General features: G+C 46.6%; 44 protein-coding genes (1 of these 44 running past the window's edge). 23 read left to right on the top strand and 21 right to left on the bottom strand.

All coding sequences use genetic code 11. The features are described 5' to 3' along the window. The 5 genes from ilvC to ilvD all read right to left on the bottom strand — a co-directional run. Positions 1-166, bottom strand: the start of a protein-coding gene (gene ilvC / locus ACRD67_RS09725) for a ketol-acid reductoisomerase (RefSeq protein WP_430966943.1). 1,310 nt of this gene lie to the left of the window's left edge; 166 of the gene's 1,476 nt are visible here — the first part of the coding sequence; the start codon lies at positions 164-166; its stop codon lies off the left edge, out of view. Positions 167-193: 27 nt separating this feature from the next. Continuing rightward, on the bottom strand, positions 194-721 hold the full coding sequence (ilvN, locus tag ACRD67_RS09730) for an acetolactate synthase small subunit (protein WP_430966944.1): 528 nt from the start codon (positions 719-721) through the stop codon (positions 194-196). Positions 722-805: 84 nt separating this feature from the next. Further along, entirely contained in the window at positions 806-1,405 is a 600-nt protein-coding gene (locus ACRD67_RS09735; RefSeq protein WP_430966945.1) for an O-methyltransferase, read from the bottom strand. Positions 1,406-1,428: 23 nt separating this feature from the next. Continuing rightward, positions 1,429-3,162 (bottom strand): biosynthetic-type acetolactate synthase large subunit, encoded by a 1,734-nt coding sequence (gene ilvB, locus ACRD67_RS09740; RefSeq protein WP_430966946.1) that lies wholly within the window; start codon positions 3,160-3,162, stop codon positions 1,429-1,431. Between the two features lie 20 nt (positions 3,163-3,182). After that, complete coding sequence (gene ilvD / locus ACRD67_RS09745; protein WP_430966947.1) at positions 3,183-4,859, bottom strand: dihydroxy-acid dehydratase; 1,677 nt, start codon at positions 4,857-4,859, stop codon at positions 3,183-3,185. 246 nt (positions 4,860-5,105) lie between these two features. Between ilvD and ACRD67_RS09750 the strand changes: the two genes are divergently transcribed. Next, positions 5,106-6,485, top strand: coding sequence for an aldehyde dehydrogenase (locus tag ACRD67_RS09750; RefSeq protein ID WP_430966948.1), 1,380 nt, complete (start codon positions 5,106-5,108; stop codon positions 6,483-6,485). Positions 6,486-6,488: 3 nt separating this feature from the next. Here ACRD67_RS09750 and ACRD67_RS09755 read toward each other — a convergent pair whose 3' ends face one another. Genes ACRD67_RS09755 through ACRD67_RS09770 form a run of 4 tightly spaced genes read right to left on the bottom strand, consistent with a single transcriptional unit; the run spans position 6,489 to position 10,001 of the window. Then, positions 6,489-7,337, bottom strand: coding sequence for a 5-oxoprolinase subunit C family protein (locus ACRD67_RS09755; RefSeq protein WP_430966949.1), 849 nt, complete (start codon positions 7,335-7,337; stop codon positions 6,489-6,491). Further along, positions 7,330-8,067: a 5-oxoprolinase subunit PxpB gene (gene pxpB, locus ACRD67_RS09760; protein ID WP_430966950.1), complete on the bottom strand. Its 738-nt coding sequence runs from the start codon at positions 8,065-8,067 to the stop codon at positions 7,330-7,332. The genes ACRD67_RS09755 and pxpB overlap by 8 nt, the downstream gene beginning before the upstream one ends. Then, on the bottom strand, positions 8,064-8,807 hold the full coding sequence (gene pxpA / locus ACRD67_RS09765; RefSeq protein ID WP_430966951.1) for a 5-oxoprolinase subunit PxpA: 744 nt from the start codon (positions 8,805-8,807) through the stop codon (positions 8,064-8,066). The genes pxpB and pxpA overlap by 4 nt, the downstream gene beginning before the upstream one ends. Next, entirely contained in the window at positions 8,808-10,001 is a 1,194-nt protein-coding gene (locus ACRD67_RS09770; protein WP_430966952.1) for an Nramp family divalent metal transporter, read from the bottom strand. A 210-nt stretch (positions 10,002-10,211) separates the two neighbouring features. On the opposite strand from ACRD67_RS09770, the gene ACRD67_RS09775 reads away from it, so the two are divergent. The 7 genes from ACRD67_RS09775 (at position 10,212) to ACRD67_RS09805 (ending at position 15,228) form a co-directional block, all read left to right on the top strand. Beyond that, positions 10,212-10,655, top strand: a complete 444-nt coding sequence (locus tag ACRD67_RS09775; protein WP_430966953.1) for a hypothetical protein — start codon at positions 10,212-10,214, stop codon at positions 10,653-10,655. Positions 10,656-10,693: 38 nt separating this feature from the next. Then, positions 10,694-11,236, top strand: a complete 543-nt coding sequence (locus tag ACRD67_RS09780; protein ID WP_430966954.1) for a hypothetical protein — start codon at positions 10,694-10,696, stop codon at positions 11,234-11,236. A gap of 172 nt (positions 11,237-11,408) precedes the next feature. After that, positions 11,409-11,858 (top strand): hypothetical protein, encoded by a 450-nt coding sequence (locus ACRD67_RS09785; protein WP_430966955.1) that lies wholly within the window; start codon positions 11,409-11,411, stop codon positions 11,856-11,858. Beyond that, positions 11,855-12,055, top strand: coding sequence for a helix-turn-helix transcriptional regulator (locus tag ACRD67_RS09790; protein WP_430966956.1), 201 nt, complete (start codon positions 11,855-11,857; stop codon positions 12,053-12,055). Before ACRD67_RS09785 ends, ACRD67_RS09790 begins: the two co-directional genes overlap by 4 nt. 528 nt (positions 12,056-12,583) lie before the next feature. After that, positions 12,584-13,450, top strand: coding sequence for a hypothetical protein (locus ACRD67_RS09795; RefSeq protein WP_430966957.1), 867 nt, complete (start codon positions 12,584-12,586; stop codon positions 13,448-13,450). Between the two features lie 240 nt (positions 13,451-13,690). Continuing rightward, positions 13,691-14,557: a beta-keto acid cleavage family enzyme gene (locus tag ACRD67_RS09800; protein ID WP_430966958.1), complete on the top strand. Its 867-nt coding sequence runs from the start codon at positions 13,691-13,693 to the stop codon at positions 14,555-14,557. 17 nt (positions 14,558-14,574) lie between these two features. Beyond that, positions 14,575-15,228 carry a GNAT family N-acetyltransferase gene (locus tag ACRD67_RS09805; RefSeq protein ID WP_430966959.1) on the top strand — a complete coding sequence of 218 codons (654 nt, stop codon included), beginning with the start codon at positions 14,575-14,577 and terminating at the stop codon, positions 15,226-15,228. Positions 15,229-15,295: 67 nt separating this feature from the next. Here ACRD67_RS09805 and ACRD67_RS09810 read toward each other — a convergent pair whose 3' ends face one another. Beyond that, positions 15,296-16,831: a YifB family Mg chelatase-like AAA ATPase gene (locus ACRD67_RS09810; RefSeq protein ID WP_430966960.1), complete on the bottom strand. Its 1,536-nt coding sequence runs from the start codon at positions 16,829-16,831 to the stop codon at positions 15,296-15,298. 549 nt (positions 16,832-17,380) lie between these two features. Here ACRD67_RS09810 and ACRD67_RS09815 point away from each other — a divergent pair. The 3 genes from ACRD67_RS09815 to ACRD67_RS09825 all read left to right on the top strand — a co-directional run bounded on the left by ACRD67_RS09815 (position 17,381) and on the right by ACRD67_RS09825 (position 21,172). Beyond that, complete coding sequence (locus ACRD67_RS09815) at positions 17,381-17,566, top strand: hypothetical protein (protein ID WP_430966961.1); 186 nt, start codon at positions 17,381-17,383, stop codon at positions 17,564-17,566. 91 nt (positions 17,567-17,657) lie between these two features. Further along, complete coding sequence (locus tag ACRD67_RS09820; RefSeq protein ID WP_430966962.1) at positions 17,658-19,850, top strand: peptidase domain-containing ABC transporter; 2,193 nt, start codon at positions 17,658-17,660, stop codon at positions 19,848-19,850. Positions 19,851-19,879: 29 nt separating this feature from the next. Beyond that, a complete protein-coding gene (locus ACRD67_RS09825) occupies positions 19,880-21,172 on the top strand; it encodes an HlyD family secretion protein (protein WP_430966963.1) in 1,293 nt (430 codons plus the stop codon). 52 nt (positions 21,173-21,224) lie between these two features. On the opposite strand, the gene ACRD67_RS09830 is transcribed toward ACRD67_RS09825, so the two are convergent. From ACRD67_RS09830 to ACRD67_RS09855, 6 genes are all read right to left on the bottom strand, one after another. Further along, entirely contained in the window at positions 21,225-23,624 is a 2,400-nt protein-coding gene (locus ACRD67_RS09830; RefSeq protein WP_430966964.1) for a penicillin acylase family protein, read from the bottom strand. Between the two features lie 66 nt (positions 23,625-23,690). Then, the gene (locus ACRD67_RS09835) at positions 23,691-25,685 is read right to left on the bottom strand and encodes a protein-disulfide reductase DsbD family protein (protein WP_430966965.1); all 1,995 of its coding nucleotides are present in this window, start codon (positions 25,683-25,685) and stop codon (positions 23,691-23,693) included. Further along, entirely contained in the window at positions 25,682-26,989 is a 1,308-nt protein-coding gene (tilS, locus tag ACRD67_RS09840) for a tRNA lysidine(34) synthetase TilS (protein ID WP_430966966.1), read from the bottom strand. The genes ACRD67_RS09835 and tilS overlap by 4 nt, the downstream gene beginning before the upstream one ends. A 145-nt stretch (positions 26,990-27,134) precedes the next feature. Further along, positions 27,135-27,962 carry an alpha/beta hydrolase gene (locus tag ACRD67_RS09845; RefSeq protein ID WP_430966967.1) on the bottom strand — a complete coding sequence of 276 codons (828 nt, stop codon included), beginning with the start codon at positions 27,960-27,962 and terminating at the stop codon, positions 27,135-27,137. Between the two features lie 51 nt (positions 27,963-28,013). After that, positions 28,014-29,312, bottom strand: coding sequence for an anthranilate synthase component I family protein (locus tag ACRD67_RS09850; RefSeq protein WP_430966968.1), 1,299 nt, complete (start codon positions 29,310-29,312; stop codon positions 28,014-28,016). A 6-nt stretch (positions 29,313-29,318) separates the two neighbouring features. Next, positions 29,319-29,852, bottom strand: a complete 534-nt coding sequence (locus ACRD67_RS09855) for an NADPH-dependent FMN reductase (protein ID WP_430966969.1) — start codon at positions 29,850-29,852, stop codon at positions 29,319-29,321. A gap of 131 nt (positions 29,853-29,983) precedes the next feature. On the opposite strand from ACRD67_RS09855, the gene ACRD67_RS09860 reads away from it, so the two are divergent. From ACRD67_RS09860 to ACRD67_RS09870, 3 genes are all read left to right on the top strand, one after another. Continuing rightward, on the top strand, positions 29,984-31,180 hold the full coding sequence (locus ACRD67_RS09860) for a heparan-alpha-glucosaminide N-acetyltransferase domain-containing protein (protein WP_430966970.1): 1,197 nt from the start codon (positions 29,984-29,986) through the stop codon (positions 31,178-31,180). 58 nt (positions 31,181-31,238) lie between these two features. Continuing rightward, a complete protein-coding gene (locus ACRD67_RS09865) occupies positions 31,239-31,475 on the top strand; it encodes a CDGSH iron-sulfur domain-containing protein (protein ID WP_430966971.1) in 237 nt (78 codons plus the stop codon). A 96-nt stretch (positions 31,476-31,571) separates the two neighbouring features. Further along, a complete protein-coding gene (locus ACRD67_RS09870) occupies positions 31,572-32,984 on the top strand; it encodes a DUF3179 domain-containing protein (protein ID WP_430966972.1) in 1,413 nt (470 codons plus the stop codon). Positions 32,985-33,052: 68 nt separating this feature from the next. On the opposite strand, the gene lpdA is transcribed toward ACRD67_RS09870, so the two are convergent. Both lpdA and ACRD67_RS09880 read right to left on the bottom strand, forming a co-directional pair. Continuing rightward, positions 33,053-34,459: a dihydrolipoyl dehydrogenase gene (lpdA, locus tag ACRD67_RS09875; protein ID WP_430966973.1), complete on the bottom strand. Its 1,407-nt coding sequence runs from the start codon at positions 34,457-34,459 to the stop codon at positions 33,053-33,055. Positions 34,460-34,600: 141 nt separating this feature from the next. Next, positions 34,601-35,062: an Lrp/AsnC family transcriptional regulator gene (locus ACRD67_RS09880; RefSeq protein WP_430966974.1), complete on the bottom strand. Its 462-nt coding sequence runs from the start codon at positions 35,060-35,062 to the stop codon at positions 34,601-34,603. A 152-nt stretch (positions 35,063-35,214) separates the two neighbouring features. Between ACRD67_RS09880 and ACRD67_RS09885 the strand changes: the two genes are divergently transcribed. The 8 genes from ACRD67_RS09885 (at position 35,215) to ribB (ending at position 44,736) form a co-directional block, all read left to right on the top strand. Continuing rightward, a complete protein-coding gene (locus tag ACRD67_RS09885; RefSeq protein ID WP_430966975.1) occupies positions 35,215-36,435 on the top strand; it encodes an aminotransferase class I/II-fold pyridoxal phosphate-dependent enzyme in 1,221 nt (406 codons plus the stop codon). Between the two features lie 61 nt (positions 36,436-36,496). Then, complete coding sequence (gene nhaC / locus ACRD67_RS09890) at positions 36,497-37,990, top strand: Na+/H+ antiporter NhaC (protein WP_430966976.1); 1,494 nt, start codon at positions 36,497-36,499, stop codon at positions 37,988-37,990. A 145-nt stretch (positions 37,991-38,135) separates the two neighbouring features. Further along, positions 38,136-38,642, top strand: coding sequence for a thiol peroxidase (tpx, locus tag ACRD67_RS09895; protein WP_430966977.1), 507 nt, complete (start codon positions 38,136-38,138; stop codon positions 38,640-38,642). Continuing rightward, complete coding sequence (locus ACRD67_RS09900) at positions 38,635-39,000, top strand: diacylglycerol kinase family protein (RefSeq protein WP_430966978.1); 366 nt, start codon at positions 38,635-38,637, stop codon at positions 38,998-39,000. Before tpx ends, ACRD67_RS09900 begins: the two co-directional genes overlap by 8 nt. 63 nt (positions 39,001-39,063) lie before the next feature. Continuing rightward, entirely contained in the window at positions 39,064-41,427 is a 2,364-nt protein-coding gene (locus ACRD67_RS09905) for a DNA translocase FtsK (RefSeq protein ID WP_430966979.1), read from the top strand. Positions 41,428-41,434: 7 nt separating this feature from the next. Continuing rightward, entirely contained in the window at positions 41,435-42,076 is a 642-nt protein-coding gene (gene lolA1, locus ACRD67_RS09910; RefSeq protein ID WP_430966980.1) for an outer membrane lipoprotein periplasmic chaperone LolA1, read from the top strand. 73 nt (positions 42,077-42,149) lie between these two features. Continuing rightward, positions 42,150-43,592 (top strand): LptF/LptG family permease, encoded by a 1,443-nt coding sequence (locus tag ACRD67_RS09915; protein WP_430966981.1) that lies wholly within the window; start codon positions 42,150-42,152, stop codon positions 43,590-43,592. 10 nt (positions 43,593-43,602) lie between these two features. Further along, a complete protein-coding gene (gene ribB / locus ACRD67_RS09920; RefSeq protein WP_430966982.1) occupies positions 43,603-44,736 on the top strand; it encodes a 3,4-dihydroxy-2-butanone-4-phosphate synthase in 1,134 nt (377 codons plus the stop codon). On the opposite strand, the gene ACRD67_RS09925 is transcribed toward ribB, so the two are convergent. The 3 genes from ACRD67_RS09925 to ACRD67_RS09935 all read right to left on the bottom strand — a co-directional run bounded on the left by ACRD67_RS09925 (position 44,733) and on the right by ACRD67_RS09935 (position 47,395). Continuing rightward, the gene (locus tag ACRD67_RS09925) at positions 44,733-45,923 is read right to left on the bottom strand and encodes a DegT/DnrJ/EryC1/StrS family aminotransferase (protein ID WP_430966983.1); all 1,191 of its coding nucleotides are present in this window, start codon (positions 45,921-45,923) and stop codon (positions 44,733-44,735) included. The two genes, ribB and ACRD67_RS09925, sit on opposite strands and share 4 nt — an antisense overlap. 73 nt (positions 45,924-45,996) lie before the next feature. Further along, complete coding sequence (locus tag ACRD67_RS09930; protein WP_430966984.1) at positions 45,997-46,629, bottom strand: nitroreductase family protein; 633 nt, start codon at positions 46,627-46,629, stop codon at positions 45,997-45,999. Positions 46,630-46,639: 10 nt separating this feature from the next. Continuing rightward, positions 46,640-47,395 carry a sulfite exporter TauE/SafE family protein gene (locus ACRD67_RS09935; RefSeq protein ID WP_430966985.1) on the bottom strand — a complete coding sequence of 252 codons (756 nt, stop codon included), beginning with the start codon at positions 47,393-47,395 and terminating at the stop codon, positions 46,640-46,642. Positions 47,396-47,733: 338 nt separating this feature from the next. On the opposite strand from ACRD67_RS09935, the gene ACRD67_RS09940 reads away from it, so the two are divergent. Continuing rightward, the gene (locus tag ACRD67_RS09940) at positions 47,734-47,988 is read left to right on the top strand and encodes a GIY-YIG nuclease family protein (protein ID WP_430966986.1); all 255 of its coding nucleotides are present in this window, start codon (positions 47,734-47,736) and stop codon (positions 47,986-47,988) included. Positions 47,989-48,041: the final 53 nt, after the last annotated feature.

Below are 48,041 nucleotides of genomic sequence, written 5' to 3' on the forward strand. Positions count from 1 at the left end.
TGTTCAATCCCTGATTAAGCCCTTGTGCGCCACAGCCCACAATGACTATTTTTTTTCCTTTTAGGGCGTTTACACCATCGGAAAACTCGCTAGATTCCATAAACCTGCATTTTCCCAACTGATTCAGTTGCTCCCGTAGTGATAGTGTATTAAAGTAATTTGCCATTTTCTAAACTCGTTTTGGTTGTATTGATTAATTGTTCTGAAATTCTTCCAATATTGCGCTTATACGCATAGGCGATTTGGTTACCGTAATCCGTCCCGAACGTACAAATTGCATAATGCCGTATGGTTTTAAATGCTGGTACATCTCATCAATCTCTTCCCGCCTGCCCGTTTTGGCCAAAACAAAAAATTCCCTGGATACGGTTACGATTTGTGCATGGCTCTCCTTAATGATATTTTGGATCTGTCGCTCGTCGAACAGCAGATGCGACTCGATCTTGAAAATTGCGGATTCTTGGTATATAGTTTCCTCATCCGTATGATAAAAGGCCTTTATGACCTCGATCTGTTTTTCGATCTGTGCCACAATTTTTCTCGTCCAATCTTCCGTTGTGAACACAACTATAGTAAATTTTGAAACATGTTCAATTTCTGATTTCGAGACATTTAAGCTTTCAATATTAATGTGTCGCTTTAAGAATATCCCAGATATCCTGTTCAACAGGCCAACGTTGTTTTCCGAATATACCGATATGGTAAACCATTTATTCTCCATAATTTTCCATTTGAATACGTCTAAGGGGAACCGTACCGACCTAGGGTCAAACAACTGGTACTACACTCTTTTTTGACGACATCATTATACGTTTGTTTTATTTGTATTTTTTCGTACGGCAACAATCAATCCGGTGGACCAATTCATTTTTATGAGATTGAAGTCGGTCCTCGCTTCCAAATAGGCAATTAACCCATCTACATGCTTCCGATGCCCCTTGGGCCAATTGGGCTGCTCCTTCATATCGTCGATTACGTAAAAACCGCCCAAATTCACCAAATCCAGTACCTCCTCAATTTCACTGTATTTTCCGGGCCACGCGTCTGCGAAGACCAAATCAAATTTTTGGCCTTGATAACCCTTGATCCACTCCGTGCCATCGGAACATACGATAGTAACACGTTGGTCCTTCCCAAAATAGCCTCGGGCAATGGCCGTTAGCCCTTCATCATTGTCCACCGTAATAAGGCAGGAGTCCTTATCCATTCCATCTACCATCCAGGACAGTGACAGACCTATGCCCGTCCCAAGTTCCAGAAAGTGCGATTGGGGTTTTGCACTGATGAGCGCCTTTAGAAAGGCACCCACATGCATATCGGAAGGCATGGAAAAACCAATTTCCTCACATTTTTGTTGGATCTCCTCATAAATCACGGGTTTGTCCAAAATTATTGCATCATCCATGGATATACGCTTTAGTCCGATGCCTATTTCAACCGGATATCAGATACCGATGCCCCTGATGGGATCATTGGAAATACATTGTCCTCCTTCTCCACGCAAACTTCAAGGAAGTAGGCGTCCTTTGAATCTATCATTTCGGTAACCGCTGCCTTAAGGTCTTTGCGTTCCTTTACCCTTTTTGACGTAATATGGTAGCCTTCGGCAATTTTTACAAAATCCGGATTCGTCATTACGGTTGAGGCGTAGCGACTTTCAAAAAACAGCTCTTGCCATTGGCGTACCATGCCCAGATGATCGTTGTTCAACACCACAATCTTTACGGGGACCTTATTCTGAAAGATCGTTCCCAATTCCTGAATGGTCATTTGGTAGCCCCCATCACCTATGATTGCAACAACCTCTCTATCCATGGCGCCCATCTTGGCACCTATGGCTGCAGGAAGGGCAAACCCCATGGTACCCAGTCCGCCAGAAGTAATACTACTTTTGGATTGTTTGAACTTGGCATACCTGCAGGTTACCATTTGGTGCTGGCCCACATCGGTAACAATGACCGCCTCGTTTTTTGAGGCCTGGTTAATTTCGGCAATGACCTCTCCCATCGTTAGGCCCTCTTTTGTAGGGTGAAGGTCCTTTTTGATAACGGCATCGAACTCGACTTCATATTTTTTCTTGAACTCGTTGTGCCATGCTTCATGCTTGTTTTCCTTTACCATAGGCAACAATAGCTCCAGGGTCTCCTTGGCATTTCCAAGAACCGCCACATCTACCTTTACATTTTTGTCGATTTCTGCAGGGTCTATTTCGAAATGTATAACCTTGGCCTGCTTGGCATAGGTGTCCAAATTTCCGGTTACCCTATCATCAAAGCGCATCCCGATGGCTATCAACAAATCGCATTCATTGGTAAGAACATTAGGGCCGTAATTTCCATGCATACCTACCATCCCCACATTAAGTGGATGGGCGGTGTCCAATGCTGATAGGCCCAAAATGGTCCATGCCGCAGGAATGCCCGCCTTCTCTACCAAAGCTCTCAACTGATTCTCGGCCTCGCCCAAAATTACCCCCTGACCAAAAATGATATAAGGTTTCTTGGCCGCATTGATCATGTTCGCTGCCGTTTCGATGGATCTAAGATCGGGTTTCGGTATGGGCGTATAGCTGCGTACAGCGGTACAAGGTGCATAAGTGAAATCCAATTCGTCAAATTGCGCATTCTTGGTAATATCTACCAGCACCGGACCAGGCCGGCCAGATTTAGCTATGTAAAAGGCCTTTGCCATAATTTCCGGTATCTCGGAAGCTTTGGTAATCTGGTAGTTCCATTTCGTGACCGGTGTGGAAATCCCAATGATATCGGTCTCCTGAAAAGCGTCGGATCCCAATAGATGCCTTGGGACCTGACCGGTAATGCAGACCATGGGCGTGGAATCGATCTGGGCATCTGCCAGGCCGGTTACCAAATTAGTGGCTCCCGGGCCCGAGGTTGCCATTGCCACCCCTACCTTGCCTGTGACCCGGGCAAAGCCCTGGGCAGAATGTGTAGCTCCCTGTTCATGCCTTGTAAGCACATGTGTTAAGCTGTCCTGGAACTTATATAATTCATCGTATATGGGCATAATGGCGCCCCCTGGGTACCCGTAAATTAAATCTACCCCCTCTGCCAACAGGCAATGTATAATGGCTTCCGCTCCACTGATCTTAATGGGGTTTTGTATAGCTTGTGCCTTTTTCCGTTCTTTTATCGTTTCCATAATCCCAAACTTAATGGATGTTATATTTCATCGGTAACACAGCCTTGGGAGGCCGATGAAACCGTTTTTGCATATTTGTAGAGACTTCCTTTCTTTACCTTAAGGTCCGGTTGTTTCCAGGTCGCTTTTCTGGCATTTAATTCGGTTTCGGACAGTGCCACGAAAATTTGGTTCTTTTCGGCATCGATGGTAATCATATCACCGTCTTGCAATAGCCCTATGGTACCTCCATCCTGGGCCTCGGGAGCTACATGTCCCACTACAAAGCCGTGTGTTCCCCCGGAAAAGCGCCCATCGGTGATCAAGGCAACGTCTTTGCCCAGTCCCGCACCCATGATGGCGGCAGTGGGTTTCAACATTTCGGGCATTCCGGGTCCCCCCTTGGGGCCTTCATATCGAATGACCACCACATCGCCTTTTTTTACCTGACCCTTGCCTATGCCCTCGTTGGCTAAAAATTCGTCATCGAATACCTTCGCAGGACCTGTAAAATGAAGTCCTTCCTTGCCTGTTATTTTTGCTACAGCGCCTTCCTCGGCCAAATTTCCGTACAGAATACGGATATGACCGGTTTCCTTGATGGGCTGGTCCAGGGGCTTAACCACTTGCTGTCCTTCCGATAGATTGGGCACATTGGCCAAATTTTCGGCCACGGTCTTCCCGGTAATAGTGAGGCAATCACCATGGAGCATGCCATGCCCCAGCATAAATTTCATTACGGCCGGTGTACCACCCACTCGGTGTACATCTTCCATCAGAAATTTTCCGCTAGGCTTCAAATCGGCCAAAAAGGGTGTTGTATCGCTTATTTTTTGAAAATCATCAAGGGTAAAGTCTATTTCTGCCGCCTTGGCAATGGCCAAAAAGTGAAGGACGGCATTGGTTGATCCGCCCATAACTGTAATAAGGCGTACGGCATTCTCCAAGGATTTTCGAGTGATGATATCGCTGGGTTTAATGTCTTTCTCGAGCAAGTGGCGCAATGCCCTTCCTGAGGCTATACAATCCTCAGCCTTTTCCTCTCCAATCGCCGGATTGGAAGAGTTGTATGGCATGGCCATGCCCAAGGCTTCGATGGCCGATGCCATGGTATTGGCCGTATACATACCTCCGCAGGCCCCTGCGCCAGGACATGCGTTCTGGATAACATTCTTATAGGCTGCTTCGTCTATGGTACCTGCCACTTTTTCCCCCCAGGCCTCAAAGGCCGAGACCACATCCAATTTTTTACCATTGAGGCAACCGGATGCTATGGTACCACCATAGACCAACACTGAAGGTCGGTTTAATCGGATCATGGCCATCAATGCTCCCGGCATGTTCTTGTCGCATCCAACTACCGTAATCAATCCGTCATAGTTCATGGCTTGGACCACGGTTTCCATGGAATCTGCGATGATATCCCTTGAAGGCAATGAATATCGCATCCCGTACGTGCCCATGGAAATTCCATCGCTTACACCGATGGTGTTGAAAATGAGACCGATCAGATGCTGGGAATTTACCCCTTCCTTCACCTTGGTGGCCAAATCGTTCAAATGCATGTTGCAAGGGTTGCCTTCATATCCCGTACTACCTATTCCAATCAAGGGTTTTTCCAAATCCCTGTCCGTAAGGCCAATGGCGTGCAACATGGCCTGAGCGGCAGGTTGGGTAGGATCCTGGGTAACGTTTTTGCTGTATTTGTTCAGTTCCATTAAAGGGTTTGCTAGCTATTGGTAAATTCTATTGCATACTATCTATCATTCAAAGATATATCTTTCCAATACCCTATAATTTTAACAATGTTTGTTGGTTCAAATTCAATTTTGGAAATATCTTATTAAACTACTGATAATCAGAAGTATACTCACGTATTTAATATCATATTCAATACGTTATCCGCTCGGTGGATTAACTTCTTTTGACATGGCAAGGGACCAATTATTTCTTTAAATTTGCGTATGACAAATTCAATTCCCCAAAGCATAACCCGCCAACGCAGTTTTTTCGAGACCCAGCGGACCAAAGAACTTTCTTTTAGAAAAAATGCGCTTAAAAAGCTCCGCCAGGAAATCGTAACACGGGAAGATGCCATTTGCGAGGCTATCTATGCAGATTTTAAGAAACCTCGATTCGAAAGCTTGGGGACAGAAACACAATTGGTGCTCGGGGAACTGAATTTGGCCCTTAAGAATTTGGAGCTTTGGGCGCGACCCGAAAGCGTATCGTCTCCTTGGCTCAATTTCCCTTCCACGGACAAAATCTACAAGGAACCTTACGGTACCGTTTTGATCATTGCGCCTTGGAACTATCCGTTCCAATTGGTGTTTGCCCCGCTCATCGGGGCCTTGGCCGCCGGAAATACCGCGGTAATCAAACCTTCGGAAATTACGCCCAACACTTCACGCATAATCTCGGAAATTGTCACTTCCGTATTTGAACCGGAGCACGTATTGGTCGTAGAGGGTGGAATACCTGTTTCCCAAGAGCTCTTGGCCGAAAAATGGGATTACATTTTCTTTACCGGAAGTACCCACGTGGGGAGGATTGTCTATGAAAGTGCTGCTAAGCACCTGTGTCCGGTAACCTTGGAACTGGGTGGGAAGAACCCTTGCATTGTGGACAAAACCGCAGCGATTTCCCTTGCGGCAAAACGCATCGTTTGGGGTAAGTTTTTAAATGCTGGACAAACCTGTATTGCCCCGGACTATGTTTTGGTCGAAGCCGAGGTGAAGGATCAATTGGTGGCGGCACTAAAAACCTCCATTAGGAAAGCGTACGGGGCGGACGTGGAGGCATCCACCGATTTTGCCCGTATGGTGAGTCCGCAACACTATTCAGGATTGAAGGCGATGTTGGAGGAATCCGATATCCTTTTTGGTGGGGAGACCAATGACGCGGACAACTACCTTTCCCCGACGCTCGTAGACGAACCCGACTTGAACAGTAAATTGATGGCGGGAGAAATTTTTGGCCCCATTCTTCCCATCATTTCTTATACTGGAGCGCAGACCTTGCACAAGTATCTTAGCCACTATGACAAACCCTTGAGCACCTATGTGTTTTCCAAATCCAGGTCTTTCCAAAAAAATATCATTAATTCCTATAGTTTCGGCGGTGGTGCCATCAATGATACCATGATGCAGTATGTGAACAAATCGCTCCCCTTTGGAGGTGTTGGTGCTAGCGGTATTGGTGCCTACCATGGAAAAAATTCCTTTGACATCTTCTCACACCGAAAGCCGATGGTAAAAAGGGGCAATTGGATAGATATTCCCTTGCGTTATCCGCCCTATCGGCTGTCCACAACGCTTGCCAAACAATTTAAAAGGCTCTTTTAAGTCCTATAGTGTCAATACCAGTTTAAAGGAAAGGGAATCCCCAAACTTTTTTTGAGCCAAAACGGAAATCGATCTTTCAGATAATTGGGCTATTCTTGGGTATCCACCCGTGGTTTGCCCATCCTTCATTAATATAATCAACTTCCCTGCGGGGGTAAGCTGCATGGTTCCGGGGAGTGTTGCGGAAGTAAGCATGGCCATGTGATGTCCGACTAGGGTCTCTTCCAATTGATAGGCCATTCTATTGTTCTCCTTGGCAACGGTAAAGTCCTTAGAGAATAAAGCGGCCAAATGGGCATCGGTCAACATTTCGTACTCCGGACCCTTAAAGATTTCCAAGGCGCCACCTTCCGATATCGGCGGGACCTTAAGTTCCTCTATTTTGGGTTCAAAGCCTTTGGAAGCGTTGAAGGGAACCTCGCTTTTGTCGCTTAGGCAGGCGTGGGGGGTCAAGGGTTTAAACAGCGAACGGCTGCCTAGGACCATAGGGGTCCTGAAACCTTCCTTTATTGCCAAGTAGGCTCGTAGACCTCGCTCTAGTTTACCATAGGATAAAAGATCTCCAGCACGCACCTTGTACACCTTGTAATTTTGCACGGGAGCGTTGTTAAGGGTGGCAGACATCTCCGCGCCGCCCAAACTAATATAGGTATCTTCCTCAAATTCCAGTGTGGGGCCGGTCATGGTAATTTCCAGAAGGGCGGCATCAGGCGTGTTTTCCAACAAACGGTTGGCCATAGCTGCAGAAATCATGTCCATAGCACCAGAAATGGGCACTCCTTTATCACGAAGGCCATATCTCCCGGCATCCTGAACGGTTGTAAAAAACCCTGATTTAAGTACCTTAAGCATCCACCAATCGTTTTTCCAATTGAAAAATCCCTACTTCCCCTTCGATCTTGTGCAGGTCGTATTCGGCCCTCGAAATAGCATAGAATTGAATTTTATCGCCCACACTGACAAAACAAGGGTCGTCCTTATTGATATTAAACATGGGTATAGGACAGTTTCCAATTATATTCCACCCTCCAGGGGAGTCCTGGGGATATATGCCCGTCTGTTTGCTCGCCAGACCTACAGAACCTTTTTCAACCAGCAGCCTCGGAGTGGTTCGTCTTGCCACCTCCAAGGATTGTGGCAAACCTCCTAAATACATGAATCCAGGCAGAAAACCAATGCCATAAACCGTATAAGTGTGCTGGGTGTGCAAGGTTATTATTTCCGAAATACTTTTCCCCAAACGATCGGAAACTTCGGAAAGGTCTATTCCAAATGCCTTGTCATAACAAACAGGGAGACGCCACAAAAATCGTGGCACGTCCTGGGTTTCCCCTTTATTCGCATACCACTCCTTTAAGTGTTGACTGAAATTTTCAAAATCTATAGGTGTCTCCCTATGGACAAACGTTAGAGAATTATAGGCCGGAATCAACTCCCAATCTTCTTGGGCCAAACAGTGGGCCTTAAGGTGCTGCAAGTACTGGAGAATGTCATATAAAATAGCTTCCTCCACTTCCATAGGCCACTCCACTATAACCGCGTGGGCTCCAAAGGGTTTTATGGATATGGTATAGGTACTCACTTTAAAATGTAGATCGCATGTTTGGGTAATGAAGACGAAAGATACATTAATATTTCCAAAGCTGTGGGGGTATCACCATGTATACAATAGGTATCCGCCAGAATTTTAACCGTATCCCCCGATACCGTCTTTACCTCTTGTTTTTTTATCATGGGGAGCAGGTGGGCCAATACCTCTTTCTGTTCTGTGAGCAATGCGTTGGCCTCACTCCTTGGAACCAGACTAAGGTCTGCACGATAATTGCGATCGGCGAAAGCCTCATACTTGAGATCAATTCCCTGGTCAAGGGCCATTTTCGCAATAATTGATCCGTAGGGGGCATAGAGACAGCTTATGGATGTATACGGTGCCACGGCATCGAGAAAGGTCTGCGCCAGATCGGCATCCCGGACAAGGTCATTATATAAAGCCCCATGGGGTTTAATATGATGTAATGACATCCCTTCCTCCCCTACTATGGCCAGTAGGGTTTCTATTTGTTCCCTGATACTACGTGTCAATTGGGTTTTGGGAAGTGACCGGGATATTCTCCCAAAATGTTCACGGTCGGGATAGGAAGGGTGAGCGCCCACTTTTACCCCGTACTTTTTGGCCAATTGCACCACCTCGCGCATACTCTGGGTATCTCCGGCATGCCCACCACAGGCAATATTGCAGGAAGAAATGAGCGGTAGTATGGCTGCCTCATTCCCCATACCTTCTCCAAGGTCACAATTAATATCAACACCTGTTTTTTCCATTTAAAAAAGTCCAAATACCTTGGTAATACTTTTGACCCCCAAAAGTAAGGTGAGGGCTATAATGCCAAGACCAAGAATATTCTGTAGCCTTGTGTTTTTATGCGCACCCAATACAGAGGACTTGTTCATAATCCATAAAAGCAGGATTGCTATTACCGGCAGGAGTATGCCATTCGCCACCTGGGCAAATTTTATGACCTCAATGGGTTTTATATCAAACGATAGGAAAAACACGCCCAGTCCCAAGATAATCATCCAGACGGTCTTGAAGCGTTTATCCCTCAAATTGGCTTTCCAGCCAAAACAGCTATTGGCTACATAGGCGGCGGCCAAGGGCGCCGTTATCGCAGAGGTAATTCCAGCGGCAAACAGTCCAATTCCCATAAAATACTTGGCAGCATCGCCATACAAGGGTTCCAGGCTCCTGGCCAGATCCATGGCATCCGTAATCTCTTTATCGGGAATGTTTGTGGCAGTTATGATTATGGCCATAGAGACGATCCCGCCCAAAAGAATGGCCCAAACGGTATCTCTTTGCGCGGTCCCCAGATCGTTTTTCGATTTCCACTTTTCACTGACCAATGAGGCATGCAGAAACAGGTTATAGGGCACCACAGTGGTCCCTACCAAAGCTATAACAGCCAAAGTGCCTTCGGTCGGGAAGGTGGGGACAAACATTCCTTTCAGGATTTCCATGACATCGGGACCCGTAATCACCGCTGTAACGAGAAAGGACAGACTCATTAAAATAACCAAGGAGACCAGGACGCGCTCCAAGGTTTGGTAATTTCCAAAATACAACAGGGCAAAAGCACAAAGCCCGATAATTAATGGGTAATAATCCGAAAATTCATGGCCAAAGATAGCCTCCAGGCCTAGGGTAGCACCCCCGATATTGCCCCCTTCATAAGCGGCATTCCCAATAACAATGGCTACGAGAATTGTACCCAGGACCAGATGTTTTATCCAAGGTACCCTCAATTCCTGTTTTATAACGTCTGCAACCCCTTGCTGCGTAATTATGCCCAATCTGGCGGACATTTCCTGCAATACTATGGTGGCCAAAACGGAAAGTAACATGGCCCATAGCAGGGCATATCCGAACGCAACGCCGGCCAGGGTGCAGGCGGTAACCGTTCCAGGACCTATAAAGGCCGCCGCCACCAATACACCGGGTCCTATTTTTTTAAACATTGGGGTAGGATTGGGTTTTTCTCATGATGTAAATATAGCGGGTTTGGGGCTTTCCCAACCACGGTCCACGTCCATTTTTTTAACATAAAAGATGCCGTTCGTCTAAAAAAATGCAGTTCGTCTAAAAGTGGGATGTCATACGTCGAGAGAACATAATAATCCAAAAAAGTGACGGTTATACTAATCCCGAACCTAAATTAACCTACTTAAATGACATGTATTGAATGCAGCAGGGAACTCAGCTATATTGACCATAAAAATGCCATGGACACCTACGGGGTAGAACTATGTGCAAGACATCAGTCGCGTATGGACAAGCTGATGCGAAAAGAAAATACCCCTTTGGAAGCCATACAGCTGTACTATGGCCTTAAGCTTGCCGGGGTAAACCCCATGTTGGAATGGTGGGATGGCAACAAATCCGTTGATATTGCCATTTCCCGAGTAAAACTGAACATAGAAATTGACACGGAATACCATATGATTACCCATGATCAGGCCATGAATGACCTGGAAGAGGCCATGCACTCGTTCAAAAATGGATTTACCACTATTCGTATTCCACACGTATTGATCAAACATTACCTAAAAGAGACCGTCAACAACCTATTGGGAATAATTGAGGGGTTAAAGGCGAACATCAAGGTAATCTAGGAGTTTTAGATAGCAGTATTGACAAGTAATTTGTACATATGATGACGACAGATAGAAAAGTATTAAAAATCCCGTTACGCCTTGGTATAGCCGTTCTTATACTGGGCATTCTAATCAAAATACAGGATTGGTCCCCGCATGCCAATATCATTATGGTGACAGCTTTGACGGGCATTGCAGTGATGTACTCCATACGATTCTTGAAAAAGACCAAAAAACGATTTCTGGACTATGTAAAATTGATTTTGGTGGTCGTTTGGTGTACCAATGTCGTTTTCTCTATCTTCCACCTGCCCTACGAGGGTATATTGGAAATTATAACCTTTATTACCTTTCTTATCTGGACCGTTTTGGAAGGAACCGCTTATTTTGCCCGGAACGAAGACGATAGAAAAATAAGTCTGGACCAGATTATGTGGAACGGTATCATGGTCATTGGTTCGTTGGCGATCATTGCAGGCGTCATCAGCAAGATCCTTTATTATGATTACGCCACTCCCCTACTCTTGTTGGGATTCTTTCTCATCGCAGTGTATATCTTGCGGGATACGTTCTCGGAACTGCTAGAGGAGAAAAAATAAAACCCTTGAACTTTTGCAGGGAAAAAACAGGCTCAGGTGGGCAAAAACAGCCCTGAGCTAGTACTCCTTAGAACCGTATGTTGGTTTCATTTTTAATAAAAATGTAAAGTTTATTTGTCTTTTTGAATAGTTATTTTTACATTTAGACCATTAAACTTTACAATTTATTCTTATGGCAACCAATTCTATTCAAAATTCCGATCCAAAGAAAATAGCGCGCTGGACCAAGTTTCAGCTTCCCAATCGCTTTAAGCGCATTGGATTGATCATCTGTATTTTGGCATTTTTTCTTATGCTGGGCAGAAAATTCACCGAGGGGCCCTTGTGGATAAAACCGCTCTTGTCCAATATTTTTATCATTGGTTTGCTGATGGTCTCTCTCGCCAAGGAGAAGATTGAGGACGAGCTCATCGTGAACCTACGCTCGCAGTCCTACCGACTTGGCTTTACTTTTGGGGTCCTCTATGCCATCCTGGTAATTCCCTTGATCAATTATGTAGTGGATATGTTGGTATCTGGTGCAGAGGAGGCAACCTTTGAAGCAAATGTCTTTGAGGTGCTGATTACGATGTTGGCCATTCAACTACTGTTCTTCCATAAATTCAAAAAGGCGCATCCATGAAGAACACGCTTAAGGTGCAGCGGGCCATGAGGGATCTCACCCAGGAGCAACTTGCCCAAATTTTGGGGGTTTCCAGGCAAACGGTCAATTCCATTGAAAAAAACCGCTACGTTCCCTCTACGGTATTGGCCCTAAAATTATCCAAGGTTTTTGGGGTTGCGGTAAATGAGATCTTTAGCCTGGAGGCCGATGATTAGTAGTTGCTTGCTTATTTGCCGGTATTTCCTACTGTTGTTGCTGTTTTTGGGCGATTTATTGTATTAAATCGGCCTTTTCGCTCTTTTGGGACATCCAATTGCGCCTTCCTACCATCAAAGGGCATTCACGGACGAAACTTGCCGTTCATCGAGTTCCAAACCCACATATCGAATATTTATCCATCCCATGGAGGAATCATATATTTTAGTTATTTCCGCTGTTATCTATAAAAACCAAATCTTATGAGGAAAAGAGCTACTATTACCTATTTTCTGTATGCCTTTTGTACTTTTTGCATCGTATGGGCCTTTTATATCCTTATGTTTCGATTGTAAGGGGACCCCGTTAACCGCCTATCTTCTGTTTTGGTGGGATAGAACCCCCAGAAATCCAGTGGCACAAGCCCTTTGATTGCATACAATATGGAGGCCAATTTTACGTTTGGTCTATAGCTGTAGGGGCACCTAATACCGTGTTTAACATCCTTTTCGGGGGTGTTGCCGGACACGCTCCAAGGCCCAAAACCTATGAATTGTAATGCAACGATGACAGCAGGACGCATTTGGCAGCGCATCAAGCGACCCACGATTTCCTTACTATTCCTTCTGGGACTCCTTCATGGTGTGGGGGCATACACCTATGCCAACGGGCTGGAAAATGGTCCGAACCTACTTTTATCGCATATAGAGATTACCTCTCCCAACAGCGCTACCGTATGGGCGGTTTCCGATCCGGTGGAAATTAGCTGGAAGACCCGGAATATCCCTAAGGACAAGACGATAAAATTCTACCTCTCTAGAGGAAACATGGTGGTTCAGGAACTGGGCACCTTTAAAAACAGCAACTTCGTGGAAGGCATAAAGCTCAATAGAACCCTACCTGCCGGCTCTAATTATCGCGTAATTGCCATGGAGCTCTTTCCGAACGATAAATATCGCATTGCCAAGTTTGCCACGTCTTTTTTCAGCATTACCAAGGCACCGCGCAAGCAAGAAGTTAAAACCGTCCGGAAAGAAGCCGCCCCAGCACCAACCCCTTTGCGGAATACCTTCAACGGCAGAAAAATATCCTATGTAAAAGAGCTGGTCGTAGATAGCCCTAAGATACGCATCAACCTGTGGGATCACGGTAGAAAGGATGACGACATCGTATCCATATACCTCAACGGCGAAGCCATTGTTTCAGAATATTATCTTACCTACCATAAGAAAACCTTTGAGCTGGACCTGGATACGGCCCAGGTGAACGATCTATTCCTCTATGCCCACAATTTAGGGCGTTTCCCGCCCAATACCGTATCCATTGAAATATTGGACGGAAAGACCTCCGAGAACATTGTACTCAATTCGGATCTAAGGAGTTGTGAGGCTGTAGCCATTAAAGTCAAGGATTAGCTTATTCTTTAAGGTTGATGGTTTTTTATACCTGAAGCAAAAGGTAGTATAGCGTGTTCTATAATCCAACTTCCAAGCCTTAAACCCTGAACCTTTCACCCCCCTAGTTTCGGTAACCTTCAAAAAATTCTTCGTAAAACAACCTATTTATTTGCGGTACGGCTATAAATTTCGGAGGGAAGCCCGCTAATCCCCTAAATTCGGAAGACTTCCCCACCGCGTTCAAAATACCAAGCCATCATGTCCAACCCTTTGATTATCAACTTCACGCCCACGGGAATGATTCCCACCAAAGAGATGACCCCCCACGTGCCCATCAGTGTTTCCGAAATTGTTGAGGATGTACACCAGGCCTGTGACCTGGGTATAACCATGGTGCATATCCACGCCCGGGAAAAGGTTTCCGGGATACCTACCTATAAGAAGGAAATCTATGCCAAGATCATCGCGGGAATCCGAAAATTCAGCCCCCAACTCGTCATATGCGTCTCCTTGAGCGGAAGAACGTTTAGCGAACTCGATCAGCGGGGCGATCCCTTGTTCCTCGAGGGGGATTTAAAACCCGATATGGGTAGTTTAACCCTGAGTTCATTAAATTTCAATAAGGTAGCCAGCATGAACGCGCCGGATATGATCGGCGACCTGGCAGCACTAATGAAAGCCAGGGGTATTGTTCCGGAACTCGAGGCCTTTGATCTGGGCATGGTCAACTATGCAAAATATCTGGCTCGGAAAAAGCTGATCCGTCCGCCCTATTATTTTAACCTTTTATTCGGTAATATTGCCTGTTCCCAATCCAATCTTTTACATGCAGGAACCATGATCAACGATCTCCCCGAAGACTCCGTTTGGAGCATAGCCGGTATCGGGAATACCCAGCTCAAAATGAATTCGCTTTCCATTGCCATGGGTGGAGGGGTCCGTGTAGGGCTGGAGGACAATATTTGGTACAACGCCGAAAGAACGCGACTTGCGCGCAATATAGATCTGTTAAAACGCGTCCACATTATCGCCCAAGCAAACGGAAGGAACATCATGACACCTGAGGAATTCCGGACCAAAATGAACTTGGCTCCCGGAAATGGCGAGTATGGTCTACAGGTATAAAGCAAAACTATTGGGCTATGGAGGTAAAAAAGGGCAGCGCATTCTACAAGGTACAATGGTTTTGGAACATAGTACGCCACGGGCTGTTTCTTCATGGTATCCGAAATCGTTTGGCCCGGCTGGGGATAGACATTATGCCGTATTATTGGGTGCAGGAGGGGGTAACCCGCTATGACACCCCAGAAATTCGAGGTGATGCTTCCGAGTATATCTTCTCCTATTTTGGGGAAACCGAAATCACCCAAATCAAGGCCAAGGTCATGGGCATTGAACAATCTGATATTCTGGAGGACTACAGAAAGGGACAACTGTGCATTGGGCTTAAACATCGGGGCGAAATTGCCGCTTATATGTTCATTCAGTTGGACGATTTTGCGCTACGGGGCAAGACCTTTCCCCTAAAGAAAAACCAGTCCTATCTAAAAAGTATGTACACCTTTGAGTCGCACCGGGGCAAGAACCTGGCCCCTTATCTCCGGAATCACAGTTATGAGCTCTTAAGGGACCGTGGTGTGGATACCAACTTTAGTATCAGCGAATATTTTAATCGGTCTACCATACGCTTCAAAAAGAAATTGGGCTCCGTGCACCGCACGCTCTGGCTGAGTATCGTATTGTTTAAAAAGTACAAATGGAATATGGTCCTAAGGAATTATGGGCAAAAATCGTAATAGCCTGTATTGTCCCACCAACGTCCTTTAACTACAAACCTTGAACTTTGAACCTTGAACTTTGAACCTACCCCAACCACCCCTCCCGATCCAGACTTCGGTATTGGATGGCCTCACTGATATGGGATCCAGCCACCTGTTCGGCACGATCTAGGTCGGCAATGGTCCTGGCCACTTTTAAGATCCGGTCGTAGGCACGGGCGGAGAGGTTGAGGCGTTCCATGGCATTTTTCAGTAAGGTTTTGGAGGCTTCGTCCAAAAGGCAATGAGCCCTGATCTGTTTGGTGCTCATCTGGGCATTGTAATGTATATTCTCCAGGGGTGCAAAACGTTGGGTCTGTACTTCCCTGGCAGCGGTTACGCGTTGGCGGATCGCCACACTCCCCTCCCCTTTGCGTTCTTCCGAGAGCTTTTCAAAGGGTACAGGGGTCACCTCGATATGGATATCGATACGATCCAACAAAGGGCCGGATATTTTCCCCAAATACCGCTGCATTTCCAGCGGTGAGGAGGTGACCGGGGCATCCGGGTCGTTAAAATAACCCCCTGGGCTGGGATTCATACTGGCCACCAACATAAAACTACTGGGGTAGGTAACGGTAAAACGGGCGCGGGAAATAGTGACTTCCCTATCCTCCAGGGGTTGCCGCATCACCTCCAGGACACCACGCTTAAACTCCGGCAGTTCGTCCAGGAACAGTACGCCATTGTGCGATAGCGATATTTCCCCCGGCTGCGGATAGGCCCCACCTCCAACCAGAGCCACATCGGAAATGGTGTGGTGCGGACTGCGGAAGGGCCTTTGGTTCATCAGCCCTCTGTTTTTGATCTTTCCTACAACACTATGGATCTTGGTCGTTTCCAAGGCTTCCTGTACCGTCATGGGCGGTAAAATGGAGGGCAATCTTTTGGCTAACATGGTCTTTCCCGCCCCAGGCGGACCTATCAGAATGATGTTATGTCCCCCTGCCGCCGCAATTTCCATACAGCGTTTTATGCTCTCCTGCCCTTTGACATCCGAAAAATCGTATTCGGGAAAATCCAGGCCCTTGTTGAATTCGGACTGCACGTCTATCACGGTCTGCTCCAAAGGCTTGTCCTTATCAAAGAAGTCGATCACCTCGGTCAAATTGCTTACCCCGTATATTTCCAAAGTTTCTACAATGGCTGCCTCTCGGGCATTTTCGATAGGCAGGATAAATCCCTTGAATCCCTCTTCCTTGGCCTTCAGGGCGATGGGCAATGCCCCTTTGATAGGCTGCAGGCTACCATCCAGGGAAAGTTCGCCCATGATAATGTATTGGTCCATAGGGCCAGATCGTATCTGGCCCGAAGCCGTCAATATGCCCAGCGCCAAGCTCAGGTCGTAGGCCGACCCTTCTTTCCGCATATCGGCTGGTGCCATATTGATCGTAATCTTTTTGCCAGGAATCTTGTATCCGTTATTCTGCAAGGCCGCCGCTATACGGTAGTTGCTTTCTTTGATGGCATTGTCTGGCAACCCTACCAAATGGTAACCGATGCCCCTATCTACATTTACCTCGACCGTAATGGTGGTCGCTTCAATGCCAAAAACAGCACTCCCAAACACTTTTGTAAGCATACATTTAAATTTAAACATCGATCCAAATACGGGAGATACGGGTATATCTTCCCCCGCGAACCCCGGATATGGGTACAATTGAACTTCTAAAATTGGGAGGTGAATACTATTTGGTTCAAATTTAGGGCAGTCCTAAATTTTATCATCTTTTTCTTACACAAAAATAAGTAAATTATGTATATTTAGTTGGTATTCTTTTTTGGGCCTGACTAACGCATTTAGGAATACGCCCATTGGTAAACCCCAACGTATATGAAAAATCCACTTTTTTTTGGCTCCGAAAAAACCTTTTCCAGTTATAGCATTTCCTCGGAAACGCTACAGCTGCCCGCCTTGGTTTACAGTTGAACCACACCATTTTGAGAGCTTTCCAAACCATGACCCAAACAAACACTAAAAAAAGGCCGCAAGGCCAAACCAGCGCCAGGACTTTTCCGCCCTAGAGCGGAAAAGCGAGGCAAAGGGAACAATATCTTCTCGAGAAAGATGGACACAAACCTTGAGTGTCCTAAAATGTTCAGGGCTAATATAATTTTAAATTTATTAATCATGAAAAAATTAATGAAGTTAGAAGGTGTTAAGTTGCTTTCCAAGACCGAAAAAAAGTCCATTATCGGTTATGGCAATCCGCTACAGGGCGATTGCTCCGGGGAGCCCAATCAGACCCTATGTTATTTTAACGGGCACAAAAAATGTCCGGGTTGGTGTCTGCAAGGGGTTTGTCAGCCTTGGTAGTCCTTTTTATTGAAATAAAAGCCGGGGACCGCCCCCGGCTTTTAGATTTTCACAACGCGCCCTCTTTGTCGCTATAAGTTGAACCGTTACGATGCAAAAATTTCCCTTCTACAAACAGGCAGACCAAAAGGATTGCGGTCCCACCTGCATTAAGATCATCGCCAAGCACTATGGCAAGATCATCAACATCCAAAACTTGCGCAACCTCTCGGAGACTACCCGTGAGGGAAGCAGTATGTTGGGGTTGAGTGAGGCCGCTGAAAAAATCGGCTTCCATACCGTAGGGGTCCGTCTAAACTATAAAAAACTGTCCGAGGTTGTGCTGCCCTGCATCGTCCACTGGAACAGAAGTCATTTCGTGGTGCTGTACAAAATAAAAAAAAACACCGTGTACATATCCGATCCGGACCATGGACTGGTGAAACTACTCCCTGAGGAATTCATCAAATTTTGGATCGGCAATAACGCTACGGAGGAAACCGAGGAAGGGGTATCCCTGCTTATAGAACCCACTCCCAAGTTTTACAACGAATCCGGTGAAGAAGGAGAAGAAGAAGCCTTCAACTTTGCCTTTATAGCCCGATATCTCTTAAAGTACAAGAAATTTATCGTGCAACTGGCTATTGGCCTGTTGGCTGGGAGCGTATTGCAGTTGATCGTTCCTTTTTTGACCCAAAGTATCGTAGATGTGGGCATACAGAACCAGGACATCAATTTCATTTATCTTATCCTGTTCGCACAATTGTTCCTATTTCTGGGCCGTACCGTCTTGGAGGTCATTCGGGGTTGGATATTACTGCACCTCAGTACACGAATCAACATTTCGCTGATATCCGATTTCTTCATCAAGCTAATGAATCTCCCCATTTCCTTTTTTGACACCAAAATGACCGGTGATCTGTTACAGCGGATCAATGACCATAAACGTATCGAAAAAATACTGACCACTTCCTCCCTGAACGTGCTGTTCTCCATGGTAAACCTGGTAATATTTGGTATCGTACTGGCTTACTACAATTTGTTGATCTTTGGTATCTTCCTGGTGGGAAGCTTCCTCTATTTTGTTTGGGTGCTGTTCTTTTTCAAAAGAAGAAAGACGTTGGACTACAAACGTTTTCGTGAGATAAGCCAGGAACAGAGCAAAGTCATTGAACTGATCAATGGCATGCAGGAAATTAAATTGCACAATGCCGAGCGACAGATGCGGTGGGGCTGGGAATTTGTACAGGCCCGCCTGTTCAAGGTAGATATTAAAAATTTGGCCCTGGAACAGACCCAATCGGTGGGTTCTTCCTTCATCAATGAGTTGAAAAATATATTAATTACCGTGCTTTCCGCCAAATTGGTCATTGACGGGGAAATAACTTTGGGTATGATGGTGGCCATAACCTATATCGTAGGGCAGCTCAATGCCCCGGTGATACAACTGATCAATTTCCTTCGGGATGCCCAAGATGCCAAAATATCCTTGGAACGTTTAGGAGAAATCCATAATAAGGAGGATGAGGAAAGTGCCGTGGACAAAAAGCTATCCCGTATCCCGAAAAACCTCGACCTTACACTTAACGATGTTTCCTTTAGGTATACAGGAGGACTGGAACCGGTAATCAAGAAATTGAACCTGACTATCCCCGCAAACAAAATTACGGCCATTGTCGGGGTAAGCGGAAGTGGAAAAACCACGCTCATGAAGCTTATGCTCCGCTTCTACCCCTTGGATAGGGGAGAAATTAGCTACGGTAACCACAACCTAGAGCACATTTCACAAAAGGCCTGGCGTTCCCATTGTGGCGTTGTAATGCAAGAGGGGTATATTTTTAATGACACCATAGCCAGAAATATCGCCGTGGGGACCGATTTTATCAATGACGAACGCCTATGGCATGCCATAGAGGTCGCCAATATCAGGTCCTATATTGAAGAGCTGCCCTTAGGGCTAAACACCAAAATAGGCCTTGAAGGAACCGGCCTCAGTACCGGTCAAAAGCAACGCTTGCTCATTGCGCGAGCCGTGTACAAAGATCCAAGGCTCTTGTTTTTCGATGAGGCCACCTCGGCGCTCGATGCCAACAATGAGCGCGTAATCATGGAAAATTTGGATGCCTTCTTTGCGGATAAAACAGCCGTAATCATTGCACATCGACTGAGTACGGTTAAAAATGCCCATAAAATTGTAGTGCTCGATAAGGGCAAGATCGTTGAAATGGGCAATCATAACGAGTTGACAAAATTAAGGGGAAAGTACTATCAGCTGGTCAAAAACCAGTTGGAACTGGGAAATTGATACCCACAAACGCAATAATACCAGAAAAGATGCCAGAAAAAAAAGAGGCCATAGCGATTCGAAGCGAGGAAGTGCAGGAAATCCTGAGCTTTGTACCCCATTGGATGATCCGATGGGGAAATACCGTAATATTCTTACTGATCATAGGACTGCTATTGATGTCTTGGTTTGTAAAATACCCAGATACCATTGCTGCAGAAATCCTGGTGACCACAGCCATCCCGCCAGAAAAAATATATGCCCGAAGCAGCGGGCAGCTCGATGCCATTTTGGTCGCGGATAACGAGCTGGTACCGGAAAACAAATTGTTGGCCATTATCGAAAATTCGGCAAACTATCAGGATGTACTATTGCTCAAGGAGGTGGTAGACACCCTTACGGTGGACTATGAGAGTTTCCTTTTTCCCCTAGAAAAACTTCCAACACTTTTTTTGGGTGACATTGAATCGGACTACGCCCTATTTGAACGAAGTTATACGGAATACAGCCTTAACAAGGAACTGCAACCCTTTTCTACGGAAGTTTTGGCCAATCGCTTGTCCATTACCGAAGCTAGGAGCAGATTAAACAATCTACTTTCCCAACAGGCCCTGAACAAAAGCGAGCTGGAGCTCAAAAAGAAAGATTTTGAGCGCTTTGAGGTATTGTACAAAAAAGGAGCTGTTTCCGCTCAGGAATACGACCAAAAACAATTGGATTATCTGCAATCTCAGCGGGCCTATAGAAACCTCGGTACTTCCATATCACAATTGCGGGAGACCTTGACCAATTCCCAAAACAGTCTTCGTGGCACGGAAATTAAAAAGGTACAGGAAGAAAGTTCCTCCCTAAAGAATGTGATCCAATCCTACAACCAATTAAAAAGAAGCATCAAGAATTGGGAACTAAAATATGTTCTTGTCTCTTCTATTGCCGGTAGGGTCTCCTTTTTGTCCTTTAGAAATGAAAATCAAACCGTGAACCAGGGCGATCTGGTGTTCACCATAGTGCCCAAAGGGAATAGTGCCTTTTTGGGCAAGATAAAGGCACCTGCCCGAAACTCGGGGAAAATAAAAACGGGACAAGCGGTAAACATCCGCCTGGCCAATTATCCCTATACAGAATTTGGTATGTTGGAGGGAAGTGTCCAGAGCATATCCCTAGTTCCGGATAATGAGGGCAACTATCTGATCGATGTAAAACTTCCCGAAAAGTTGATTACCACCTATAACAAGGAAATCGAATTTAAACAGGAAATGAGGGGTACGGTACAGATTATAACCGAGGATCTTAGGCTGATCGAACGGTTCTTCTATCAGCTCAAAAACATTTTCAGCAAATAACTACATTCCTGTACGGCCTATTTATACCTGCCGGAACCCTATGCGCTACGTTCTATTCCACCAGTGGATTGAAGGTGAGTACATTTTTGGCGTTCTCCTTGATTTCCTTTTTGTTGAGCATCATTTTTCGGAACTCGCCCTTGGCAAACATTTCCGCCTGGTCCTCGTAATGCGGGCTAAGGGGGTTGCCCGATTGTCCGGTGGGCAATATGCTTACACTATTTTCTATATCCGAAAAATCGATGACCCTTCGCGTAGAGGGTCCTGCTGTGACCTTGTACAACCCACTTTCATCGTAGGGAAATGCCAAATTATTGATAACCTCCTTGGTGCCCTGTACAGGAAAAGGGCCCACATTAAAAAAGGAGCGCAGGGCCGCAACCCGGCCTATGGGATGGGTGTGTTCAAGCGTATGCACATTTCCCCAGGTCCAGTTAGCTCGATCGGTGCCAAAATCCCGGTTCAGGGATTCCAACGCCTCCACGTAGGCGCCGTGAACGATATCCTGACGGGTCTCTTTTACTTCCTTGGTGGTGATGTTGTCCCACCATATGGAATGTTCCTTGGCCGATAGCGGCGCTATGGCGCGTTTGTGAAAATGGGTGGCCAAAAATTGTTGAAACATATCTGCGCCCAGTTCATCCATAAAAGTGTTCCTTAAAAAAAAGTACATCCACCTGTGATAGATGGTGGCCTCCACATTTTCCAGGGGATATTCCCCTTTCCATGCCGTAAGTTTATCGAGCTCAACAATTTGTACATCGGTAAGTTCCTTTACCTTCACCGATTTTGCCAAATTCATAACCACTGAAGGATTTACCGAAGAGGTATTATCGGTTATCATGGCCCTAACGGCTTCCTGGTCCCAATCGTCCTTTGGCTCCAACAGTTGTACAATGCGCTTGGCCCTGTTTTCAGGCAAATAATATCCGGGATATACCATCCCCGCAATGGAATCTGGTTGATTGTTCGCGGAATATACGTAACCCCAAGGAGGATTGATCGCCTGCGGGTTCTCGGAAAAATGAAGATAGCGTTTGGCGCCTGCGCCCGCAGCGCTCCCATCCATAATAAATTTGGTGTGCGAACTGTCCGGGATCTGGAATAGTTTAGCAGAGGCCCACCAACCAATATTGCCTTCTACATCCCCGTACATAACGTTGAGTCCAGGGGCATGAATATTAGGGAGTGCCGCCTTAAACTCGTCCAAACCGTCTGCATGCGACATGCCATATACGGCTTCCATCATTTTGTTTTCCATTGCCGTGTAGACCCAGGACATGCTTATGGGGCGTTCGCCGGTAATCTGATCGGCAATGCCGTTGAGTACCGGACCGCGTTCCGTGGTCCGATACGAAAATGCCACGTCCTCACCATCCTTTACCTTAATGGTCTTGGAAACCGTACCATAGGATTCCCATCCATTTTTGCCCTTGTATTGGGTACTATCCTGTGGGTGGTTTTCTTCGTAGTAGAAATTGACATCGTCATTTTCGAACATGGTAAGTCCGTAAGCTAAATCCCGATCATGTGCCAACAAGGGAAAGGGTACTCCGGCCAAATGGTAACCATATTTTTCATAGGTGGGTGTGCTTATATGGGCTTCGTACCACACGGAGGGTTGGGCAAATCCGATATGAGGGTCATTGGCAAAAATTACCTTGCCCGACTTCGTTTTAGCCGGCCCCACGACCCAGCTATTGCTCCCTACAAACAAAGGCGCGGGCAATCCCTTTAGCGCATCCGAAACTAAAGAGGTGATTGCGTTTTGAAGCGTATCCGCCCTTTCGCTGGGGTGGTTTTTGATCCATACCGTGGCGGGAGAAACATCTATAGCAAGATCCTCCAGGTAGGCCGTGCCCAGTTTATCCTTGATATTGGTCAGCAACGGATCGGTCTTGTGGGCCTGGGCAAAACTAAATCCCATATATCCCACGATATTGTATATATCGGTAAGTGTAAAGGATTTTTTATCCAGTCCGGTGAGGTAAAACTCGATCGGAGTGGGCCCTTCTTCAATAAAACGATTGACCCCGTCCAGATAGGCCTGTGCCAATTGCACTATAGGACTGTCTTGGTCAAGTTTGGCCACGGTCCTGGCCGAGGCTTCGTCTATACCAAGGGACAAAAAGAATTTGTCCGTAGGAAGTAAATCCGACCCAAAGACTTCTGACAGTCCACCTTTGCCGATTCTTCGGAGCAGTTCCATTTGCCACAGGCGGTCCTGTGCATGCACATATCCCAAAGCCTTAAAGGCATCAGCTTCATTCTTTGCATAGATGTGCGGAATGCCATAGGTATCGTAATGGACCTGAACGGTGTTGGAAAGTCCTGGGAGTTGCTTCTCCCCGTCATAAGTGGGCTTTAATGAATGGACGAATATACCTCCGCCCAGAAACAGAATGCCCAGGCCTATCAACAGGATCCATCCTATCTTTTTGTACTTTTTCATTGTGGGGGTTTGGAAATTAAAGGTAGGAATTTTAGAAATAAAAAAACACCAAAATAGGCGGCTTTCTTAGTTCCCTAACAATGAGGATTGTAGTGATAATTCGCCATGTTTCCGAAGTCCGGCAAGCAACCAATCGCGATACGCATCCCGGTCTGTATACTGTACGGCGTGGTTCAAAATTTCCATATCGGCAGACATGAGTACGTAGTACGGTTGTGAAGCGGCATTGAAATTCAAGGTCTGAAAAGTACCCCACTTCTGCCCTATCGTCTTGATGGTCTTGACCCTACCCGAGGCGTACTCAAAATTGAACTGTTCGCTTTCGGGAAGTTGGTTTCTATCGTCAACATAGAGTGAGATAAGCACGTAATCTTCCTTTAATAAGGGGTAGATATCCGGTTCGCTCCAAACGTTTTCCTCCATTTTCCTACAATTCACACAGGCCCAGCCTGTAAAATCGAGCAGGATGGGTTTGTTCTTCTCCTTGGCAAAGGCAACACCTTCCTCAAAGTCCTTAAAGCAGTCGATTCCCAAGGGGCAATCGTTTTCTTTTTCTGCCACTGTATAGAAATCAGGGGGCAGGAAACCAAAAAGTTTTAAATCCCAAACCTGAAATGCTCCAAGGCTAAGGTATATGGCAAAAGCAGCACTTAAAAGTCCGATACCCTTTCTCGTAACGGAAATTTTTTGTTTGGGACCGTCATGGGGAAAGCGGAACACGCCAAAGAGATACAGGGCAAGCAGTACAAAAAGCACAACCCAGATTCCAATGAATATTTCGCGCTTAAGTAGGCCCCAATGGCCCACCAAGTCGGCATTGGACAAGAATTTAAAGGCCAGTGCCAATTCCAAAAAACCCAAAACTACCTTCACGGTGGTCATCCAGCCACCGGATTTCGGAAGTGAATTCAGCCAGGTGGGGAACAAGGCGAACAGCGCAAATGGCAGGGCCAACGCAACCCCAAAACCCAGCATGCCCGTAGACAGATTGGTAGCCACATCCCCTTCGGCCAGGGCGGTACTCCCAAGGAGGCCACCAAGAATAGGTCCGGTACAGGAAAAGGAAACGATGGCCAGGGTAACGGCCATAAAGAAAATTCCGATAAATCCACCCGCCCTTGAGGAGGCAGCATCCATTTTATTTGCCCACGAACTGGGCAGTGTCAATTCGTAATATCCAAAAAAGGAAAAAGCGAAAAAGACAAAAATCAAAAAGAAAAATACGTTTAACCAAATGTTGGTGGCTATGGTATTCAATATCTGCGAATCCACGGATTCAAACAAATGGAAGGGCAGACTCAGCAGAAAATAGATCAACACAATAAAAAACCCGTACAGGAGTGCATTGGTAATTCCCCGGGCCTTGTTTTGGGACTGTTTGGTGAAGAAAGAAACCGTAAGTGGAATCATAGGAAAAACACAAGGGGTCAACAGGGCGATCAATCCGCCCAAAAAGCCCAAGCTAAAGATCATCCATAAATCGGAACTTCCGTTGATCACCTCTCCATTGGCCTGTTGTAACAGGTCCTTGTTCTTAAGATCTAAAGAGAGTGCAGCACCCATGGCCCTGCTTCTGTCATCAACTGATTTTTCGGTTAGCACAATCTCCTCTCCGGTCAGGGAAAATACAAAATCGATATCCTTGGGAATGCACACCTCTTTACATACCTGATAAAAGAGGTTGACGTTAAGCTGTGAAACATCGGGCTTCAGAAGCCGTATCTTTTGGGTAAAGACCGCCCTGTTCCTAAAAAAGACCTCGTCCACTTCAAAAATATCGCTATACTCGGTGACCGTTGCACTTTCCATGGTTTTCCCAATTAGCTCATAGGCCTCGCCGGCCCCCTCATAGGTAAACTCACTGGGCAAAGATCCTCCGTCAGGGGTATTTTGGGAATATACATGCCATTCTTCGAGAATATCCGCGCTAACGATCAGTTCAAATTCGGTATCCGACAATTGGTTTACCTCGTGACTCCAGGCCACCGGGTCCTCCTCGCTTTGGGAGTAGCCTGCCCAAACCATTAGACCAAGAACCGCTAAGACAAAAACTTTCCTCATTCCTGCACACTAAATTTTAATATCTGTGTAGTCCGGGAGCTGACCTTAAACCGTTCGTCGGCCCGCTTTCCAATCACCCATACAATATCGGTTCCCGAACACAACAACCACTGTTCTTCTTTGGAAATGATATCCATTTTTTCATCTTTGAAGAACTTGCTCATTTTTTTCCTTCCCTTCATGCCTAAAGGATAAAAATAGTCTCCTTTTTTCCATTTTCTTACGGTCAGGGGATACTTTAACGTTTCTTTATCCACATATAGTATCTGTCGGGAGGTGTTTCCCAAGGCATCCGCCTGCGCTATGACCAGGGACAAGGGCTCATTAATCCGGGTTTGGTCTTCACTGATGGTATAGACCTGGTCTTCCCCGGTCCCGATAGCCTGTAACAAAAGATGTTTTCTGTGTTTTACAAGACGATGCGATTTGGATCGTACCTCCTTGCCACTCGTGGCCGACAGCAGGCTCTCTACATCGTTCCATTCCCTAAACCCAAAAACGCCGAACAAGGCATATAGATAGGCCGTTGTGGGCCGTAAGGCCAAAAGGGCATCTACTGAAATTTTTTGGACCCCGTTCGATTCCTGAAAGAGGCGCTGCCGTACCTCCTCCACATGATTTTCGGCAATGGAGGCTGTCTGTTGCAGGAATTCCTGGGTCTTGTGGAAATTTTCCAGAAAGGTGGGATGTAGTTCTTTTAGCTGGGGGACGATTTGATGCCTAATCTGATTTCTCAGGTATTTGGTATCCAAATTACTGCGATCCTCCCGCCATGTTATTCCCTCCAACTCTGCATATTCCAGGACTTGGGCACGTGAAAACTGCAACAAGGGGCGCAAAACACGGTCTGTTCGTTCTGGGATCCCGAGCAATCCATCAATACCGGTTCCCCGTGACAGATTGATCAAAAAAGTCTCCAGCTTGTCGTCCAATTGGTGGGCCGTTACCACTCTTTTGTAGTCTTCCGCCTCCACCAGTTCATCAAACCAAGCGTAGCGTAGTTGGCGGGCCGCCATTTGAATGGAAACTTTATTTTTTGACACATAACCATCTGTATCAAAATGTTTTACAAAAAATTCCCTCTGGAGTGTCTTGGCCAATTTCTTCACAAACACCTCATCGTCATCGCTTTCCTCCCCACGTAATTTAAAATTGCAATGCACCAGGGCAAAATCCAACTGAGAGCGGGCACACAAGTGGGCAAGCACCACACTGTCTACCCCTCCACTACAGGCCAATAGGAACCTGCCCTGATAGAGCGTTGGGAATTCCGTTTTGATATGTTCTTCAAACGCCTTTAACACAACACAAATTAAGTAAGAAAAAAGTTAGCATCGCAAAAACAGGGGGTACAAAACCGGCCTGTTGCCTATTCTTTCCAGCTGCGATTTTTCAAGCCAGTGTTTAGGAGTAGAATCGCAAGGCCGCCCTATACCGAGGTTGTAAGCCTCAATTCAAGTGCTGGCGTAGCCAAGTTTGCACGGTCTTCATCATTTTGTCGCGGCACAGGTCGTGGTGCAGTTCATGGTAGGCGCCTTCAAATAGTTCTAGCTGTGTTTTGGAAGAACCCTCATGAAAGGCAACCGTGGCGGTATGATCAATAATGGGATCCCCGGTACCATGGAGCAATAAGGTATCCACGGCCAACCTATGTGCATTGTCTATGGCCCACAGACCTGCATCCATGATGGGGAAGGAATACATGGGGCTTACCTGATCATGTACCAACGGATCCTCGGAATACGATCTGACTTCCTCCGGAATCCTGGAGATGCCCTTGGGGTCCAGTCCTGCAGGTAGGGTTATGGATGGCATAATACCCATCATGAGCCTGCCCAGGGCCATTTTCCATTTTGGTGGCCTAAACGCCAATTTTAGATAGGGGCTTGTGGCCATTATCCCCTTTAGGTTTGGACTTCCTTGTAGCGCATAGTTCAATACCAGATTGCCGCCCATACTGTGCCCATAAAGAAAGAGCGGTAGCCCAGGAAAGTTAGTCCTAGCCTTGGATATGACCGCGTCCAAAATGTCCAGTAAGGTCTGGTAATTAGGACAATGACCTCGTTTGCCCCCGGATTTTCCGTGTCCAATATTGTCATAGCACAGCACCGCCACCCTGGTATGGACCAGCAATGGAACGATGTTCTTCCGGTAACGGCCCAAATGTTCCCCAAAACCATGTACCAGCACTACGACACCCAGAACTTCATCGGGCCTGGTACATTGTCCATAAATGGTGGTCCCATCCGATTGTACGCTAAACTCTTCGTATTCCATAGTCAAATGTAAGGAATCGGGGATGGATTGCCACCCTCCTACTCCACCTCCTTACCTTTCCAGTACTTCCCGCATGGCCTTAGCCTTGATCAAACATTCCTCATATTCCCTGTCGGGAGCGGCTTTAGCCGTAATGGCGCTGCCCACGGAATAGGAAACATACTTTCGTGTGGCATTGTACAAAATACTGCGTATCACTACGTTGAAATCAAAATCGCCTTCAGGCGTAAAATACCCCACCGCACCGCTGTAAAGGCTCCGTTTGGACGCTTCGAGCGCTTCTATAATCTTCATGGCGGAAACCTTGGGGGCACCCGTCATACTGCCCATAGGGAAGCTTTCCCGAATAAGTTGTACAGGATCAATGGCTTGCGACACCTCTGCAGTAATGGTGGATATCATTTGGTGTACTTGCGGAAAGGAATAGACTTTGCACAGTTCCGCTACACGTACGCTACCTTTGTTCGCATTTTTGGAAAGGTCGTTTCGGACCAGGTCTACAATCATAATGTTTTCGGCGCGCTCTTTGGTATCGGTTTCCAACGCTTTCTTAAGACGTTCGTCCTCCTCCTTATCCTTCGCACGTCTCGCAGTTCCCTTGATGGGTTGTGAAATAAGGGTATCTCCCATTTTTTTTAGATAGCGCTCCGGGGATGCGGATAACAGGTACTTGTCATCCAAACGCATGAAAGCGGCAAAGGGTGGGCGGGAAATTGCGTTTAATCTTCTATAGGTCGCATAAGGTTTGATTTCCAAAGCCTCCACATAAAACTCCTGGCAAAAATTGGCCTCGTATACGTCGCCTCTATGAATATGATGCAACAACCGTGAAACCCGTTTAAAGTATTCGTCCTTGAATATCCGGAGTTTGATCTTGGCGGCTTCGGGACCGTTGTCCGATTCCATATCGGCGACCTTTAGCTCGGAAATCTCGCTAAAATCGGTTTCCATATCCTCGGCTACCCCATTCAAATAAAGAAAATCGACCTTATTTCCTTTGATGCGAATTAATTTTTTGGGTTGAAAAAAATAAAGCTCGGGAAAGTTGAGTCCATCTGCATTGTCCGAGGAAAGGGCTTCTATATCATTTTTTAGGTCATAGGACAGGTAGCCAAATATCCAATCTTGCGTGGTTTTTTGATAGGCCCTCAGGGCATCAAAGGCATTGTGGGTATCCGCGCGAATGGAGGTCAGGGGATCTACGGCCAGAACGGCTTCAAAGGAGCTATATTGATCCTGATGTTGGTTACTATCTAACCATACCACTTCCGTAAAGCGACCGGCCCAATCCAAAAGTGCCTCCTTGAATGCTGCAACATCCCGAATCGTGTAGGTGGCCTTTTTTCGCAAAGCAATTTATATTTTGGCTAAAAATGTATCGAGTGCCAGACGATGTGCTTGGGCCAATTCGGCGTCCACAATCCCGTCCTCCGTACTATAATTGCCATTGAATGAGGGTAGGGAAAAGGTAGCGACAACCTCTCCGCCGAAACGGACCAACCTGGCCTTTGTTAGTTCCAAAGCCGTTACACCTCCCCGCTTTCCCGGCGAGGTTGACATGAGCAGTACTTTCTTCCCTTCCAGAAACCTAATGTCCAAACGAGACAACCAATCCGTAAGGTTCTTAAAATAGGCCGAGGGCCCTCCGTTATGCTCGTTCACGGAAAGCACTATGCCGTCTGCCTTTCCTATATCCTGGCGTAATTCTATAAGGGAGTTGGAAAAACCATTCTCCTTTTCATAGTCCGAACTGTACATGGGAAAAGGAAAGTTGATCATATTGAGCAACTGTACTTCGTGGGACGTCAGTAGTGCAGCAGTGTATTTAACCAGCTTATAGTTTATCGAAGTAGAGGAATTGCTACCCGCAAGCGCCAATATCGTTGCCATAAATACGTTTATAAGGTTTACCCGGACGAAAATACCCCAATTAGGACTGAATTGCCAGTATTTTGTCTAATTTTGCAAACGAAAACATCCAAATAGACTGAATTACAAGTATATAAGGATAGTTATTTTTTATGAAAAGTAAAGCGACCAGATTATTTTTTATAGATGCCATGAGGGCTTGGGCCATCCTTATGATGTTGCAAGGACATTTTGTGGATGGGCTGCTAGACACCGCTTTTAGGGATGCCAGCAACAGTTCCTATTCCATTTGGCAGTATTTTAGGGGTATCACCGCTCCTGTTTTCTTTACGGTCTCGGGTTTCATATTTACCTTCTTGCTCATACGCGTGCCACAAACCGGGTTGAACAACCCTCGGGTAAAAAAGGGGATCAAACGCGGGTTACAACTCTTGTTTATCGGATACCTTTTGCGCACCAACCTATTTGGTCTGCTTAATGGCGATATTTATGACTCTTTCTATTTGGTGGATGTACTGCACTGCATTGGGCTTTCCATCCTGGGTATCATCGGCATCTATTTGCTGACCCATAACAAAAGGAGTTTTGTATTTCCCACGGTATTGGTGTTGGCCACTTGTGCGCTCTTTATCTTTGAACCCTACTACAAGCAATTTGGGTACAGTTTTTTACCGCAGGGCATCGCCAATTATTTTACCAAGGCGAACGGATCGGTTTTTACGATCATTCCCTGGTTTGGCTATGCGGCCCTAGGGGGCTTTCTCTCTGTCCTCTTTACTCGGTATAGGCAGTTTAAATACCTTTATCCCTCTGCGATAACTATAGCCACTACGGTTGGGCTTGGGCTTATTTTTTATTCGTCGGACTTCTTTTTGGCGCTGGCCCGGGCAACGGATGTGCAGTTGTTTGCAGATATCTATTTTAACAATTACCTCTTTATCCGTTTGGGCGATGTTCTTGTAGTTTTTGCCATTTTCATGCTCTTTAGAAGGTTTATGACCCACAGTACCGTGCTTAAAATTGGGCAAAGTACCTTGTCCATTTACGTTATACATTTTATCATCCTGTACGGAAGTTTTACCGGACTGGGCCTCTATCGGTTTTTGGACCACTCCTTGTCGCCCTGGACGGCCATTCCCGGTGCATTGGCCTTTATCCTTGTCTGTACCTATGCCGCCCTTCAATATGAAAGGAACAAGGAACACATTACGTTGAACATTGCCACCGGTTCCAGATATTTAAGGGTCAAGGTTGAGTCTTGGGCAACATTAGGCCTAAAACTTCTCAAGGTCTATTCCTTTAGGGGAAGGATGTTGCTCCTTAAACTATTTAGATTCGCTAAAAATTAAATACCCTCTTTTTGTGATGTGGTTTTTCGATTAACTTTAAGGTCAAAACCTTGGAGATATGAGCGAAAACAAAAAAACCTATGCCCCGATTCCCGTAGACTTGGAGAAGGGAAAAAGATACGCGTGGTGCAGTTGCAGTCACAGTAAGGACCAACCCTTTTGCGACGGTTCACATAGGGCCCATAAGGCACCGCCATCGCTCAGCTTCGCTGTGGACGAGGACATGAACGCGTATCTCTGCACCTGTAAAAAAACCAGTAACCCGCCCTACTGCGACGGGACCCACAACCTGTAGCACTTTCCGATCAAAGCGACCCATAGGTTCATAAAGTAACGTTAAAATCCAAATTTTCGAAGACCATTTGCGACTGTACCAATAAAAAGTGCTTAAATGGTCTCCTATATAAAATTAGGCAGCTTATTATGTTTCCTGCTTAGCGGTTTCTTTTTGCTCAGTTATTTTAACGTTCACGAGGGAGCACGGAAGTCTGCTATATCCCCGGCAGTCACTACGGAAGACCAGCCGGCTACCCACTTTATCAATTTGGTGAGTACCGAGGACGAAGGTAGCTTAAACAGCTCCTTCTCCTATATTGACAGAAATTGGGAAGCTTCCTATGAGCCCATGCTCTTGGAAACCTTCTACTTTAGTCAGAACCGAAAGATTTCCAATCGCCTGCGACATCTTCTGGAACGAAAGACGCAACAAGATTTCGGGTATGATTTTGATGCGTGGTTCCACTGGCTTTGGAACAAGGAACCCCAGTATATGGATACTTACTATACTTTTAAAGCCAACCTACACCAGCTTCTGGACCCCAAGTTCAGAAAATACTTTTTAGACCGCGCACACCAAAGTACCATACGTTTGGACGAAGTACGCTGGGGCGGGGTACCGCAGGATGGCATTCCACCTTTGCGGTCGCCCGAAATGATAACCGTTGACGAGGCGTCCTATCTACGGGATAGCAATATTGTATTTGGTATCTCCGTAAACGGTGATGCCAGAGCTTATCCCAAAAGAATACTGGCCTGGCATGAAATGTTCGTGGACACGGTAGGCGATGTTCCCGTGGCGGGCGTATACTGCACCCTATGTGGTACGGTGATTTTGTACAAAACAGAGCATAATGGTATAAACCATCAATTGGGGACCAGTGGTTTCCTCTACCGTTCCAATAAGCTCATGTACGATAAGGCTACCCAGTCCCTCTGGAGCACCCTGGAAGGAGAACCGGCCATAGGTCCGCTGGTAGGAAAGGGTATCAAGCTAGATTACCTCAGTGTAGTTACCACCACTTGGGGCGAATGGAAAAAGAGACACCCTCAAACTACCGTGCTATCCCTGAATACGGGACATCGTAGGGACTATGGTGAAGGTGTAGCCTATCAGGAATACTTTGCTACGGACGAACTCATGTTTACCGTACCCACCGTTGATAGGCGACTAAAGAACAAGGATGAAATTCTTTCCGTACGTATGCCCGGCACGACCGACGAAAATCTGGCCATTTCCCATAAATTCCTGAAAAGAAACCCTGTGTACCATTCAAAGATCGGATCGCTCAATTTTGTGGTATTCACCGATCGCACCGGCGCCCATAGAGTATACCATGCCAAGGAAAAGACATTTAATCGCTACGACGGTACAAGTACGGTAACGGACAGTTCCGGGATTTCCTGGACCCTATCGGAAGAGAAAATGGTGGGCGAGACCGGGGAAGAATTACAACGTATTCCTACTCATAATGCTTTTTGGTTTGGTTATCATGCAGCGTTCCCTGATGCCAAATTGATTAGATAGGATTGCTATGAGGAAGGAGAGCCCCATCTACTATGTAGGTGGGGTTTTTTGTTTTAGATCAGTATTTCCTAAATATGTATGGGTCGGTTCTCGGTAGCGGCCAAAGCAGCTTCCTTTACCGCCTCTGCATAGGTAGGGTGTGCATGGCTCATCCTGGCGATGTCCTCGGCAGAGGCACGGAATTCCATGGCAGTGACCCCCTCTGTAATCAGGTCGGCACATCTTGCGCCGATCATATGTACGCCAAGGACCTCATCGGTCTTTGCATCGGCCAGTATTTTGACAAAACCATCGATATCCATACTGGCTCTAGCGCGCCCCAAAGCACGCATAGGAAACTGTCCCACTTTATAGACCATACCTGCATCCTTTAATTCTTCCTCCGTTTTTCCAACGGCGGCCACTTCGGGCCAAGTATAGACCACGCCCGGAATCAAGTTATAGTCGATATGCGGCTTTTGGCCCGCCAGTATTTCGGCTACCATGGTACCTTCCTCCTCGGCCTTATGGGCCAACATGGCCCCACGTACCACATCGCCAATGGCATAGATATTGGGTACATTGGTCTGTAAATGGTCGTTGACCGCTACCCTGCCCTTGTCATCGAGCGCTACCCCTGCCGCATCGGCATTCAGCCCATCGGTATAGGGCCTGCGCCCTACAGACACCAGACAGTAATCGCCCGTAAAGGTCACCTCTTCACCCTTTTTGTTATCGGCCTTTACAATGACCTCCTTGCCCTTGCGCGTTACCGATTTTACCTTATGGGCCAGATTAAATTTTACCTTCTGCTTTTTCATCACCTTCATCAACTCCTTGGAAAGCGCTGCGTCCATCCCGGGGATGATCCGGTCCATAAACTCCACAACGGTCACCTCTGATCCCAGTCTTTTGTAGACCTGGCCCAGTTCCAGACCAATGACCCCGCCACCGATGACGATCATATGTTTAGGGATTTCCTTGAGCTCCAAAGCTTCGGTAGAAGTGATGACACGTTCCTTGTCCAATTTGATAAAAGGTAGGCTCGAAGGTTTTGAACCTGTAGCAATGATGGTGTTTTTAGCTTCGATGGCTTCGGTCTTCCCATCCGATTTTTTTATAGTGATATGGGTAGCATCGGTAAAACTGCCCAGGCCCTCGAAAACATCAATTTTATTCTTATCCATCAAAAACTGTATGCCCTTGGTGGTTTGATCTACCACCGCCTGCTTGCGGCCTATCATCTTTTCCAGGTTCACCTTCACCTCGCCCGGGACCTCGATACCGTGATCCTCAAAGTGTTTGATTGCATCCTCATAATGGTGCGAGGAATCCAACAGGGCTTTCGATGGGATACAACCTACATTGAGGCAGGTACCGCCCAGAGTGGCGTATTTTTCAATGATGGCTGTTTTCATTCCCAATTGCGCACAGCGAATGGCGGCAACATATCCTCCAGGACCCGATCCGATGATGGCTACGTCGTATTGACTCATAGTATATCTGTATTAATGAGAGATTTGAATTGCTCCAGTACAAAGCGAAATTAAGAAACAAAAGTACGAATGTTTTGCGGTTGGACAATATGAAAAACACAGGTCCCGATCCCTGCCCCGGGCTGTGTTGTGTACGGCCATCTACACCTCGATACAGGTGTTGTATTTCACTTCATTGATGACAAACGAACTCTGTGTACTTCCTATATTATTGATTGCAGTTAGCTTAGAGACCATAAAATCCCTATAGGCCTGCATGTCGCTCACGTAGATTTTTAGAATATAGTCGTAGTCGCCGCTTATGTGATAACACTCGGCCACCTCCTCCAACTTAAGCACCTCCCGCTCAAATTGCAGCACAAATTCCTTGATGTGCTGTACCAATTTAATATGGCAAAGAACCATGAAGGCCTTATTGACCTTCTGCTTGTCCACCAAAGCGACATATTTTGTGATCACGCCCGACTTTTCCAAACGCTTGATGCGCTCATATACCGCGGTGGTAGACAGGTTAAGGTCGTTGGCGTAGGCCTTCGTGGTCCTTTTGCTATCGGTCTGTAATAGTCGTAAGAGTTCCCTATCGGTAGTGTCGAACTTGATCATGATATTTTTTCGTTAAAAACGGTGCTACTTCAGTGTATAATTATAATTTTACTATAAAGCTAACAAAATATAGATAATTATTCGTCATTTTATGCATTATATTGATAATTGTCCTATTATGCTTTAGTTTTACTAGTCAAAAACCACATCCCATGGAGCACAAGGCATCGGATCAAATACAAAACCTGCAATATTTTGGGGAGTTTGGAGGCATAAACCCTTCCATATCGGATTCCTCTACCTATACCTTTCTATCGGCAAAGACCATGTTCGATACTTTTGAGGGCAACACCGAAGGCTGCTATCTCTACAGCAGGCATTCTTCCCCTTCCAATCTATATCTTGGTGAGGCACTGGCGGCTTTGGAAGGCACGGAAAGTGCCAATGTATACGCCAGTGGCATGGGCGCCATAACGGCAGTGCTGATGCAATTGTGCAACGCAGGGGACCATCTGGTAAGCAGCCGTACCATTTATGGGGGTACTTACGCCTTTCTAAAGAACTTCATCAAAAAATTCGATGTCGATTCTTCCTTTGTGGATATTACGCAGCTCGAAGCGGTGGAAAAGGCCATCACGCCGCGGACCAAACTTATCTATTGCGAGGCGGTGAGCAATCCGCTCCTGGAAATCGCCGATATCCAGGCCATGGCGGCCCTGGCCAAAAAGCACGGCATTCCCCTGGTAGTGGACAATACCTTTTCTCCCCTATCCATCGCCCCGGCGCAATTAGGGGCCGATGTGGTCATCCATAGCCTGACCAAATTCATCAATGGCAGCAGCGATTGCGTGGCGGGCGCGGTCTGTGCCAGTACCGATTTTTGCCTATCGCTCAAAGACGTGAACCAGGGTGCCGGCATGTTGTTGGGGAGTACGCTGGACAGCCTAAGGGCGGCCTCGATCCTCAAGAACATGCGCACCCTCCATATCCGCATAAAAAAACACAGTGAAAATGCATTGTACCTGGCAAAAAACTTTGAAAAGGACGGACTCCGGGTAGTTTATCCCGGACTGCCTTCCCATCCCGGTTTTCAACCTATGAGAACGCAAATGAATCCAGAATACGGTTTTGGCGGCATCATGACCGTGGACGTGGGGTCATTGGAAAAGGCCAATGCCCTGATGGAATTGATGCAACAAAGACGTTTGGGCTATTTGGCCGTAAGCCTTGGTTTTTATAAAACACTGTTCAGCGCCCCGGGCACCTCTACCTCTTCCGAAATACCACTTCATGAACAACAGGCCATGGGCCTTTCCGATGGCCTTATACGTTTCTCTATAGGCTTGGACAACAATGTGGAGCGGACTTACCAAATGATGAAAAGCTGTATGCAGGAACTTGGCATCCTTGAGGCAAGGGAAATGTGCATTTAGGTAAAGGTTTGCAGAACCGTCACCAAAATCGTAATATTACGAGCAAACTAATCCAGACTTCATGCACAGTAAAAAACCTGACGCCCATAGACAGAATGAAAAAATTGTAGAAAATAAGGAACTGAATATCTGGGAAGCGCTGATTCCCGTAATTGCCCTGGTGGGCATGTTAGCCTATAATGTCTATGTTTTTGGGGACGATGCCCTAAGTGGGTCCAATCAGTTTATTTTATTGCTGGGCGGAGCCGTTGCGGCGATCGTGGGCTTTTTCAACAAGGTATCTTACAAACAAATGTTGGCCGAGGTAGCGGAGAACGTAAAATCTACCTCCGGTGCGCTGCTTATTTTGTTGATGGTTGGTGCCTTATCGGGTACCTGGTTGGTCAGTGGCATCATACCTGCTATGATCTATTACGGCCTACAGATACTGAATCCCACGATTTTTCTGGCAGCCTGTGTGGTTATCTGTGCCATCATTTCCATTGCCACGGGAAGTTCCTGGACCACAGCGGCCACGGTAGGGATAGCCTTGGTAGGAATAGGCGATGCCCTGGGGATATCCTTGGGAATGACCGCGGGAGCCGTATTGTCAGGCGCATACTTTGGGGATAAACTTTCGCCTCTGAGCGATACTACCAATCTGGCGCCGGCCATGGCGGGCGGGGAACTGTTCAGCCATATCCGGTACATGACCATGACCACCGTACCCACCATCCTGGTTACGCTCGTGGTGTTTATCATTATCGGTTTTACCCTTGATACTTCGGGCACTGCGGATACGGCGGCCATCTTAAGTTCTATAGACAATACTTTTAATATTAATGGGTGGTTGTTCCTAGTGCCCCTGGCGGTCATCTTTATGATCGTAAAAAAAGCCCCTCCTTTATTGGCTTTGTTAATAGGAACACTTATGGGCGGGGTGTTCGCATTAATTTTCCAGCCCGGGATCGTAGCAGGCATAGCAGGGGCAAGTCAGCTGAATTTCGAATCTGCCTACAAGGGAATTCTCAATGCCATTACCGTAAAAACCTCCATTGCCACTGAAAATGCCGCTTTGAACGATCTGTTCTCCTCCAAGGGAATGGCCGGTATGCTGGGCACTATCTGGTTGATCATTTGTGCCATGGTCTTTGGTGGCATCATGGACGGTATCGGAGCCTTGTCCCGGATTACCAAATCGCTGTTGAGCATGGCCAAGACCACTTTTGGCCTTTTCGCCAGCACCGTGGGCAGCTGTTTGGCCTTGAACGTTACCGCATCGGACCAGTATTTGGCCATTGTAGTGCCCGGAAAGATGTTTTCCAAGGCGTACGCCGATAGGGGCCTGGCCCCGGAAAATTTGAGTCGTACCCTAGAGGACTCGGGTACCGTGACCTCGGTACTGGTACCTTGGAACACCTGTGGTGCATACCATAGCGGTGTTTTGGGCGTAAGCGTTGGCGAGTATTTCTTTTATGCCATCTTCAATTGGCTCAGCCCTATGATGACCCTTCTGTTTGCCGCTTTTCATATTAAAATTAAGCAGTTGGTCGCTACTCCCGAGCCCGTGCAATAGCACTACCGCAAAAGGATGTTCAAAATTCGCTGGGGCTTTGATTCAAAAGAATTCCATAAAACCTACCGACCCATATTTTCTGTCAAAATTCCTTACGTATCAGGGAGATATTTTATAATTTCACAGCGAATTTAAAACTAGAGAAATGGCTACCGTAACATTAAAAGGAAACAACATACATACGCTGGGAAATCTACCGGAAACGGGAAGCAAAGCCCAGGATTTCACCATGACCAAAGTAGATCTTTCACCCGCTACCCTATCAGATTACAGCGGGCAAAAAATTGTCTTGAACATCTTTCCCAGTATCGATACCGGGACATGCGCCCAATCGGTACGTCAGTTTAACCAAGAAGCGGCAGAATTGGAAAATACCAAAGTACTGTGTATCTCCAAAGACCTGCCCTTTGCCCAAGCCCGTTTTTGTGGAGCCGAGGGTATTGCCAATGTAGAAATGCTGTCCGATTTCCGGGATGGGAACTTTGGAAAGACCTATGCCGTGGAGTTTACGGACGGCCCCTTACAAACGCTACTTTCCAGGGCCGTGGTGGTGCTCAATGAAAACGGCGAGGTCGTGTATACCGAACAGGTCCCTGAGACCGTGGACGAACCCAATTACAAAGCAGCTCTTGAAGCCTTAATGGATGCCTAAGGAAGGGTTTTTGCAGAATAGGATCCGCGGTGTGGGCTATGCCCTGCGCGGTGCTTGGCTCCTAATCCGGACCGAGGGCAGTATCCAGATCCAAATGGTCATTGCGCTCCTGGTTACCGGAGCAGGATTTTACTTTGACATCTCCCCTACCGAATGGATCTTGCAGCTCTTTGCCATTGCCATGGTACTGGGTATAGAGGGCCTCAATACGGCCATTGAGAAGATTGCCGACTATGTACAGCCCGAGTTTGACCATAAGATCGGCTTTATCAAGGACATCTCTGCGGGAGCGGTTATGTTGGTGTCCATAGCCGCCTCAATTATCGGGTTGATCATTTATCTTCCCAAAATTTTTTAAAATTAGCATAGGACCGGCTTCCTTTGTAAATTTGTATTTTAGCCCCAAATAATTCGTGTTTTAATGGCAAAAAAGCGAAAAAGATCAAAACCTACGACTGCTAAAAAAAAGACGGGCCTTAGGTTTTCCAAACAGAATAAAATTATATTGGGAAGCCTCCTGATATTCTTTAGTATGGCCTTGTTTTTTTCCTTTGCCTCCTACTATTTTACCTGGCAGGCCGATCAAAGTCTGTTGACCGAATTTGCCGATCGCAATGAACAGGCCAAGAATTTACTGAATAAATTCGGAGCCAGTGTAAGCCATTTTTTCATGTACAAAGGCTTTGGAGTGGCCTCCCTGATTTTTCCCGTCCTCCTGTGCATTACCGGACTTTATCTCTTTTTAAGCCTGGTCAGAAAAGGCCTGCTGAGCGTCTGGATATGGGGCTTGGTATTCGTGTTATGGATATCGATAAGCTTTGGTTTTTTTGCTGAAAGTCGCCCCCTCCTAGGTGGACTCATCGGCTATGAAATGAACGACTTTTTACAGGACTATATTGGGAAGATAGGGGTCTTTTTGCTGCTACTTTTTGGTTTTACCATTATCTTGGTACGATTGTTCGGGTTTTCGCCCGAGAGCATTGGCAGTTATTTCGCCAAAAAGAAGGCTTCCGTGGCAGCCGACTTTAAAGGGACCGTACGTTCTACCAAGGAATTGGTACTGGACACTGAGGATGAGTCGCCCATCGTGGTGGACACCTATACCCACAAGGAGGATATTCCCATTTTGGAAAAAGAAATCGACCCTGAATTGGAATTAAAGCTTACCGACACTCCAAAGTCTTCCGCTCCGGATATTACTATGGAAGTGAAAAAAATCACTGAGGAAAAAGAGGTGAAGCCTACCAAAGCAGCCCAATTGGTCAAGGATTTTGGTGAGTTTGACCCTACTTTGGAACTGGGCAACTACAAATTCCCGCCCATAGAACTGCTCGATCAGCACGGGTCGGCCGGCGGCATTACCATCAACCAGGAAGAACTGGAAGAAAACAAGAATAAAATTGTTGGTACCCTTAAGAACTACAAAATAGGCATCGCCCAAATAAAAGCGACCATTGGACCCACGGTTACCCTATACGAAATTGTTCCGGAAGCGGGCATTCGCATCTCCAAAATAAAAAATCTAGAGGACGATATTGCACTATCCCTCGCCGCCCTGGGCATTAGAATCATTGCCCCTATCCCGGGCAAGGGTACCATAGGGATAGAAGTGCCCAACAAAAATGCGACCATCGTTTCCATGCGCTCCGTCATAGCCTCCAAGAAATTCCAAAATGCGGAAATGCAACTGCCCATTGCCTTCGGAAAGACAATCAGCAATGAGACCTTTGTAGTGGATTTGGCCAAAATGCCCCACTTGCTTATGGCAGGGGCCACTGGGCAAGGTAAATCCGTGGGCTTGAATGCGGTATTGACCTCTTTGCTCTATAAGAAGCATCCGGCGGAGGTAAAGTTTATCCTGGTAGATCCCAAAAAGGTAGAACTTACCCTCTACAACAAGATTGAACGCCATTACCTGGCCAAATTGCCGGATTCCGAGGATGCCATCATAACGGACAATACCAAGGTCATCCACACCTTAAACTCGCTCTGTATTGAAATGGACAACAGGTACGAGCTGTTGAAACTGGCCATGGTGCGAAATATCAAGGAGTACAACACCAAGTTCAAGGCCAGGAAATTGAATCCGAACGATGGGCATATGTTTTTACCCTATATCGTACTTGTGATCGATGAGTTCGCCGATCTGATCATGACGGCGGGCAAGGAAGTGGAAACCCCTATTGCCCGATTGGCACAATTGGCACGGGCCATAGGCATTCATTTGATTATTGCCACACAACGGCCTTCGGTCAATGTGATTACCGGTATCATAAAGGCCAACTTCCCTGCGCGAATCGCCTTCCGGGTGACCTCCAAGATCGATTCCAGGACCATTTTGGATACCCAAGGGGCCGATCAGTTGATCGGTAGGGGGGACATGCTCTTTACCCAGGGCAATGATGTTACCCGTTTACAATGTGCCTTTGTGGACACACCGGAAGTAGCCAAGATCACAGAATACATAGGGTCCCAAAGGGCCTATCCGGAAGCGCATCTGCTTCCCGAATACGTAGGTGAGGATTCTGGCACAAGTATTGATTATGAGATATCCGAAAGGGATGCCATGTTCCGGGAGGCAGCGGAAGTCATTGTGATGGCACAACAAGGTTCGGCCTCCTTGATACAGCGAAAGTTGAAATTGGGCTATAACCGTGCCGGAAGGATTATTGATCAGTTGGAAGCTGCTGGTATTGTAGGTCCCTTTGAGGGCAGTAAGGCCCGGCAGGTGCTGGTGACCGATATGGTTGCCCTGGATCAATTATTGAACAACGAATTAAAATAAACACAACATGAAAAAAATACTTACGATATGCCTTGTGCTGCTTGCAGCAGGCGCTATGGCCCAAAATTCGGCCAAGGCCAAAAATTTATTGGACGAGGTATATACCAAGGTCAAAAGCTATGACAACATCTATGTGGATTTCAAATATGTACTGAACAATACGGAGGCCAACATTAATCAGGAGACCCGGGGCGATGTTACCATGCAGGGCGATAAATACCTTTTTAACTACTTGGGGTCACAGCAACTATACGACGGTAGCAAGGTATACACTATCGTACCCGAAAACGAGGAAGTCACCATAGAGGACAAATCAGAGGAGGACAACACCATAACGCCCTCCAAAATGCTTACCTTCTACAAGCAGGGACACAATTACGAATGGGACGTGCTGCAGAACGTGCAGGGCAGAAAAATACAATACGTAAAACTGGTCCCCATCAATTCAAATTCCGAGATCGCTTCCATTTTGCTGGGTGTGGATGTGGAGACCAAACACATTTACAAGCTTATTGAAACAGGTAAAAACGGCACAAAAACCACCATAACCGTTAATTCTTTTAAAACAGACCAGCCATTGTCGAAAACCTTATTTACTTTTGATGAGAACAAGTACAAAAAAGAAGGGTACTACATCATAAGAAGTTAGCACATTGCGGATTTTAGATCGTTATATACTTGCCAGGTTTCTCTACAATTTTACAAGCTCGTTTGTTATATTGATGTTCATCTTTATATTCCAAACGATCTGGCTGTTCATTGACGATCTTGCCGGTAAGGGACTGGATATTGTAATCATTGGGAAGTTTCTGTTCTACTTGATGCCCAACCTTACGGAAAAGGTGCTTCCCCTTACCGTATTGCTTTCCTCTATCCTTACCTTTGGCACCTTTGCCGAAAACTACGAATTTGCCGCGATGAAGGCTTCGGGCATTTCGCTACAGCGCTCCATGCGCCCCCTCATTATCTTTATTGTGTTTCTGGGCGGGGTTACTTTTTACTTTGCCAACAGCGTTATTCCGGCCTCGGAACAAAAAATCTACAATCTAAGGAGGAACATTGCCAAGGTAAAACCGGCCGTTGCCATTGCGGAAGGGGTCTTTAGTGATTTTGAGGGCACCGGCATGAACATTAAGGTAGACAAGAAATCTGGAGAGAACGATCGGTTTTTGGAGAATGTGATCATCCATCAAAAGACAGAGACCAACGTAAACAGCACCGTCATCAAAGCAAAGGGCGGAGAACTCGTTAGCAGCACCGATTCTGATATTATTCAGCTGGTCCTTAAGGATGGGCATTACTATGAGGATATAAAGACCAAGGCCAGCAATGCCAAACGAAAATTCCCTTTTACCAAGGCCAATTTTGAGACCTACACCATGAATATTGATATTTCTGGGCTCAATGACGTGGATCTCGAGGAGGAACGCGATGTTAGTACGGACAAAATGAAGAACATTTTCCGCCTATCCAACGATATGGATTCCCTAAAAAAGGACAACCTGAAAATTGTCCGGGCTTTTTCCAAGAACATCAGCAATAGAATGGGTGCATTTGTGCCCGTATCCAGGAAAGATTCCACCAAACAGGCAAAAGAATCTTTGAAAAAGGATAGTCTGGCATTACAGCCCCCCGCCGATTCCCTTTTGAACAAAACTGAAACGCCGCTGCCCATTCCAGATATTCTGGCACTGTATCAGGAATGGCAAGTAGCCCAAATCCTGAGTTCCGCCAAAAATTCCACGACCAGCATTAAAACCTCGATCCAGGGCAAGCGAGTGGAATTGCAAAAAAGATTCGAGATCCATAGACGACATATTCTGTCCTTCCATAAAAAATTCGCCCTGGCCTTCTCCTGCATCATCTTGTTTTTTGTAGGGGCACCCTTGGGCGCCATTATCCGAAAAGGAGGACTGGGTTTGCCCATGGTCATTGCCATTATGTTGTTCCTTACCTATTATTTTCTGGGCGTTTTTGCAGAAAACTATGCCAAAAAAGGAAACATACACCCCATGCTCGGGGCATGGCTGTCTACCTTAATAATGTTACCTTTGGGCATTTCTTTAACGAAAAGGGCCACGGCCGACCGGGGACTGACAGATTTTGGGGCCTTTCTGGATTACTTCAAAGGGATCTTTAAAAAGAAAAAGAAAGCGACAAGCTGAGCAAACGCGCATGGAAAAAAGCATACAACTCAATACGATAGAGGAAGCTATTGAGGACATACGAAACGGAAAGGTCATTATCGTTGTAGATGACGAGAACCGGGAGAATGAGGGCGATTTTATCGCAGCTGCCGAAAAGGTAAGCCCAGAAATGATCAACTTTATGGCCAAACACGGCCGAGGGCTTATCTGTGCCCCCTTGACCGAAGACCGATGCAACGAGCTGCATTTGGAAATGATGGTTAAGAACAATACCGTACTACATCAAACGCAGTTCACCGTGTCCGTAGATCTCATAGGACATGGGTGCACCACGGGGATTTCGGTACATGATCGTTCCAAAACCATCTTGGCACTTACCGATGAAAACACCAAACCCCACGATTTGGGCAGGCCGGGACACATTTTTCCCTTACGTGCCAAGAACGGCGGAGTATTGCGCCGCACCGGGCATACCGAAGCTGCTATTGATCTGGCGCGACTGGCCGATTTGAAACCAGCGGGTATATTGGTAGAGATCCTAAACGAGGACGGGACCATGGCCCGATTGCCCCAACTTATGAAGGTAGCCCGGAAATTTGACCTCAAGGTAATCTCCATAGAGGACCTGGTGGCCTATAGGATGGAGCACGACAGTCTTATTAAGCGTAGCGAGGCCTTTGATATTACCACACGCTTCGGCAAATTTAGGTTGCGTGCGTACAAGCAGACCACCAACGACCAGATTCATATAGCCCTGGTAAAAGGTACCTGGAAGACCGGGGAACCCATTCTTACCCGTATCAACGCCACCCTGGTAAACAGCGATATTTTGGGTACCCTGACGAACAACCCGGAAAAGAAGCTGGAAAATATGTTCAAGGCCATCAATGGCGAAGAAAAGGGTGCTATTGTCTTTATCAACCAGCAGTCCCAGTCGCTCAACCTGTTGAACCGGTTGTCAGAATTAAAGGAATTGCAGGCAAAAAATATCTATAAAGCACCTAAAATTAATATGGATGCCAAGGATTTTGGGGTGGGGGCGCAAATTTTGCACGATCTGAACATTACTAAAATCCGACTGCTTACCAACAGTGCTACCCGGGCCAGACGTGTGGGCATGGTAGGTTATGGATTGGAGATCGTTGAGTATGTACCGTATTAGACCAACGCTCCCAACACTTGGGCCATAGTCTCGGCTCGTTGCTTTACTTCCTCTTTTTTCCAGCCCAATTTAATCAAACAGGAGATGGTTCTCCCTACCCAGTGGTCCGATTGTGAAAAATCGGATTTGTAATAGTTGGGTAAGTTATCACGTACCTGGTTGGGTAGGAACCCCAGTGATTTTAGGTCTTTGAGGTGTTCCCATTGCCTATGGTAGTGCCAATTGTTGTCATACCAATAAAAACAGCCATCGATTCCCGCATCGGCAAGGGCCGCCTGCGCTTTTTTGGCGAGCACGGCGGTAGGCAAGAAGAAACTGAGGAAAGAGTAGTTTTCCACGCCGCCTTCAGGAACCTTCCTAAAAGTGATACCAGGAACTTGATTCAGACGCTTGCGCAAGATGGTATAGTTGGACTTCTGAATTTTCAAAAAATCATCGAGTCGGGCAATCTGTGCGAGTCCCACGGCGGCATGAAGTTCAGAAATACGGTAGTTGTACCCCAAAAAGGGGTGGGACTCCGCTCCCCTATCCGATCCCTTATGGTCATGCCCATGATCGGCATAGTGGTCTGCATGGGTATAATACGCTTCGTTATCCGTGATAAGGGCCCCACCTTCTCCACAAGTTATGGTCTTTACATAGTCGAAGGAAAAACAGCCAAGATCCCCATAACTGCCCAAGGCCTTTCCCTTATAGCTGGCTCCGATCGCCTGACAAGCATCCTCGATCAAAAGCAGTTGATGTTTTCTACAAAGTGCGGCCAGGGCATCCAGATCGGCCATGGAACCGCACATATGCACGGGCATGATTACTTTGGTGTGTTTGCTAATGGCTTTTTCAACTGCCTTTGGGTCCAGGGTAAGCGTATCGTCCACATCTACCATAACGGGTACGGCCCCTAGCGCCAAAATAGCTTCAAAGGTGGCCACAAAGGTAAAGGTGGGCATGATGACCTCGTCGCCGGCTCCGACCCCGGCACTGGCCATGGCAATGGTCAATGCCGCCGTGCCGCTACTGACCAAGTGGGCATATTTGGCGCCCATACGTTGGGCCAAAGCGTTTTCGAGCTCCCGTGCCTTCCAATGCGATCTGGCCCCATCAAAACCATAGCGCATAAGGACACCGGACTGTAGTACGTCGTTCACATGCGCTCTTTCCTGCTCTCCAAAAAGTTCAAATCCGGGCATAGTAGTGGGTATTGGTTATGCTTGGCAAATATAATGGCTGTAGCCAGGATTCGGGATAGAAATCCGAAGCTTTTTAAGAAATTTCGATAATACTTTCCGTTAACGGTCTGCGTACTTTTTTTAGGTCCGAGAACATATCGTCTCCCGCCCTGTAGCCTACCGGGAGCACAAGGACAGAGGTAAGCCCTTGGGATGCCAGTCCCAGTACTTCGTCATAGGCCGAAGGTACAAAGCCCTCCATGGGGCAGGCGTCTATCTGCTCGGCCGCACAGACCGTCAGTAGGTTGCCCATGGCCAAATAGGCCTGATTGGTGGCCCATTGTTTTATTTCTGCCATGCTCTTTTTGGAGAAGGTCTTTACCAGATCCTTTTTAAAGGGGTCCAAAATGGCCTGACTGGTACCCCGTACCTGCCGTACCCGTTCAAAATAATCCACGATATAGGTGTCATCTATGGCCTTTTCAATGCATAAGACCAGTACATGGGAGGCCTGCGCAACCTGAAGTTGTTGGTAGGAATGGGCCACCAATTGTTCCTGTACTTTTCTGTTTTTAAGCACCACCAGCTTTATGGGCTGCAGTCCGTACGAGGTGGCTGTGAGGTTAAAAGCCTCCTTTAGCTTGTTCAGCTGTTCCGGAGAAAGGGTTTTTTCCGGGTCGAATTTTTTAACGGCGTAGCGCCATTCCATTTGCTTGATAATATCCACAGTGTAGCTTTTAATTGAAAAACCAAAGTTTTACGGCCATGATCACCACCATGACCACTAAAAAGGTCTTGATGAACCCATCGCCCTTTTTTACCGAAAACCGGCTGGCAATCCACGCACCGGTACCATTGCCCATGGCCAGAATAAGGCCTACTTTCCAGTCTACCTTATCGTTGAGCACAAATACCGCCAGGGCAGACAAGGTATAGATAAATACTACGGCCACTTTGGTGGCATTGGCCTTAACGAGGGTCAAGCGGTTTACGTAATGTAAAAATAAAATTATAATAAATCCCAGGCCAGCGTTGATAAATCCGCCATAAATTCCAAAAAAGAAAAAAGCAATGATCCCGATCCAAAGGTATTTTCCTGTAAGGCGCTCTTGCATCTCCCCTATACTTATTTTGGGCTTAAAGATGATGATCAGCACTACGGCAATCATAATAATGGCCAAAATTTTGTTGAAGGTTTCGCCCTTGATGTCCACCGCAATATAAGCGCCCAAGATCGCGCCGAGCAAGGCGGAAATACCGAGGTATAGATTGAAGGGAAAAGTGGATACCCCTTTGCTCTTAAAACCCGCGGTGGCCAGGGCGGTCTGTATCACTATGGCCACGCGGTTGGTACCGTTGGCCACGCTGGGGGGAAGTCCCAGAAAAATGAGAACGGGAAGCGATAATAGGGAGCCTCCTCCGGCAACGGTATTTATAAATCCGACGGTAAAGCCTACCCCTACCAGCAGTACATAATGGTACCATTCTTCCATTACGTAAAAATACTTCCTTAAAACGAATAAAAAAGCGATTCTTCGTAAAATAAAAATCAGGCAAACGTTTTACGAAAAAGAAAAAGGGTGTTATATTTGCACCCGCCTTCGCGGCGCTAAACGCCGCTTCGGCGGGCACGCCCGCCAAAGGATTAGGAGGAATGGCAAATCACGTGAATCTTGCTAGCGAGATAACTGGATGAGGAGCCTGAAAATCCTAAAAATCGACTGGAGGAATGGCAGATCACGTGAATCCCGCAGGCGGGATAACGTGATAAAGTGGCAAGTGGCGTTTGCCGAAGGCATCACGCCATCGAATGCGAGGTTTTTTTGAAACGATGTATTACGTATACGCTCTTTGGAGTGAGGAACACGACAAAATCTATGTGGGGTTGACTACCAATCCGGATAGACGGTTGATGGAGCACAACGAGGGCAAAAGCACATATACGAGAAAATATAGACCGTGGCAACGGTTTTTTCTAGAGCCGGCACCAGATTTGGAAAGTGCTCGTAAAAAGGAAAAGTATTACAAATCGGGTTGGGGCAGAAAAACGCTCAAATCCAAACTGGAGGAATGGCAGATCACGTGAATCCCGCAGGCGGGATAACGTGATAAAGTGGCAAGTGGCGTTTGCCGAAGGCA

It is taken from the genome of Eudoraea algarum (assembly GCF_050589645.1).
GTDB lineage: Bacteria > Bacteroidota > Bacteroidia > Flavobacteriales > Flavobacteriaceae > JBNGOQ01.

Bases quoted from the DNA above. Each gene is read 5' to 3' on its own strand.
- lpdA (WP_430966973.1), bottom strand. From the start codon at position 34,459: ATGAGTCAATACGACGTAGCCATCATCGGATCGGGTCCTGGAGGATAT.
- ACRD67_RS09915 (WP_430966981.1), top strand. From the start codon at position 42,150: ATGTTCATCTTTATATTCCAAACGATCTGGCTGTTCATTGACGATCTT.
- ACRD67_RS09870 (WP_430966972.1), top strand. From the start codon at position 31,572: ATGGTCTCCTATATAAAATTAGGCAGCTTATTATGTTTCCTGCTTAGC.
- ribB (WP_430966982.1), top strand. From the start codon at position 43,603: ATGGAAAAAAGCATACAACTCAATACGATAGAGGAAGCTATTGAGGAC.
- pxpA (WP_430966951.1), bottom strand. From the start codon at position 8,807: ATGGAAAAAACAGGTGTTGATATTAATTGTGACCTTGGAGAAGGTATG.
- ACRD67_RS09780 (WP_430966954.1), top strand. From the start codon at position 10,694: ATGATGACGACAGATAGAAAAGTATTAAAAATCCCGTTACGCCTTGGT.
- ACRD67_RS09830 (WP_430966964.1), bottom strand. From the start codon at position 23,624: ATGAAAAAGTACAAAAAGATAGGATGGATCCTGTTGATAGGCCTGGGC.
- ACRD67_RS09790 (WP_430966956.1), top strand. From the start codon at position 11,855: ATGAAGAACACGCTTAAGGTGCAGCGGGCCATGAGGGATCTCACCCAG.
- lolA1 (WP_430966980.1), top strand. From the start codon at position 41,435: ATGAAAAAAATACTTACGATATGCCTTGTGCTGCTTGCAGCAGGCGCT.
- ACRD67_RS09855 (WP_430966969.1), bottom strand. From the start codon at position 29,852: ATGGCAACGATATTGGCGCTTGCGGGTAGCAATTCCTCTACTTCGATA.
- ACRD67_RS09750 (WP_430966948.1), top strand. From the start codon at position 5,106: ATGACAAATTCAATTCCCCAAAGCATAACCCGCCAACGCAGTTTTTTC.
- ACRD67_RS09835 (WP_430966965.1), bottom strand. From the start codon at position 25,685: ATGAGGAAAGTTTTTGTCTTAGCGGTTCTTGGTCTAATGGTTTGGGCA.
- ACRD67_RS09880 (WP_430966974.1), bottom strand. From the start codon at position 35,062: ATGATCAAGTTCGACACTACCGATAGGGAACTCTTACGACTATTACAG.
- ACRD67_RS09810 (WP_430966960.1), bottom strand. From the start codon at position 16,831: ATGCTTACAAAAGTGTTTGGGAGTGCTGTTTTTGGCATTGAAGCGACC.
- ACRD67_RS09795 (WP_430966957.1), top strand. From the start codon at position 12,584: ATGAATTGTAATGCAACGATGACAGCAGGACGCATTTGGCAGCGCATC.
- ACRD67_RS09935 (WP_430966985.1), bottom strand. From the start codon at position 47,395: ATGGAAGAATGGTACCATTATGTACTGCTGGTAGGGGTAGGCTTTACC.
- ACRD67_RS09940 (WP_430966986.1), top strand. From the start codon at position 47,734: ATGTATTACGTATACGCTCTTTGGAGTGAGGAACACGACAAAATCTAT.
- ACRD67_RS09865 (WP_430966971.1), top strand. From the start codon at position 31,239: ATGAGCGAAAACAAAAAAACCTATGCCCCGATTCCCGTAGACTTGGAG.
- ilvD (WP_430966947.1), bottom strand. From the start codon at position 4,859: ATGGAACTGAACAAATACAGCAAAAACGTTACCCAGGATCCTACCCAA.
- ACRD67_RS09785 (WP_430966955.1), top strand. From the start codon at position 11,409: ATGGCAACCAATTCTATTCAAAATTCCGATCCAAAGAAAATAGCGCGC.
- ACRD67_RS09820 (WP_430966962.1), top strand. From the start codon at position 17,658: ATGCAAAAATTTCCCTTCTACAAACAGGCAGACCAAAAGGATTGCGGT.
- ACRD67_RS09755 (WP_430966949.1), bottom strand. From the start codon at position 7,337: ATGCTTAAGGTACTTAAATCAGGGTTTTTTACAACCGTTCAGGATGCC.
- ilvN (WP_430966944.1), bottom strand. From the start codon at position 721: ATGGAGAATAAATGGTTTACCATATCGGTATATTCGGAAAACAACGTT.
- ACRD67_RS09815 (WP_430966961.1), top strand. From the start codon at position 17,381: ATGAAAAAATTAATGAAGTTAGAAGGTGTTAAGTTGCTTTCCAAGACC.
- ACRD67_RS09885 (WP_430966975.1), top strand. From the start codon at position 35,215: ATGGAGCACAAGGCATCGGATCAAATACAAAACCTGCAATATTTTGGG.
- ACRD67_RS09800 (WP_430966958.1), top strand. From the start codon at position 13,691: ATGTCCAACCCTTTGATTATCAACTTCACGCCCACGGGAATGATTCCC.
- ACRD67_RS09925 (WP_430966983.1), bottom strand. From the start codon at position 45,923: ATGCCCGGATTTGAACTTTTTGGAGAGCAGGAAAGAGCGCATGTGAAC.
- ACRD67_RS09825 (WP_430966963.1), top strand. From the start codon at position 19,880: ATGCCAGAAAAAAAAGAGGCCATAGCGATTCGAAGCGAGGAAGTGCAG.
- ACRD67_RS09860 (WP_430966970.1), top strand. From the start codon at position 29,984: ATGAAAAGTAAAGCGACCAGATTATTTTTTATAGATGCCATGAGGGCT.
- ACRD67_RS09905 (WP_430966979.1), top strand. From the start codon at position 39,064: ATGGCAAAAAAGCGAAAAAGATCAAAACCTACGACTGCTAAAAAAAAG.
- ACRD67_RS09805 (WP_430966959.1), top strand. From the start codon at position 14,575: ATGGAGGTAAAAAAGGGCAGCGCATTCTACAAGGTACAATGGTTTTGG.
- nhaC (WP_430966976.1), top strand. From the start codon at position 36,497: ATGCACAGTAAAAAACCTGACGCCCATAGACAGAATGAAAAAATTGTA.
- ilvB (WP_430966946.1), bottom strand. From the start codon at position 3,162: ATGGAAACGATAAAAGAACGGAAAAAGGCACAAGCTATACAAAACCCC.
- tpx (WP_430966977.1), top strand. From the start codon at position 38,136: ATGGCTACCGTAACATTAAAAGGAAACAACATACATACGCTGGGAAAT.
- ACRD67_RS09735 (WP_430966945.1), bottom strand. From the start codon at position 1,405: ATGGATGATGCAATAATTTTGGACAAACCCGTGATTTATGAGGAGATC.
- ACRD67_RS09770 (WP_430966952.1), bottom strand. From the start codon at position 10,001: ATGTTTAAAAAAATAGGACCCGGTGTATTGGTGGCGGCGGCCTTTATA.
- ACRD67_RS09845 (WP_430966967.1), bottom strand. From the start codon at position 27,962: ATGGAATACGAAGAGTTTAGCGTACAATCGGATGGGACCACCATTTAT.
- ACRD67_RS09900 (WP_430966978.1), top strand. From the start codon at position 38,635: ATGCCTAAGGAAGGGTTTTTGCAGAATAGGATCCGCGGTGTGGGCTAT.
- ACRD67_RS09775 (WP_430966953.1), top strand. From the start codon at position 10,212: ATGACATGTATTGAATGCAGCAGGGAACTCAGCTATATTGACCATAAA.